Source organism: Pseudonocardia halophobica, assembly GCF_050948485.1.
Classification (GTDB): domain Bacteria; phylum Actinomycetota; class Actinomycetes; order Mycobacteriales; family Pseudonocardiaceae; genus Pseudonocardia; species Pseudonocardia halophobica.
This window is the reverse complement of sequence record NZ_CP192046.1, coordinates 741,322-797,745: the sequence shown is the minus strand read 5'-3', so window position 1 is coordinate 797,745 and position 56,424 is coordinate 741,322. Positions and strand designations below refer to the sequence as shown.

Annotated in this window: 54 protein-coding genes (1 of these 54 only partly in view); 28 read left to right on the top strand and 26 right to left on the bottom strand. The window is 73.4% G+C overall.

Annotated elements, in window-relative coordinates:
* The 4 genes from ACQP04_RS03870 to ACQP04_RS03855 form a co-directional block, all read left to right on the top strand.
* Positions 1–294: the end of a TetR/AcrR family transcriptional regulator gene (locus ACQP04_RS03870; protein ID WP_433505692.1), read on the top strand. It extends 312 nt beyond the left edge of the window; only the last 294 of its 606 coding nucleotides appear in the window; its start codon lies beyond the left edge, outside the window; the stop codon is at positions 292–294.
* A gap of 45 nt (positions 295–339) precedes the next feature.
* On the top strand, positions 340–564 hold the full coding sequence (locus ACQP04_RS03865) for an FDXHR family putative zinc-binding protein (protein ID WP_232873270.1): 225 nt from the start codon (positions 340–342) through the stop codon (positions 562–564).
* A gap of 123 nt (positions 565–687) precedes the next feature.
* Positions 688–1,776: an S-(hydroxymethyl)mycothiol dehydrogenase gene (locus tag ACQP04_RS03860; RefSeq protein WP_433505691.1), complete on the top strand. Its 1,089-nt coding sequence runs from the start codon at positions 688–690 to the stop codon at positions 1,774–1,776.
* The gene (locus ACQP04_RS03855; protein ID WP_433505690.1) at positions 1,776–2,426 is read left to right on the top strand and encodes an MBL fold metallo-hydrolase; all 651 of its coding nucleotides are present in this window, start codon (positions 1,776–1,778) and stop codon (positions 2,424–2,426) included. The genes ACQP04_RS03860 and ACQP04_RS03855 overlap by 1 nt, the downstream gene beginning before the upstream one ends.
* Before the next feature lie 57 nt (positions 2,427–2,483).
* Here ACQP04_RS03855 and ACQP04_RS03850 read toward each other — a convergent pair whose 3' ends face one another.
* Positions 2,484–3,626, bottom strand: a complete 1,143-nt coding sequence (locus tag ACQP04_RS03850) for an MFS transporter (protein WP_433505689.1) — start codon at positions 3,624–3,626, stop codon at positions 2,484–2,486.
* On the bottom strand, positions 3,623–4,543 hold the full coding sequence (gene mtnA, locus ACQP04_RS03845) for an S-methyl-5-thioribose-1-phosphate isomerase (protein WP_433508296.1): 921 nt from the start codon (positions 4,541–4,543) through the stop codon (positions 3,623–3,625). Before mtnA ends, ACQP04_RS03850 begins: the two co-directional genes overlap by 4 nt.
* Before the next feature lie 156 nt (positions 4,544–4,699).
* Here mtnA and ACQP04_RS03840 point away from each other — a divergent pair, with 156 nt between their 5' ends.
* From ACQP04_RS03840 to ACQP04_RS03805, 8 genes are all read left to right on the top strand, one after another.
* Entirely contained in the window at positions 4,700–5,632 is a 933-nt protein-coding gene (locus tag ACQP04_RS03840; RefSeq protein WP_433505688.1) for a metal ABC transporter solute-binding protein, Zn/Mn family, read from the top strand.
* Positions 5,633–5,634: 2 nt separating this feature from the next.
* Positions 5,635–6,372, top strand: coding sequence for a metal ABC transporter ATP-binding protein (locus tag ACQP04_RS03835; protein ID WP_433505687.1), 738 nt, complete (start codon positions 5,635–5,637; stop codon positions 6,370–6,372).
* Positions 6,360–7,532, top strand: coding sequence for an iron chelate uptake ABC transporter family permease subunit (locus ACQP04_RS03830; RefSeq protein WP_433505686.1), 1,173 nt, complete (start codon positions 6,360–6,362; stop codon positions 7,530–7,532). The genes ACQP04_RS03835 and ACQP04_RS03830 overlap by 13 nt, the downstream gene beginning before the upstream one ends.
* The gene (locus ACQP04_RS03825; RefSeq protein ID WP_433505685.1) at positions 7,529–8,455 is read left to right on the top strand and encodes a metal ABC transporter permease; all 927 of its coding nucleotides are present in this window, start codon (positions 7,529–7,531) and stop codon (positions 8,453–8,455) included. The genes ACQP04_RS03830 and ACQP04_RS03825 overlap by 4 nt, the downstream gene beginning before the upstream one ends.
* Positions 8,456–8,494: 39 nt before the next feature.
* The gene (locus tag ACQP04_RS03820) at positions 8,495–8,902 is read left to right on the top strand and encodes a YciI family protein (RefSeq protein ID WP_037052667.1); all 408 of its coding nucleotides are present in this window, start codon (positions 8,495–8,497) and stop codon (positions 8,900–8,902) included.
* Between the two features lie 8 nt (positions 8,903–8,910).
* Positions 8,911–10,071, top strand: coding sequence for an RNA polymerase sigma factor (locus tag ACQP04_RS03815; protein WP_433508295.1), 1,161 nt, complete (start codon positions 8,911–8,913; stop codon positions 10,069–10,071).
* Positions 10,072–10,109: 38 nt separating this feature from the next.
* Positions 10,110–11,210: a gamma-glutamylcyclotransferase family protein gene (locus ACQP04_RS03810; RefSeq protein WP_433505684.1), complete on the top strand. Its 1,101-nt coding sequence runs from the start codon at positions 10,110–10,112 to the stop codon at positions 11,208–11,210.
* Between the two features lie 137 nt (positions 11,211–11,347).
* A complete protein-coding gene (locus ACQP04_RS03805) occupies positions 11,348–12,793 on the top strand; it encodes an MFS transporter (protein ID WP_433505683.1) in 1,446 nt (481 codons plus the stop codon).
* A gap of 65 nt (positions 12,794–12,858) precedes the next feature.
* Here ACQP04_RS03805 and ACQP04_RS03800 read toward each other — a convergent pair whose 3' ends face one another.
* The 6 genes from ACQP04_RS03800 to ACQP04_RS03775 form a co-directional block, all read right to left on the bottom strand.
* Positions 12,859–13,971, bottom strand: a complete 1,113-nt coding sequence (locus tag ACQP04_RS03800; protein WP_433505682.1) for an amidohydrolase family protein — start codon at positions 13,969–13,971, stop codon at positions 12,859–12,861.
* Between the two features lie 128 nt (positions 13,972–14,099).
* Positions 14,100–15,785, bottom strand: coding sequence for a chaperonin GroEL (gene groL, locus ACQP04_RS03795; RefSeq protein WP_433505681.1), 1,686 nt, complete (start codon positions 15,783–15,785; stop codon positions 14,100–14,102).
* A gap of 122 nt (positions 15,786–15,907) precedes the next feature.
* Positions 15,908–16,279 carry a propane 2-monooxygenase effector subunit MimD gene (gene mimD / locus ACQP04_RS03790; protein ID WP_433505680.1) on the bottom strand — a complete coding sequence of 124 codons (372 nt, stop codon included), beginning with the start codon at positions 16,277–16,279 and terminating at the stop codon, positions 15,908–15,910.
* Positions 16,276–17,478 (bottom strand): toluene hydroxylase, encoded by a 1,203-nt coding sequence (locus ACQP04_RS03785; protein ID WP_433505679.1) that lies wholly within the window; start codon positions 17,476–17,478, stop codon positions 16,276–16,278. Before ACQP04_RS03785 ends, mimD begins: the two co-directional genes overlap by 4 nt.
* A complete protein-coding gene (locus tag ACQP04_RS03780; RefSeq protein WP_433505678.1) occupies positions 17,475–18,530 on the bottom strand; it encodes an FAD-binding oxidoreductase in 1,056 nt (351 codons plus the stop codon). Before ACQP04_RS03780 ends, ACQP04_RS03785 begins: the two co-directional genes overlap by 4 nt.
* Positions 18,531–18,734: 204 nt before the next feature.
* Positions 18,735–20,372: a methane monooxygenase gene (locus tag ACQP04_RS03775; RefSeq protein WP_433508294.1), complete on the bottom strand. Its 1,638-nt coding sequence runs from the start codon at positions 20,370–20,372 to the stop codon at positions 18,735–18,737.
* Between the two features lie 339 nt (positions 20,373–20,711).
* Here ACQP04_RS03775 and ACQP04_RS03770 point away from each other — a divergent pair, with 339 nt between their 5' ends.
* Complete coding sequence (locus ACQP04_RS03770) at positions 20,712–22,598, top strand: sigma-54-dependent Fis family transcriptional regulator (protein ID WP_231498407.1); 1,887 nt, start codon at positions 20,712–20,714, stop codon at positions 22,596–22,598.
* Between the two features lie 11 nt (positions 22,599–22,609).
* On the opposite strand, the gene ACQP04_RS03765 is transcribed toward ACQP04_RS03770, so the two are convergent.
* Both ACQP04_RS03765 and ACQP04_RS03760 read right to left on the bottom strand, forming a co-directional pair.
* Positions 22,610–23,497 carry an SCO6745 family protein gene (locus ACQP04_RS03765; protein ID WP_433505677.1) on the bottom strand — a complete coding sequence of 296 codons (888 nt, stop codon included), beginning with the start codon at positions 23,495–23,497 and terminating at the stop codon, positions 22,610–22,612.
* Positions 23,498–23,553: 56 nt separating this feature from the next.
* Positions 23,554–25,338 carry an NAD-binding protein gene (locus ACQP04_RS03760; RefSeq protein ID WP_433508293.1) on the bottom strand — a complete coding sequence of 595 codons (1,785 nt, stop codon included), beginning with the start codon at positions 25,336–25,338 and terminating at the stop codon, positions 23,554–23,556.
* A gap of 196 nt (positions 25,339–25,534) precedes the next feature.
* On the opposite strand from ACQP04_RS03760, the gene ACQP04_RS03755 reads away from it, so the two are divergent.
* The gene (locus ACQP04_RS03755) at positions 25,535–25,717 is read left to right on the top strand and encodes a hypothetical protein (RefSeq protein ID WP_433508528.1); all 183 of its coding nucleotides are present in this window, start codon (positions 25,535–25,537) and stop codon (positions 25,715–25,717) included.
* Positions 25,718–25,791: 74 nt separating this feature from the next.
* Positions 25,792–26,115, top strand: a complete 324-nt coding sequence (locus ACQP04_RS03750; protein WP_433505676.1) for a hypothetical protein — start codon at positions 25,792–25,794, stop codon at positions 26,113–26,115.
* 67 nt (positions 26,116–26,182) lie between these two features.
* Here the strand turns inward: ACQP04_RS03750 and ACQP04_RS03745 are convergent, their stop codons facing one another.
* The 5 genes from ACQP04_RS03745 to pdxH form a co-directional block, all read right to left on the bottom strand.
* Positions 26,183–26,896, bottom strand: a complete 714-nt coding sequence (locus ACQP04_RS03745) for a sunset domain-containing protein (protein ID WP_433505675.1) — start codon at positions 26,894–26,896, stop codon at positions 26,183–26,185.
* A gap of 114 nt (positions 26,897–27,010) precedes the next feature.
* Positions 27,011–28,399, bottom strand: coding sequence for a cryptochrome/photolyase family protein (locus tag ACQP04_RS03740; RefSeq protein WP_433505674.1), 1,389 nt, complete (start codon positions 28,397–28,399; stop codon positions 27,011–27,013).
* Positions 28,400–28,519: 120 nt separating this feature from the next.
* On the bottom strand, positions 28,520–29,827 hold the full coding sequence (locus ACQP04_RS03735; RefSeq protein ID WP_433505673.1) for a citrate synthase: 1,308 nt from the start codon (positions 29,825–29,827) through the stop codon (positions 28,520–28,522).
* 195 nt (positions 29,828–30,022) lie between these two features.
* Positions 30,023–31,312, bottom strand: a complete 1,290-nt coding sequence (locus ACQP04_RS03730) for an MFS transporter (protein WP_433508292.1) — start codon at positions 31,310–31,312, stop codon at positions 30,023–30,025.
* Positions 31,313–31,714: 402 nt separating this feature from the next.
* Positions 31,715–32,344: a pyridoxamine 5'-phosphate oxidase gene (pdxH, locus tag ACQP04_RS03725; RefSeq protein ID WP_433508291.1), complete on the bottom strand. Its 630-nt coding sequence runs from the start codon at positions 32,342–32,344 to the stop codon at positions 31,715–31,717.
* Positions 32,345–32,597: 253 nt separating this feature from the next.
* On the opposite strand from pdxH, the gene ACQP04_RS03720 reads away from it, so the two are divergent.
* Positions 32,598–33,719 carry a citrate synthase 2 gene (locus ACQP04_RS03720; protein ID WP_433505672.1) on the top strand — a complete coding sequence of 374 codons (1,122 nt, stop codon included), beginning with the start codon at positions 32,598–32,600 and terminating at the stop codon, positions 33,717–33,719.
* An 89-nt stretch (positions 33,720–33,808) separates the two neighbouring features.
* Here the strand turns inward: ACQP04_RS03720 and ACQP04_RS03715 are convergent, their stop codons facing one another.
* Positions 33,809–35,092 carry an MFS transporter gene (locus ACQP04_RS03715; RefSeq protein ID WP_433505671.1) on the bottom strand — a complete coding sequence of 428 codons (1,284 nt, stop codon included), beginning with the start codon at positions 35,090–35,092 and terminating at the stop codon, positions 33,809–33,811.
* 71 nt (positions 35,093–35,163) lie between these two features.
* Between ACQP04_RS03715 and ACQP04_RS03710 the strand changes: the two genes are divergently transcribed.
* Entirely contained in the window at positions 35,164–36,120 is a 957-nt protein-coding gene (locus ACQP04_RS03710; RefSeq protein WP_433505670.1) for a GlxA family transcriptional regulator, read from the top strand.
* A gap of 7 nt (positions 36,121–36,127) precedes the next feature.
* Here ACQP04_RS03710 and ACQP04_RS03705 read toward each other — a convergent pair whose 3' ends face one another.
* Positions 36,128–36,727, bottom strand: coding sequence for an LLM class flavin-dependent oxidoreductase (locus ACQP04_RS03705; protein WP_433505669.1), 600 nt, complete (start codon positions 36,725–36,727; stop codon positions 36,128–36,130).
* Positions 36,728–36,946: 219 nt separating this feature from the next.
* Between ACQP04_RS03705 and serC the strand changes: the two genes are divergently transcribed.
* Together serC and sepH are read left to right on the top strand one after the other, a co-directional pair.
* Positions 36,947–38,080 (top strand): phosphoserine transaminase, encoded by a 1,134-nt coding sequence (serC, locus tag ACQP04_RS03700; protein ID WP_433505668.1) that lies wholly within the window; start codon positions 36,947–36,949, stop codon positions 38,078–38,080.
* Positions 38,081–38,381: 301 nt separating this feature from the next.
* A complete protein-coding gene (gene sepH, locus ACQP04_RS03695) occupies positions 38,382–39,974 on the top strand; it encodes a septation protein SepH (RefSeq protein WP_433505667.1) in 1,593 nt (530 codons plus the stop codon).
* A 395-nt stretch (positions 39,975–40,369) separates the two neighbouring features.
* Here the strand turns inward: sepH and ACQP04_RS03690 are convergent, their stop codons facing one another.
* Positions 40,370–40,930 (bottom strand): DUF2537 domain-containing protein, encoded by a 561-nt coding sequence (locus tag ACQP04_RS03690; RefSeq protein ID WP_197040853.1) that lies wholly within the window; start codon positions 40,928–40,930, stop codon positions 40,370–40,372.
* 4 nt (positions 40,931–40,934) lie between these two features.
* Positions 40,935–41,747 carry a TrmH family RNA methyltransferase gene (locus ACQP04_RS03685; RefSeq protein ID WP_433505666.1) on the bottom strand — a complete coding sequence of 271 codons (813 nt, stop codon included), beginning with the start codon at positions 41,745–41,747 and terminating at the stop codon, positions 40,935–40,937.
* A 135-nt stretch (positions 41,748–41,882) separates the two neighbouring features.
* Here ACQP04_RS03685 and ACQP04_RS03680 point away from each other — a divergent pair, with 135 nt between their 5' ends.
* The 6 genes from ACQP04_RS03680 to ACQP04_RS03655 all read left to right on the top strand — a co-directional run bounded on the left by ACQP04_RS03680 (position 41,883) and on the right by ACQP04_RS03655 (position 48,758).
* On the top strand, positions 41,883–43,391 hold the full coding sequence (locus ACQP04_RS03680) for a glutamate--cysteine ligase (protein WP_433505665.1): 1,509 nt from the start codon (positions 41,883–41,885) through the stop codon (positions 43,389–43,391).
* Positions 43,392–43,832: 441 nt separating this feature from the next.
* Positions 43,833–44,765 carry a hypothetical protein gene (locus ACQP04_RS03675; protein WP_433505664.1) on the top strand — a complete coding sequence of 311 codons (933 nt, stop codon included), beginning with the start codon at positions 43,833–43,835 and terminating at the stop codon, positions 44,763–44,765.
* Positions 44,762–45,784, top strand: coding sequence for a hypothetical protein (locus tag ACQP04_RS03670; RefSeq protein ID WP_433505663.1), 1,023 nt, complete (start codon positions 44,762–44,764; stop codon positions 45,782–45,784). Before ACQP04_RS03675 ends, ACQP04_RS03670 begins: the two co-directional genes overlap by 4 nt.
* Positions 45,753–46,637: a hypothetical protein gene (locus ACQP04_RS03665; protein ID WP_433505662.1), complete on the top strand. Its 885-nt coding sequence runs from the start codon at positions 45,753–45,755 to the stop codon at positions 46,635–46,637. Before ACQP04_RS03670 ends, ACQP04_RS03665 begins: the two co-directional genes overlap by 32 nt.
* Before the next feature lie 30 nt (positions 46,638–46,667).
* A complete protein-coding gene (locus ACQP04_RS03660; RefSeq protein ID WP_433505661.1) occupies positions 46,668–47,615 on the top strand; it encodes a glycoside hydrolase family 16 protein in 948 nt (315 codons plus the stop codon).
* 186 nt (positions 47,616–47,801) lie between these two features.
* Positions 47,802–48,758 (top strand): DMT family transporter, encoded by a 957-nt coding sequence (locus tag ACQP04_RS03655; RefSeq protein WP_433505660.1) that lies wholly within the window; start codon positions 47,802–47,804, stop codon positions 48,756–48,758.
* Between the two features lie 107 nt (positions 48,759–48,865).
* On the opposite strand, the gene ACQP04_RS03650 is transcribed toward ACQP04_RS03655, so the two are convergent.
* The 3 genes from ACQP04_RS03650 to ACQP04_RS03640 form a co-directional block, all read right to left on the bottom strand.
* Complete coding sequence (locus ACQP04_RS03650; protein ID WP_433505659.1) at positions 48,866–50,104, bottom strand: MFS transporter; 1,239 nt, start codon at positions 50,102–50,104, stop codon at positions 48,866–48,868.
* 99 nt (positions 50,105–50,203) lie between these two features.
* The gene (locus ACQP04_RS03645) at positions 50,204–51,580 is read right to left on the bottom strand and encodes an NCS2 family permease (RefSeq protein WP_433508290.1); all 1,377 of its coding nucleotides are present in this window, start codon (positions 51,578–51,580) and stop codon (positions 50,204–50,206) included.
* Between the two features lie 151 nt (positions 51,581–51,731).
* Complete coding sequence (locus ACQP04_RS03640; RefSeq protein WP_433505658.1) at positions 51,732–52,430, bottom strand: MBL fold metallo-hydrolase; 699 nt, start codon at positions 52,428–52,430, stop codon at positions 51,732–51,734.
* An 89-nt stretch (positions 52,431–52,519) separates the two neighbouring features.
* Between ACQP04_RS03640 and ACQP04_RS03635 the strand changes: the two genes are divergently transcribed.
* Positions 52,520–52,774: a DUF2530 domain-containing protein gene (locus ACQP04_RS03635; RefSeq protein WP_433505657.1), complete on the top strand. Its 255-nt coding sequence runs from the start codon at positions 52,520–52,522 to the stop codon at positions 52,772–52,774.
* A 50-nt stretch (positions 52,775–52,824) separates the two neighbouring features.
* Complete coding sequence (locus tag ACQP04_RS03630; protein ID WP_433505656.1) at positions 52,825–53,562, top strand: SDR family NAD(P)-dependent oxidoreductase; 738 nt, start codon at positions 52,825–52,827, stop codon at positions 53,560–53,562.
* Positions 53,563–53,576: 14 nt separating this feature from the next.
* Here ACQP04_RS03630 and ACQP04_RS03625 read toward each other — a convergent pair whose 3' ends face one another.
* The 3 genes from ACQP04_RS03625 to ACQP04_RS03615 are packed head-to-tail and all read right to left on the bottom strand — an operon-like array spanning position 53,577 to position 54,795.
* Positions 53,577–53,807: a hypothetical protein gene (locus tag ACQP04_RS03625; RefSeq protein WP_433505655.1), complete on the bottom strand. Its 231-nt coding sequence runs from the start codon at positions 53,805–53,807 to the stop codon at positions 53,577–53,579.
* Positions 53,804–54,319: a LysR substrate-binding domain-containing protein gene (locus tag ACQP04_RS03620; protein ID WP_433505654.1), complete on the bottom strand. Its 516-nt coding sequence runs from the start codon at positions 54,317–54,319 to the stop codon at positions 53,804–53,806. Before ACQP04_RS03620 ends, ACQP04_RS03625 begins: the two co-directional genes overlap by 4 nt.
* On the bottom strand, positions 54,262–54,795 hold the full coding sequence (locus tag ACQP04_RS03615; RefSeq protein WP_433505653.1) for a LysR family transcriptional regulator: 534 nt from the start codon (positions 54,793–54,795) through the stop codon (positions 54,262–54,264). The genes ACQP04_RS03620 and ACQP04_RS03615 overlap by 58 nt, the downstream gene beginning before the upstream one ends.
* Here ACQP04_RS03615 and ACQP04_RS03610 point away from each other — a divergent pair.
* On the top strand, positions 54,730–55,080 hold the full coding sequence (locus ACQP04_RS03610; protein WP_433505652.1) for an NAD(P)-binding domain-containing protein: 351 nt from the start codon (positions 54,730–54,732) through the stop codon (positions 55,078–55,080). The two genes, ACQP04_RS03615 and ACQP04_RS03610, sit on opposite strands and share 66 nt — an antisense overlap.
* A 138-nt stretch (positions 55,081–55,218) precedes the next feature.
* Here the strand turns inward: ACQP04_RS03610 and ACQP04_RS03605 are convergent, their stop codons facing one another.
* Positions 55,219–56,382: a L,D-transpeptidase gene (locus tag ACQP04_RS03605; RefSeq protein ID WP_433505651.1), complete on the bottom strand. Its 1,164-nt coding sequence runs from the start codon at positions 56,380–56,382 to the stop codon at positions 55,219–55,221.
* Positions 56,383–56,424: the final 42 nt, after the last annotated feature.

Below are 56,424 nucleotides of genomic sequence, written 5' to 3'. Positions count from 1 at the left end.
GTGGAGCTGGGCCTGCAGGGGGACGCCGGGCACCCGCTCGTCGCCCCGGTGCTCGAGCGCGTCTCCCGGCGCCGGATCGCCTACCTGACCGCCCTGTTCACCCGGCTCGGCTTCGCCGCGGCCGAGGCGGAGCGCCGCAGCCTGCTCGCCTACACCGCCTATCTCGGCCACGCCCAGCTCGCGCACGCGACGCCCACCCTCGCTCCCCGTGGCGAGGCGCTGCAGGCCTACGCCGACGAGGTGATCCGGACGGTCGTCGACCGGGGCGGCGGGGACGACCGGCCCGCGGAGTGATCACCGCGCCCGGTTCTGTCGGTGGGGGCACGTACCCTCGCCGCCGTGGCGTCGACCGAGCTGATCCGGATCACCTGTTGCGGCTCGTCGTGGGTCGGCGCCGACCGGGCCCACTGCTGCCGCCGGTTCGGCGGTTGCGGCGCGGTGTTCGACGACGCCAGGCTCTTCGACGCGCACCGGCCGAAGGGTGCGTGCACCGACCCCCGTGGGCTGGACCTGGTGCAGACCAAGAACGGCATCTGGCTGCGCCCGCTCGACCTCGCAGGCTGAGCGGGCTTCCCTCCTCCGGGGGACGTTCCGGGGCGAGGGACGCCGGGCACCTCGCGTCCGATCCATGAAAGGGTCACGATGCGCGCATCCCGCGCGGCGTGGACCGACACAGGAGTGAGAAGCATGGCGCAAGAGGTCCGTGGGGTCGTCGCCCTCGAGAAGGGCAAGCCGGTCTCCGTCGAGACGATCGTGGTCCCGGACCCCGGTCCCGGCGAGGCGGTCGTGAAGATCCAGGCGTGCGGGGTCTGCCACACCGACCTGCACTACCGGGAGGGCGGGATCAACGACGAGTTCCCGTTCCTGCTCGGCCACGAGGCCGCCGGGATCGTGGAGTCCGTCGGCGAGGGCGTCACCGACGTCGCCCCGGGGGACTTCGTGATCCTCAACTGGCGCGCGGTCTGTGGCCAGTGCCGGGCCTGCCGCAAGGGCAAGCCCTGGTACTGCTTCAACACCCACAACGCGACACAGAAGATGACCCTGAAGTCCGGCCAGGAGCTGTCCCCGGCCCTGGGCATCGGCGCGTTCTGCGAGAAGACCCTGGTCGCCGCGGGGCAGTGCACCAAGGTCAACCCGGCCGTGACCCCGCAGGTCGCCGGGCTGCTCGGCTGCGGGGTGATGGCCGGCATCGGCGCCGCGATCAACACCGGCGGCATCGGCCGCGGTGACTCGATCGCGGTCATCGGCTGCGGCGGCGTGGGCGACGCCGCGATCGCCGGGGCCACCCTGGCCGGCGCCACGACGATCATCGCCGTGGACACCGACGACCGGAAGCTGGAGTGGGCCCGCGGCTTCGGCGCCACCCACACCGTCAACGCCCGCGAGACCGACGCCGTCGAGGCCATCCAGGCCGCCACCGACGGGTTCGGCGCCGACGTCGTCGTCGACGCGGTCGGTCGCCCGGAGACCTGGAAGCAGGCCTTCCTCGCCCGCGACCTGGCCGGCACCGTCGTGCTGGTCGGCGTCCCGACCCCGGACCTGAAGGCCCCCGAGCTGCCGCTGATCGAGTACTTCGGCCGCGGCGGCGCGCTCAAGTCCTCCTGGTACGGCGACTGCCTGCCCTCCCGGGACTTCCCCTACCTGGTCGACCTGCACCTGCAGGGCCGGCTGCCGCTGGAGAAGTTCGTCTCCGAGGAGATCGGCCTCGACGACATCGAGACCGCCTTCGAGAAGATGCACCACGGGGACGTGCTGCGCTCGGTGGTGGTCCTCTGATGGGCACTCCCGAGGGCTTGCACAAGGGGCCGATCGACCACGTCGTCACCCACGGCACGTTCTCGCTCGACGGGGGCACCTGGGAGGTCGACAACAACGTCTGGGTCGTCGGCGACGAGAACGAGGTCGTCGTGATCGACGCCGCGCACGACCCGGAGGCCATCGGCGAGATCATCGCGGGGCGCCGGGTGGTCGCGGTGGTGTGCACGCACGCCCACGACGACCACGTCAACCAGGCCCCGCGGCTGGCGGACACGTTCAACGCGCCGATCCTGCTGAACCCGGCCGAGGCGCCGCTGTGGGAGATGACCCACCCCAACCGGTCCCCGGACCAGGAGATCGCCGACGGGCAGATCGTCACCGCGGGCGGGATCGAGCTCCGCGCGCTGGTCACCCCGGGGCACTCCCCCGGCTCGACCTGCCTCTACGCGCCGGAGCTGAAGACGGTGTTCACCGGCGACACGCTCTTCCAGGGCGGTCCCGGTGCCACCGGCCGCTCCTACTCGAGCTTCGACACCATCATCGACTCGATCCGCGGCACCCTGCTGCCCCTGCCCGGAGACACCGAGGTCCGCACGGGGCACGGCGACTCCACCAGCATCGGCTCGGAGGCGCCACACCTCGAGGAGTGGATCGCCCGGGGCCACTGATCCCGTGAGAGGCGAACGGCACTGTCGCTCACTCCTACTGAGCGAGAGTGCCGTTCGTCAGGTTCTGGGGCGACGGGTCAGGGGCAGCACCGCGAGGAGCAGGAGGGCGGCGGCACCGAAGGCGGCGCGGAAGCCGAAGGGCTCGGCAATCGCACCGAGGCCGCTCGAGCCGGCGCCGGTACCGGCGTCGAACCCGATGTTCCACGCGGCGCTGGCGGCGCCGTAGCGGGCGGGCCCGGCGACGGCGAACAGCGAGACCAGCGAGTCGCTCTGGACCAGCCCGAACCCACCGCCGACGGCGAAGGCGCCGACGACCAGCAGCCAGCCCGCGCCGCCGACCGACAGGACCTCGACCCCCATCCCCACCGCGGCGAGCAGCGTGCCGGGCAGCAGCAGGCGCCCCGCCCCGCGCCGGTCGACCAGCCCGCCGGCGAGCCCGCGGCCGAGGATCCCGCCGACCGCGACGGCGAACAGCGCCAGCGGTGCGGCCGCACTCGCGGCCGGCGCGACCAGCGGCAGGAAGGTCACCAGCCCGCCCTGGGCCAGCGAGCAGGCGAGCATCGCCGCCATCGGCCCGGTGCCGGCGCGCCAGCTCCGGACCATCTCCGTGCCGAGCTCCGCGGGGTCCTGGACGCGCGGCTCGGCGCGCACCGGCCGGCCGGTCCGCAGGAACGGCACGGCCGCCGCCCCCAGCAGCGGCGCGATCCCGGCCGCCAGGAACACGCCGGCGAACCCGAGCAGGTCGACCGTCGCGACCCCGAGCGGCAGCAGGAACAGCTGCGGGATCCCGATCGCGTACCCGTACCGCGCCGTCGCCCGCCCGTGCTCGGCCGGCGGCACCAGCTCCGCCACCAGCGCGCTGCCGGCCACCGTGAGCAGCCCGAAGCCGACCCCGCGCACCGCGGAGATCAGCAGCACCGGCCCGAGCTCGGCCGTGAACAGCAGGAACGGCGCCGGGGCCCCGAGCAGCACGAGGCCCGCGCCGAGCACGACCCGGTAGCCGACGCGCCGGAGCAGGGCCGGCACCGCGAGCTGGGTCGCGACGGTCGTGGCCATCAGCACCCCGGTCGTCGTCCCGGCACCGAACTCGCCCGTGCCGGCCCGGCTGACCCAGAGCGGCAGCACCGGCAGCAGCAGCGCGTGCCCGCCGAACCCGAGGACGGTCACGACGAGCATCAGCCGGAAGGCGGCAGTTCTCATGGCCGCCAGGTCCGGGTGTCGGTCACGATCGCGGTGACCAGGTCCGCGGGCGTGACGTCGAACGCCGGATTCCACACGTCTGCCCCGGCCACGACCTCGGCCGCGTCCCGCTCCTCGATCTCGATCGCGGCCCCGTCAGGCGTCGCGGCGTCGACCGTGGTCTCCGGCGCCGCGACGACGAACGGGATCCCGGCCCGCGCGGCCGCGAGGGCCAGCGGGTAGGTCCCGATCTTGTTGGCGACGTCGCCGTTGGCGGCGATCCGGTCCGCCCCGACCACCACTGCGTCGACCAGCCCCCGCGCGATCACCGAAGCCGCGGCCCCGTCGACGACCACGCGGTGCGGCACGCCGAGCGCCTGCAGCTCGACGGCGGTGATGCGCGAACCCTGCAGCAGCGGCCGGGTCTCGTCCGCGACCACCAGCTCCACCCGCCCCGAGGCGTGCAGCGACCGGACGACCCCGAGCGCGGTCCCCCACTCCACGCAGGCCAGCGCGCCGGCGTTGCAGTGGGTGTGCAGCCGCAGCGGACGCTCCCCGCACAGCTCGCCGAGCAGGGCCGCACCCCGCGCCCCGATCGCCTGGCAGGCGGCGACGTCCTCGTCCCGGAAGGCGTGTGCGGCTGCCAGCGGATCCGGGGCCGCGAGGGCCCGCTCCACGCCCCGTCGCAGGTTGACGGCGGTGGGCCGGGCGGAGGCGATGCGCTCGGCGTCCTCGGTCAGGTCGCCGCCGTTGCGCGCGGCCAGCGCCACCCCGTACGCCCCGGCGACGCCCAGCGCGGGTGCCCCGCGGACGACGAGCCGCCGGATGGCGTCGACCAGCCCGTCGACGGTCGTGACCTCCACCCGGTGCAGCTCGGGCAGCCGGGTCTGGTCGACCAGCACGATCCGGTCGCGCTCCCAGGTGATCGTCGGCGGCAGGTCCCGGGGGACGGTGGTGGAGGACACGCAGGAACCTTCTCAGAACGAGACACCACGGGCCGGGATCGCACCCTATGCTCACCTGACTTCGTAGAGGGGTCTCACCGGTGAGATAGGCGGGTCTACATGGTGGGTCGGCGCAGGTGGACGGCACTGGTGCTGCTCGCCGTGGCCTGCCTGCTCGGCTCCGGCTGTGCCGCCCGGACCGTGACCGCGGACCGCGCCCCGGTCGCCGAACGCCAGGTCCGCGTGACCACGACCACCACGATGATCACCGACGCCGTGCACCGGATCGGCGGCGACCGCGTGCAGGTCACCGGCCTGATGGGGCCCGGTGTCGACCCGCACCTGTTCAAGGCGAGCGCCCGTGACGTCCGGCTGCTGCGCGATGCCGACCTCATCCTCTACGGCGGGCTGGGCCTGGAGGGGAAGATGGGCGACCTGCTCGCCGAGCTCGCCGCGCGGCAGCCCACCGCCGCCGTCACGGACGGGATCCCGCGCACCGCACTGCTCACCCACGCCGGCTCCCCCGAACCGGACCCGCACGTCTGGTTCGACGTCGCGCTGTGGGAGGACCAGGCCCGCACGATCGCGGACCGGCTCGCCGCGCTCGACCCCCGGCACTCGGACGTCTACCGGGTCAACCTCGACGCATACCTCGCCGAGCTGACCGCGCTCGACGCCGAGGTCCGCGAGCGGATCGCCGCGATCCCGCCCGCCCAGCGCCTGCTCGTGACCTCGCACGACGCGTTCGCCTACTTCGGCAGGCGGTACGGCATCGAGGTCGCCGCCATCCAGGGCATCTCCACGGCCGCCGAGGCCACCACGGCCGACGTCGAGCGGGTCGCCGAGCTGCTCGCCACCCGCCGGGTCCCCGCCGCGTTCATCGAGACCTCGGTCCCGCGGCAGACCGTCGACGCGCTGCTCGCCGCCACCGCCGAGCGGGGGTTCAGGGCGTCGATCGGCGGGGAGCTGTACACGGACTCCGCCGGCGAGCCCGGGACGCCGGAGGGCACGTACACGGGCATGGTCCGCAGGAACGCCGAGCTGATCGCGAGCGCCCTCGGGGCGCCGGGCCGGGAAGGGTGAGGATGCACGCACTGGAGATCTCCGCGCTGACCGTGTCCTACCGCGCCGCGCCCGCGCTGTGGCAGGTCGACGCGACCTTCCCGCGCGGCGCCCTGTCGGCGATCGTCGGCCCGAACGGGGCGGGCAAGTCGACCCTGCTCAAGGCGGCCCTCGGGCTGGTCCCGGCGGACTCCGGCACCGTCCGGATCGCCGGCGTGCAGGGCCGGGCGGCGCTGGCGAACCTCGCGTACGTGCCCCAGGCCGAGTCCGTGGACTGGGACTTCCCGATCACGGTCGCCGAGGTCGTCGCGATGGGCCGCTACCGGGCGGTCGGCTGGTTCCGGCGGATCGGCCGCGCGGACCGGCGGATCGCCGAGGAGTGCCTGGACCGGGTGGGCATGGCCCCGCTCGCCCGGCGGCAGATCGGTCAGCTCTCCGGCGGCCAGCGGCAGCGCGTCTTCCTCGCCCGGGCCCTCGCGCAGCAGGCCGAGGTGCTGGTCATGGACGAGCCGTTCGCCGGCGTCGACGCCCGCACCCAGGCCGACCTGCTCGAGCTGCTCCGCACGCTGTCCGACGAGGGCGGCTCCACCGTCGTCGTGCACCACGACCTCGCGCAGGTCCGCAGCGCCTTCGACTGGGTGCTGCTGCTCAACGTCCGCGCGCTGGGCTGCGGGCCGACGGCGGAGGTGCTCACCGAGGACGCCGTTCGCCGCGCCTACGGCGCCGGCCTGCCCGAGGGGACGCCGGTGTGGACCGGCTGAGCCTCCTGTTCGGCCTGCCCTACACCGACACGGTCGTCGTCGCGGGGGCGCTGGTCCTCGGCGTGACGAGCGGGGTGCTGGGCTCGTTCGCGGTGCTGCGCGGCCGCTCCCTGGTGGGCGACGCCATCGCGCACTCCACGCTGCCCGGCGTCTGCGTGGCCTTCCTCGTGCTCGGCACGAAGGAGGTGGCCGGGCTGCTCGCGGGCGCTGCCGTCGCGGGGCTGGTCGCGGCCCTGCTGATGGTCGCCGTCGAGCGCTCGCGCCTGCGGCCGGACACCGCGATCGGCGTGGTGCTGTCCGGGTTCTTCTCCCTGGGCATCGTGCTGCTCACCCACATCACCGCGGGGGGCAACGCGCAGCAGGCCGGCCTGGAGAGCTTCCTGTTCGGGCAGGCCGCGGGCCTGCTGGAGCGCGACGTCGCGGTGATGGCCGCCGTGGGCGCCGTCGGCGTGGCCGCGGTGGTGGTGCTGCGCCGCGCGCTCGCCGCCACGCTGTTCGACCGCGCCTACGCCGCGGCGATCGGGCTGCCGACGCGGGCGATGGAGATCGCCGTGACGGCCTTCCTCGTCGCGGCCGTGGTGATCGGGGTGCGGCTGGTCGGCGCGATCCTCATGGTCGCGATGCTGGCCGTGCCGACGGTCACGGCGCGCCAGCTGGCCGACCGCTTCCCGCACGTGCTCGTGCTGGCCGGGGTCGTCGGTGCGGTCGTCGGGGTCACGGGCGCGCTGCTCGCGACCCGCGGGCAGCTGCCGACCGGGCCCGTCGTCGTGCTGGTGGGAGTGGCCGTCGCCCTGCTCGCGGTGGTCCTGGCCCCCGGACGCGGCGTGCTGTCGCGGCGGCTGCGGCTCGCCCGGCGACGCCGCACCGCCCGGCGCGCCACGGCCCTGCAGGACCCCGCGACCGCCGACCCGCGTACCCGTCGCCGGCTCGTGTCGGCGGGCCTGCTCACCACCGACGGCGCCCTGACGCCCGCCGGGCGGGCGGAGCGGGCCGCCGTCGCCGAGCACCTGGCGCTCTGGCGGGCCTGGCTCGACCACGGCCCGCAGATCAGGCTGCGCGACGCCCGCGAACCCGACCCGCTCAACCTGGTCGGCACCCTCGACCCGGAGGCGCTCGCCGAGCTGCGGGAGCGCGCAGGGCTGGACGGGGGCGGCCGGTGACCGCCGACGACCTCACGATCGTCCTGGTCGCGGGCCTGACCGCGACCGCGTGCGGGCTGCTCGGCCCGTTCCTCGTGCTGCGCCGGATGGCCCTGCTCGCCGACGCCGTCAGCCACGCCGTGCTGCCGGGCATCGTGGCCGTGTGGCTCATCGCCGAGACGCGGGCGCCGGTGCCGGTCGTCGCCGGTGCCGCCGCCTTCGCCGTGCTCTGCGTGCTCGGGATCGACGCCGTCCGGGCGACCGGGCTCGTGGCCTCCGACGCGGCGATCGCGCTGGTCTTCCCCGCGCTGTTCTCGCTCGGCGTCCTCGGGATCACCCGCTACGCCTCGGACATCCACCTGGACCTCGACTCCACGATCTACGGCGAGATCGCGTTCACCCCGTTCGACGTCGTCACCATCGCGGGCGTGGACCTCGCGCGCGCCGGCGTGGTCCTCGCCGTGGTCGTGCTGCTCAACCTGATCCTGGTCACGGCGCTGTGGAAGGAGCTGCGGGCCACGACCTTCGACCCGCACTTCGGCCGCGTCACCGGGCTGCGGCCGCGGCTGCTGTCCCGGTTGCTGCTGGTCGCAGTCGCGATCACCGCCGTGTCGGCCTTCGAGGCGGTCGGCGCGATCCTCGTCGTCGCGATGCTGATCGTCCCCGCCGCGACGGCCTTCCTCGTCACCCGCGGCCTCGCCGCGATGGTGGCCGTGGCCGTCGCCGTGGGGTGGGTGGGGGCGGTCGCCGGGCACGTCCTCGCGCTCACCTTCGACAGCTCGATCGCCGGCGCGATGGGGCTGGTGTGCACGGGCTGCTTCGTCGTCGCGCTGGTCGCCTCGCCGCGCGGCCCGGTGGCCCGCCTCCTCCGCGGCCGACGACGAGTTCCGGAATTCTTCGGCGGCGATGTCGAGAACCCTGGACCGGCACCGTCCCCGCGGTGAACGTGACCACGACGGGTCACGCCGACCGAGGAGAACACGATGGCCAAGTACCTGCTTCTCAAGCACTACCGCGGCGCGCCGGCGGCGGTCAACGACGTGCCGATGGACCGGTGGACGCCGGAGGAGATCTCGGCGCACGTGCAGTACATGCAGGACTTCGCGACCCGGCTCGAGGGGACCGGCGAGTTCGTCGACGGCCAGGCACTCGCGCCCGAGGGGACGTTCGTCCGGTACGACGGCGAGGGGCGCCCGCCGGTCACCGACGGCCCGTTCGCGGAGACCAAGGACCTCATCGCCGGCTGGATGGTGATCGACGTCGACAGCTACGAGCGCGCCCTCGAGCTGGCCGGTGAGCTGTCGGCCGCACCCGGGAAGGGGGGCGAGCCGATCCACGAGTGGCTGGAGGTGCGCCCGTTCCTGACCGCCCCGCCCACCGTCACGGAGTGACCTCGCCGGTGAACCAGGTCCTGCTCCGGAGCCTCACGCCGAGCGTGCTCGGGGTCCTCGTCCGTCGCGGAGCCGACTTCGCGGCGGCCGAGGACGCCGTGCAGGACGCGCTCGTCGAGGCGCTGCGCGTGTGGCCGGCCGACCCGCCGCGGGACCCGAAGGGCTGGCTGGTCACGGTGGCCTGGCGCAAGTTCCTCGACGCGACCCGCTCCGACGCCGCCCGCCGCCGGCGCGAGGACCTCGTCGACGTGGAGCCGGCACCGGGGCCGGCGCCCGCGACGGACGACACGCTCCAGCTCTACTTCCTGTGCGCCCACCCGTCGCTGACGCCCTCGTCCGCGGTCGCGCTCACGCTGCGCGCCGTGGGCGGACTGACCACCCGCCAGATCGCCCAGGCCTACCTCGTGCCCGAGGCGACCATGGCGCAACGCATCAGCCGGGCCAAGCGCACCGTCTCCGACGTGCGGTTCGACCGGCCCGGCGACGTCGCGACCGTGCTCCGCGTGCTCTACCTGGTCTTCAACGAGGGCTACTCGGGCGACGTCGACCTCGCCGCCGAGGCCATCCGGCTCACCCGTTCGCTCGCGGCCGCGATCGACGCTCGCCACATTCTCTACGGCGAGGTGGCGGGGCTGCTCGCCCTCATGCTGCTCCACCACGCCCGGCGTGCCGCCCGGACCGCCCCCGACGGCAGTCTGGTGCCGCTGGCCGAGCAGGACCGCGGCCGGTGGGACACCGGGGCGATCGCCGAGGGCGTCGGGATCCTGCAGGCGGCGCTGGCCCGCGACCGCCTCGGCGAGTTCCAGGCCCAGGCGGCCATCGCGGCCCTGCACGCCGACGCGCGTACCGCCGAGGAGACCGACTGGGTGCAGATCGTCGAGTGGTACGACGAGCTCGTGCGCCTGACCGACAGCCCGGTCGTCCGGCTCAACCGCGCGGTCGCGGTCGGCGAGGCCGACGGACCGCGGGCCGGGCTGGCGGCGCTCGCGGCGCTGGACGACACGCTCCCCCGCCACACGGCAGTGGCGGCGTACCTGCACGAACGCGACGGCGACCCGGGGACGGCGGCACGGCTGTACGCCGAGGCGGCCCGGAAGGCCCCGAACCTCGCCGAACGCGACCACCTGACCCGCCAGGCCGCCCGGCTCAACGCCCAGCACGGTCTCTGACGAGCCCGCGAGCGGGATCCCGCTCCATACTGCGGGGGATGCTCCCCGACTTCCCCGACGCCGCGTTCCCCGCCGCGCCGTACCCGGGGGTGGTGCCGGACCGCTCGTTCGTGCACGTCGACGGCGGTGGGCTCGCCCTGACACCCGACCCGTCCGCCCGCTCCTCGTGGCGGGTGGGCGGCCCCGGCACCGGCTCCGATCCCGGCACCGACCTCGATGCCTGGCTCGCCGGGCGCGGCGCGCCGCCGCTGGCCGCCCGCGTCCCGTTGCTGACCTACGGCTCCAACCGCAACCCGGCGAAGATCGGCTGGCTGCGCTGCGAGCTGGGGCTGACCGGCCCCGTCGTCGTGCTCCGGGGCCGGACGACGGGGCTCGCCGCGGTGTGGGCGCACGGCCTGCGCGTGGTCGACGACCAGCGGCCGGCGGTGCTCGCCGCCGCCCCGGGCCTGGTCGAGGAGCACTCCGTGTGGTTCGCGACGCCCGAGCAGATCGAGGTGCTCGACGTGTGCGAGGGCCGGTCCTCCGGCCGCTACCGCCTGGCCCGCGTGCACACCGGCGAGGTCCGCACCGAGGACGGCTCCCTGCTCGACGACGTCCTGGCGTACGTCGGGCTGGCCGGCATCCGCCGCCCGCTGCTCGTCGACGGCGAGCCGGTCCGCTGCACCGACCTCCCCCAGACCGCCGCCCGCGTGCTGCGGGGCGAGCCCGCCCCGTCGGACGGGCTGGACGCGACCACCGTGACGGGCGCGCCCGACCCGGACGCCTGGCCCGCCCGGCTGTTCGTCTACGGCACCCTCCAGCCCGGCGAGCGTGCCTGGCACCTGCTGGCGGAGGCCGCGGCGGGCCCCGCCGAGCCGGTCACGGTCCCGGGGACGCTGCTCGACACCGGCTTCGGCTACCCCGCGATGCTCCGCGACGCCGGGCCCGGCGTGCCCGGCCACGTCGTCCCGCTGCGGGACCCGGCCGCCCTCCTCTCCCGGCTCGACCGGTTCGAGGGCCCCGACTACGTGCGCGTCCGGATCACCACGCCCGATGGACGGCCGTGTTGGACGTACGTATGGACCGCTCCCACCTGCGGGTTCCGCTCCGTCGAACGGTGGGGGCACGTGTCACCCGGCGTAGCCGGGCGGCGGCCGTGATCGGCCTCTCAGGTCGGGACGAGTCCCCCGGTACCGGCCCCGACGGTCAGGTTTAGCGGCTGGTCGTCCCTCCGCCACGCCCTGCGGGAACCGAACGGCTCACCTAGCGTGGTCCGTCAACCGACACGGGGGACGTGATGAGCGAATCCAACGCGGAAGGTCACGGGCACCGGCACCAGGTCGAGGAGGCCGACCCGGCGACCGTGAAGAAGGCGGTGGCCGGTGCGGCCATCGGGAACGGCGTCGAGTGGTTCGACTACGCCGTCTACGCCTACCTGACCACGCAGATCGGCCTGAACTTCTTCCCGGAGTTCAGTCCCACGGCACAGTCGATCTTCGTGTTCGCCGGGATCGCGATCCCCTTCGTGCTCCGACCGCTGGGCGGGATCATCCTGGGCCCGCTGGGTGACCGGTACGGCCGGCGCCAGGTGCTGGCCGTGACGATCGTGCTGATGGCGGGCGCGACCTTCCTCATCGGCCTGCTGCCCAGCTTCACCGTCATCGGGCTCGCGGCGCCGATCCTGCTGCTGACCTTCCGGCTGGTGCAGGGCTTCTCCACCGGCGGCGAGTACGGCGGGGCGGCGACCTTCATCGCCGAGTACGCCCCGTACAGGCGGCGGGGCTTCTTCGGGTCGTTCCTCGAGTTCGGCACCCTCGCCGGCACCGTGCTGGGCGCCATCCTGGCCACGGCCGTGCAGCTGGGCCTGTCCGAGGAGGCGCTCAACAGCTGGGGCTGGCGCATCCCGTTCCTCGTCGCCGGGCCGCTCGGCCTCGTCGGCTTCTACCTGCGGTCGAAGCTCGAGGACACCCCCGCGTTCCGCGCGGCCGAGCAGGACCACACGACCACCTCGGCGCCCTTCCGTGAGGTCTGCCGCAACGTGTGGCCGCAGATCCTGCACCTCATCGGCTTCGTCATGCTGCTCAACGTCGCCAACTACACGTTGCTGACGTACATGCCGAGCTACCTCACGGACACGATCGACATCGACGAGACCGAGGCGCTGTTCGTGCTGATCGGCGTCATGCTGATCATGATGGTGATCATCACGCCGATCGGGCGGCTGTCCGACAGGATCGGCCGCAAGCCGCTGCTGCTCGGCTCGGCGATCAGCACCTTCGTGCTCGCGATCCCGGCCTTCTGGCTGATCAGCCTGAAGAGCTGGCTGCCCGTCACGATCGGCATCGCCATCCTGGGGCTGCAGCTGGTCATGATGCTCGGCGTGATCGGCTCGGCGCTGCCGGCCATGTTCCCCACCCGCAACCGCTACGGCGGCTTCTCCATCGGCTACGCCACCTCGACGGCCGCCTTCGGCGGTACGGCGCCGCTGATCAACGAGAGCCTCATCGCCGCGACCGGGAACACCTACGTCCCGGCCTTCTACCTGATGCTCTCCGCGGCCGTGGCCATCTACCCGCTGATCAGGATGCCCGAGACGGCCGGGATCGACATCTCGCACCCGACCCGCATCCCGGGCACGGACCACTACGTGCCGGACCGCGAGCCGGCGATGGCCGGGGCGCCCTCGTCGACGCCCGGCCCGACGCCCCCCGTGACGGGCGACGGCGGCTCCTCCGCAGGCTGACCGCACACCCACCGGCGGCCCGGTCCCCTCGGGGGCCGGGCCGTCGGTGTGTCCGGGGTGCGTCGTCAGCGGGCGCGGGCGACGGAGTGCGCGACCAACGCCTCCGGCACGGGCAGCCGGTAGAGGCGGGCCGCGTTGGCCCCCAGCACGGCCTGCACCGCGGAGGGGCCGAGCCCCCGCGCGAGCAGCGCCGACGCCGTCTCCCCGACCAGCCGCTCCGGGCGCACCAGCGGGTATCCGCTGCCGAACAACAGCCGCTCCGGCCCGAACGCGGCCAGCAGCGCGTCGAGCGCCTCCCCCGCCTCCCGCGGATGGGTCCGCAGGCCGGCGAGGACCTCGGTGAGCAGCACGTGCACCCCGGGCAGCTGGGCGAGCCGGGTCAGGACCGGCGTCGGCAGCCAGCCCGCCCCCAGCACGAAGCGCACCCGCGGGAGCGCCGAGACCAGCCCCCGGACCTGCCCGGGATCGATACGCCCGGCCGGCGCCGGCCGGGCGTCGCGCTCCCGGACGGGCAGGGCCGACCCGGAACGCACCGGTTCGGCCCAGCTCGGCCAGCGCGCGCGGACCCGCCCGGAGCCCGTCGGACGTTCCGGGACGCCGCCGTGGCTCCAGGCGGGGGCCCCGGCGGCCGGGTGCGCGACCGCCCCGACCCCCAGGTGCACCACGGCGGCGCCCGCCTGCTCGGCCCGTCCGAGTGCCCGGCGCAGGGCCGGGTCGTCGAGCTCGAGGCGGGCCTCCGGGCGGGTCCCAGACGTCAGCGACAGGCCGCGGAGGTCCTCCCGCCGGACCCGGGCGGCGATCCCGCGGCGGCCGCCCTCGTCGGCCGGGTCGAGCTCGCCGGTCACGGCGAACCGGCCGGCGAGCCCCTCCGCGAGCTCCGCGGACCACGCCGACGGCGCGAACCCGAGGACGAACAACGACCCCAGCCCGAGCGGCTGCAGCACCGCCCGGTCGACGTGTCCCCTGCCGAGCAGGTCGGTGACCAGGGAGCGCTCACCGACTGCGGCGAACTCGTCGAACGGGATCGGCCGGGGCGACCGGTCGAGGGCGCGGTGCCGGTGGTGGAGGTCGGCGACGAACTGCTCGCCCGCCGGGCCCGCCTGGTTGTGCGGGCTGCCGTCCCACGCGTGCACATGGGCGTCGACGACGACGTAGCGTTCCCCGCCGACCTCGTACACCGCGCCTTCTCCCGTCGCGTCATGGAACCATAATGCGAATTCAGACCCGAATTGTTCGCATTATGGTTCCATAATGCGCTCCAGCCGGGGGATTTCGCGCACTATGGTTCCATGATGCGGTTCCCGGCTCAGCCGACCGACGGGCCCAGGCCCAGGGACTGCGGCGTCGACGAGTCCGGGCTGGGCTGCGGGATGCCCTCGTCGAGCGGCCCGAACTCCGTCATCAGCGCCTTGTTCCAGGGCGTCTGCTCCTCCGCCACCAGCGAGTTCGTGGTGAGGATCAGACCGGCGACGGAGGCGCCGTTCTGCAGGGCCGAGCGGACGACCCGGAGCGGGTCGATGATGCCCATCTCGACCATGTCGCCGAAGCGGCCCTGCAGGGCGTCGAAGCCCTCGTCGACACCCAGGTCCGTGACCTGCTTGACGACGTCGGCGCCGTCGTAGCCGGCGTTGGACGCGATCAGGTGCACGGGCTCGGACAGCGCGGCCCGCACGATCTCGACGCCGATCCGGTAGTCGCCGTCCACGTCCAGCCCGTCGAGCGCGGACTCGGCGTGCAGCAGCGCCGACCCGCCGCCCGCGACGATGCCCTCGGCCATGGCGGCCCGGGTGGCCTGCAGCGAGTCGTCGACGCGGTGCCGGATCTCCTTGAGCTCCGCGTTCGTCGGCGCGCCCACGGAGATGATGGCGGCCTTGCCGGAGAGCCGGGCGATGCGGTCGTTGAGCCAGTCCTCGTCCGTGCCGATCGTCGCGCGCGCCATCTCGGCCCGCAGCTGCGAGAGCCGCCGCTCGACGGCCTCCTTCGAGCCGTGTCCGCCGATGAACACGCACTGCTCGTTGGTCGCCCGGACCTGCGTGGTCCGGCCGAGGTGCTCGGTCGTCATCTGCTCCAGCGCGAAGCTCGACGCCTTGGAGTGGACCTTCGCGCCGGTCAGCGCGGCCAGGTCCTCCAGCAGGTGGATGCGCTTCTCGCCGAACCCGGGCGCCTGGATCGCGGTGACCTTGAGGTGCCCGTTGACGTGGTTGTGCACCAGCATCTGCAGCGCGGTGCCCTCGACCTTCTCGGCCACGATGACCAGCGGCCGCGGGTCCCGCATGAGCTTCTCGAGCACCGGCATCAGCTGCCGGACGTCCGTGATCTTCTCGGCGGACAGCAGGATGTACGGGTCGTCCAGGACGGCCATCATCGAGCCCGGGTCGGTGACCAGGTAGGGCGAGACGTAGCCGTTGTCGAACTCGAAGTCCTCGACGAAGTTCACGGTCAGCCCGAGGACCGGGCCGTCGTCGACGGAGATCACGCCGTCGTCCCCGACGGTGTGCAGGGTCTTGGCGATGACCGAGCCGATGGTCTCGTCGTCGTTCGCCGAGATGGCGGCCACGCGGGAGAGGTGCTCGAGCGAGTCGACGGGGTGCGCCACGGCGGCGAGCCTCTCGACGATCCGGCCGACGGCGAGGTCGATGCCCCGCTTGACCAGCACCGGGTTCCCGCCGGACTGGATGGCCTTCATGCCCTCGCGGACGATGGCCTGGGCCACCACGGTCGCCGTGGTGGTGCCGTCGCCGACGGTGTCGTTGGTCTTGATCGCCGCTTCCTTGAGGATCTGCGCGCCCATGTTCTCGAAGGGGTCGCGCAGGTGGATCTCGCGGGCGATGGTCACGCCGTCGTTGGTCACCTCGGGCGTGCCGGTGATCTTCTCCAGGACGACGTTACGGCCTTTCGGGCCGAGCGTGCTCTTGACGGCCTCGGCGAGCTGGTCCACCCCGGCTTGGAGCGCCCTGCGGGCGTCCACGCCGAACTTGAGTTCCTTGGCCATGACTTCGGTCCTCCCGGACTATCTCGAACTGCGTTGGTCTGCGGCGCGGGTGCGGATCAACGAACCGCGGGTGGCGGCGGCGCTGCGGCCGCCGCCACCTGCGGGGGTGAGGAGCGGCGGTCCTACTGGATCGGCTTCAGGTCGAAGTCGATGTACTCGGCCGCGTCCTCGGGGTTGGCGAACATGATCGTCTTGTCGTCGAGGTGGACCATGCGGCCGTAGTGGGTGGACATCGCCTCCTCGAACTCGGCGGCGTTGAACCAGCCCTCCTCCTCGCCGGCCTCCTCGTCGACGTCGGCGTAGATGAGCTCGAACTTGCCCTGGCCGTCCACCCGGATCATCGAGGGCAGGTCCTGCACCTTGACGTTGTCGAGCCGGCGCAGCACGTTGGCGATCAGCACCCCGACCTGGCTGTTCATCAGGGTGAAGCCGCACATGTTCGACGCGGTGTTGTCGGCCTTGAACGGGCTCTCGGAGGTCTTGAAGGCGGTCACTGCTTCAGCTCCTCGGGAGTGTCGAGATTGAGGTCGCGGCAGATGCCCGCGAACCGGTTCTTGGCACGGTCGAGGGCGTCCTCGAACCTCGGGGGCTTGTGGTCGGCCTGGGACCACATGGGCTGCATGGTGCGAGCCGCCTCGAGCGCCTGCGGCACCCAGTGCGACAGCCAGCCCTGCATGAGCTGCCGGTTGTGGTCGGCGAACTCCCGGTCCTCGTTGAGCGGACCGAAGCAGGCGATCGTCCAGCGCAGGTCGCGCTGGGCGTAGTCGAACTCGCCGGCGCCCATGACGGTCGGGGTCACGAAGTCGCCGTTGCCGGCGGCGGACTGCATGACCAGGTTCGACCGGAAGAGCTCGCCCACGAGCGGCTCGAACACGACGTTGGCGGCGAAGATGGCCTCGCCCCAGTCGTCCTGCACGGCCGTGAGGGCCTCGCAGACCTTGCGCGCGCCCTGCCACTCGGCGTCGGAGTTCCATGCCTCGAGGTGGGCCGTGCCGTCGAAGCCGTCGATCTCCTCGGTGAGGGTCAGGTTGTAGAGCGCGAGGTCCTGGGCGAAGCGGATCTTGCGCGTGCTGTTCACGGCCATCGCCGTGTTGTGCATGTTGGTCGGGCCGGAGCGCTCGTTCGCGGCGAACACGTAGAGGCCGAGGATGTGCTCGATGTGCATCCACGCGCCGACGTTGCGCTCGACGAAGCGGATCCAGTTCGGCGTCCAGAGGTCGAACGCCTTGGCGTTGCGGGCGTTGTCGACGTTCTGGGTGAGCTGCCGGACGACGTTGGCGTTGTACCGGTAGAGGCTCTGCTCCCACTCCTCGTTCGGGTCGCGGAACTCGTGCCAGCCGTGCGCCGGCCAGTTCTGCACGTGCATGGACCCGGTGCCGACACCGCGCGGGGGCTCGGGCTCGTCGACGCCCCAGGCCTTCAGCTTGGTCCAGTGCAGCGGGTAGCCGCGGCTGCCGTCGGCGAACCCGTAGATCCAGCCCTGCGACAGGTAGTGCCGCGGGTCAGGCTGGACCTCGACGGTCACGTCCTCGTAGTGGGTCTGCTTGCGCTTCGCCGGCGTGAAGTAGTTGTAGCGACGCGCGGCGGGGCTCGAGTCGGGGAACTCCTTCGCGCCCGCCTCGGCGTCCGTGAACACGGGCTTCGGAACGCTGCGTTCGGTCGGGGCGGAGGGATTGCTCTCTGTGGTGGTCACTGCCCGTCCTGGCCTTCCTGCTCACCGGTCGTGGTGAACTTGTCGTAGAAGATGTTCTGCTCGCGCACGCCCAGTGCGGTCAGCGTCGCGATCGCCGCGTCGACCATGGGCGGCGGACCGCAGACGTAGGCATCTGCTCCTTCCAGCGTCGGTTCGAGGGCCTTGACCACCTCGGTGATCAGGCCCGTGTGGCCTTCCCACGGCTCGCCCTCCGCCGGCTCGGACAGGGCGGGCACGTAGCGGAAGTCGGGGATCTTCTCGGCGAGCTCGCGGAGCTCGTCCTCGAAGCAGAGGTCGCGGGCGGTGCGGGCCCCGTAGTAGAAGGTCGCCTTGCGCTCGACCCCGCGCTCGGCCATGGACCGCAGCAGTCCGAGCACGGGGGCCATGCCGGCCCCGCCACCCACGAAGATGAGGTTCGACGTGCGGTTCTCCCGGAGCGTGAAGGTCCCGAACGGGGCCTCCACCTCGAGCCTGTCCCCCACCTGGATCTTGTCCGCCAGGTGCTCGGAGAACAGGCCGCCCGGGTAGATCTTGATGACGAACTCGTAGATCCCCTCGCGGTTGGGGGTGTTCGCCATGGAGAAGGACCGTGTCTCCTCGGTACCGGGGACGACGAAGTCCATGTACTGGCCGGGGAAGAACTTGATCTCGCTCGGCTCGACGAGCTTCACGACCAGGTGCCGCATGTCGTGGGTGACGGCCTCGTTGGACACCACCTCGACGACGCCCCGGCGCAGCGGCAGTCCGCCCCGGATGATCTCCTCGTCGTAGTTGAGGAGCTCGATCACCAGGTCCTCGTAGGCGTGCGCCCGGCAGAGGAGGGTCTGGCCCTCCTCCTTCTCGTAGTCCGGCAGCGCGAACGTCGAGTAGCTGTCGAGCTCGATGTCCTCGCCCTCGAGGACGAAGGACTTGCAGGCCGCGCACTGCCCTTCCTTGCAGCCGTGCATGAGCTGGACGCCGTTCTCGGCGGCGGCGCGCAGGATCGTCTGACCCTCGTCGACCTCGATCTCGATGCCGACGGGCTCGAAGCGCACCACATGTTTCTCGCCCAAGGGGAGGACCACCTCTCGGTTCGATCGGGCAGCACCCGCGGGCGGGGCCCGCCATCACGTCCACAGTGGACGGTGATGGTCGCGGGGGGACCCCGGGACCCGCGGGTGCGACGGACTGCGGGGCCGGCCCTGGGCGCGGGTGGGGCCGACCCGAGCGGGGGGAGGACCGGAGGACCCGGTCCTCCCCCCTCGCCTGACCCGCGCTCAGGCGTCCTTGGGAGCCGGCCGGCCGGCCGGGCCCTGGCGGTTGTAGTCCGCCTTGAACGCCTCACGCTCGGCGTCCGACATCTCGTTCAGCAGGACGTTGGGGCTCTGCAGATGCGGCATGCGCCGCATGTGGTCGAGCGTCCACATCTTCTTCGGGTCGAGGTTCAGGTGCGGCTGCGCGGTCATGGTCTTGCCGTCGTCGCGGACGAAGCCCATGTCCTTCACCACGTCGGCCCAGTTCCAGCCGTGGTACAGCGTCTCCCACTCGCGGTGGCCGACCAGCCTGCCCATGTTCGGCGTCTCGCGGCCCTGGTACGTCGGGCGGAACGCCTCGGCGTCCGTCCAGCGGCAGACCTCGTGGCAGTACGTCCGCCACTGCCCGTCGACCTCCTGCATGACCATGTCCTCACGCACGAGGCAGGGCACCATGCAGGTCCAGCAGCGGTGCGGGTACACGTAGTCGACGTCCTCGGCCACGATCGCGTTGTGGCCGTTCGGGATGGCGAGGCGGTTGTAGTTCTCCCACCACTTGCCGTACTTGTCGTACCACCCCGGGTACTTGTACTCGAACCACTCGAAGTCCTCGTCGGTCATGCCGTCGATGCGCCAGTAGTTGGCGAGCCAACCCGTGGCGAAGAACTGCGCGACCTCGTGGACGTAGCCCTTCTCCCAGATCTGCTTCCAGGACTCCTCGACCAGGTCGTGCGGGATGACCAGGCCGTACTTCTCGAGCGGCAGCAGGTAGGAGCGGTAGTAGTCGTCGTAGATCCAGCGGCGCCACATCTCCGCGTACGACTCGCGGTCCTTGCGGCGGTCCTTCGTGCCGTACTCGATGAAGGTGCCGATGGCGGCGTCGACGACGCGGTGGTTGTTCCACCACGCGTAGCGCAGGTCGCGCTCGAGCAGCTGGCGGTTGTCCTCGTCGGACAGCGCCATGAGCAGCGTGGCGTAGCCGTTGGAGATGTGCCGCGACTCGTCGGACTGCACCGAGTGGAAGACCGTCGGCAGCAGGTAGTCGCCGTTGGCCGCCGCCTCGGCCGGCATGGCCACGAACAGGGTGTTCGTGAAGGCCGTCTCGGCGACGATCGTCAGGTAGATGCTGGCCGCGGTGATCGCGTCACCGGTGATGAAGCCTTCCGCGAACTGACGGCCGATGGTGCCGCAGTAGTCCGTCTGGAAGTTCCGCAGGCTGTTGTTGAAGCCCGCGGGGTCGATGTAGTTGTTCATGTACAGGCGCTTGAGGTTCTGCTGGATCGTGCTGTGCCGAACCTCGTCGATCATCTGGATCGCCTGGCCGTTGTGCAGCTCCGGGTTCGGGACCGCGTGGAACAGCATCGGCATGGAGCGCGCCGCGGAGATCTCGGGCAACGGGATGATCGACAGGAAGAGCTTCTGCCACTCCAGCCAACGCTCCTGGACCTGGCGGAACATGTTCCCGCGGATCGCGCCGTCCTGCGCCCCGTAGACGCGGTGGTCCTTCTCCTCCTCCATCGGGAAGTAGGACCGCAGGACCTGCTTCAGCGGGTCCTTCTTCGCGGCCTTCCGGAAGGTGTAGTCGGTTCCGTACTTCATGTACGGCTCGTGGTACTGCGGCTCCCAGGCGAGTTCCTGGATCTTCTGGTGAGCCTTCGCCAAACTCTGCCGACTCACGTCGTCTCCTCACGGTGGTGGGGTGAGAGCGCACAGAGCGGACGCCGTGGGATGGCGCGGGAGCCCGCGACGCTGTCGGGCTCTGTGCCCGAGGTCCGCCGTGCCGGGGCCGGAGTGCGCCCCGTCACAGCTCGCCTCGTGCCAGGAATCACACCGCCGACCCCCCTGACCTGCGGTCTCAATATGAGACGGTGTGGAGCTGACCAGCCACTTTCGGGTGCGGCGATCCGCCTCTAGCGTGGTCGGAGTCCGGGCGGTACCGTCCGGGCCGATCCCGGCTGCGCCGCCACCGCGGACCACAGCTGCTCCGAGAAGGGCAACCGGTTGGTCGACCAGAACGAACGCGCCATCCACCACGAGGCGCCGGACGTCGAGGACGGGTCCGCGCGCCGGCCCCCTGTGCCCGTCGAACCGGTGGCGGTCGGCAGGGCCGCCGAACGCGTGGCCGTGGCCCGTGAGGCGTTCCTCCACTTCGAGATGCCCGACCCGAGCCTCGTGCGGGCGCCGATCCTGGCGTCGTGGACGCGCTCCCGGCAGTTCTCCGTGCCGAGCGACCACCTCGAGCTGCCGTACGAGAGCGACGCCGAGCCGGACACCCCGCTGCTGCGCGCCGCCCGGCCCGTCATCGAGGACATCGCCGACCAGTTCGCCACCGAGCCGGTCAGCGTGATCCTCTGCGACGACGAGGGCGTGGTCATCGACCGGCGGACGGGCGACAGCGCGCTGCGCCGCCACCTCGACCGCATCTGGCTGGCCCCGGGCTTCAGCTACGCCGAGCAGTACGTGGGGACCAACGGCATCGGCACCGCCCTGGAGGGCCGCGCGCCGGCGCAGGTGTTCGGGCACGAGCACTACGTCGAGCACCTCGAGGACATGGCGTGCGCCGGCGTGCCGATCCACCACCCCGTCAACGGCAAGCTGCTCGGTGTGCTGGACCTGACCTGCTGGCGCAGCGAGGCCAGCGCGATGATGGCCGCGACCGCCGCCACGATCGCGCGGCGCATCGAGGAGACGTTGCTCGAGCAGTCCGGCCGGCGCGAGCTCACCCTGATGCACGACTACCTGTCCGCGTGCCGCCGCGGCCGCGGCGCCGTGTTCGCCGTCAGCGACGACCTGCTGATGATGAACGACCGCGCCCGCGAGCTGATCGACCCGTCCGACCAGGTCCCGCTGCTGGCCGAGGCCACGGACGCGATCCGCAGCGGGCGGCGCCGCCAGCTTCTCGTCGACCTGCCCAGCGGCGCGACGGCCCGGGTGCAGTGCCGGCCGAGCTGGGCGGAGGGCGGGCTCTCCGGCGGGATCCTGCAGGTCCAGCTCGTGTCCCGGGCGCCGCTGCACGGCCGCCCGACCACGCCGTCGATCACCACGGCCCTGCCGGCCGCCGTCGGCTCCGGGGCGCTGTGGACGAAGTGCGCCCAGGCCGTCGACCGGCACTTCCGGATGAACGAGTGGCTGGTCCTGGAGGGCGAGACCGGCACGGGCCGGACCACGCTCGCCCGCGCCACCCACCAGCTGCACTCCCCCGCCGGGCACGTGCGGGTGCTCGACGCCGCGCACTGCGGCCCCCGGTGGATCGCCGAGGTGTCCGACGAGCTGCACACCGGCGGCGGGACGCTCGTCCTGCAGCACCTCGACGCCCTGTCCCCGCAGCACGCGCTGGCCCTGGCCGACGCGCTGGAGCCCTACCGGGAGTCGACCGACCCGGAGCGGCAGTGGGTCGTCGCCACCCGGTCGCGGAGCTCGGAGCCCGACTCCCCCGAGCTCACCGAGCTGCTCGGCTGCTTCCCGCGCAGCATCGAGGTGCCGCCGCTGCGCCACCACATCGAGGACGTCGCCGAGCTGGTGCCCTACCTGCTCGCGCGGCTCACCCGGGGCGCGGACCTGCACTGCTCGCCCGAGGCGATGCGGGTGCTCATGCGCAACCGCTGGCCGGGCAACGTCGACCAGCTCTACCAGGTACTGCGCAAGGTCGTCGCGCGCCGGCGCACCGGCACGATCCGCCCGGAGGACCTCCCGCCGGAGACGCGGGCGATCACCCGCCGTGTGCTCACACCGCTCGAGGCGATCGAGTGCGACGCCATCGTCGACGCCCTGCTCGACACGGACGGCAACAAGGCCGAGGCCGCCCGGCGGCTGGGGATGTCGCGGGCCACGATCTACCGCAAGATCCGCGGCTACGGCATCTCCATGCCGGACGGGTCGGAGGTCTGAGGGGCCGAGCTTCAGGAGCCGGCGAGGTCGTGCGGGCCGGAGGCGGGGTACCCCTGCGCCTCGCGGACGGCCCGGCCCCACGGCCGCAGCAGGTCGACGAGGGTGTCGAGGTCCCGGCCGAGAGCCCGCACGATCGGTTCGCACATCCGGTCCGTCGCGATCTCGACGGCCTCGCGCTCCTCGCGGCCCCGGTCGGTGAGCGCTCCGTCGGCCAGCAGCCCGCGGGACACCAGCCGTTCCTCCGCGGCGTCGAGCTGCGCGGTGGTCCACGCCCGGGAGCGGACGTAGCTGCGCAGCGGCACGCCCCAGTAGGGCTCGGTGAGCAGCCCGATCTCGGTGGCGTCGAAGCCGGCGGTGGTCCAGGCCGCGATGTGCGCGTCGCCGCGGTACTCGCGCAGCAGGTCGCCGAGGCGCCAGACGTCCGCGACCGGGTCGCCGGGCAGGCCGAGCGACCGCAGCCCCGCGAACAGCGCCTTGCCCTCGGGGCGCAGCGGTGCGACGGCCCGTTCGAGCAGATCACGGGCCCGGTCGAGACCCTCCGGCCGCTCACCGAGGATCCGGACGAGCTGGGCGCGGGCCGCGTCGGTGCGGGCCTCGCAGATGGTGGCGGCGTCGGTGAGCGTCCAGCCGTGGGCCACCGCCGGCACCACGGCCTCCGGGTTGAACACACCGAACGCCGAGGCCACGACCTCGCCCGGCACCTGGCCGAGCACCGACCCGCGGCTGCAGAAGTACGCCGGGCCGTCGGGGGCGGCGACGCCGCGCTGCGAGCGGGGGCTGCCCGCGAACCCGAGCTTCTCGTACGCCTCGTGGGCCTCGGGTGCGAAGTAGACCTGGCCGACGACGGGTTCGAGGGCGCCCGCCAACCGCCGGGCCGGGACCGTCACGCTGCCTGCCATCACGCCTCCACCGGATCGACCGGCCGTCAGCTTAACGGACGTTCGGCCAGTTAAGGCTACTCCGCGGCCTGCTCGTCCGGCCGCAGCAGCGCGAGCAGCTCGGAGTACGGGCCGACGACGTACGCGTCGTCGCCCGCGGCGAAGCGGGTGTCCCGGCGGGGCGGGTGCTCCAGCGTGCCCGCACCCCCTCGGTGCAGCGCCACGACCCGGGTGCGGGCGGACAGCTCCCGCATGGCGACGCCGTCGAGCGCGGCGCCGACCGTCAGCCGGCCGACCATGAACGGGGTGCGGTCGACGTAGAAGGTGCCGAGCACGTCGAGCCCGAGTGCGGCGCCGACGAACCACGGGGCGGCCAGCGCGGCCGTCGAACGGACGTAGCGGAAGGCGAAGCCCTCCTCCACCGCCTCGGACAGGTCCCGGTCGAACATCCGCAGCACCACGGGAACCGCGGGCCACCGGTCGCGGAGCTGGTCCCGGATGGCGAGGCCCGCCTCGACGTTGACGAGGTCGTCGCTGGTCAGCACGGCCACGGCGGTCGCCTCCCGCAGGTTGATCGAGCTGAGCACCGCGGTGTCCGTCGCGTCGCCGGTGACCACCGGGACGCCGAGTTCACGGGCCCGGCCCAGGTGCCGGTTCACCGGGTCGCGCTCCAGGACGACGGGCCGGGCGCCGGCCGCGAGCAGGCCCTCCAGCACCCCGATCCCCACCGCGCCGAGGCCGACGACGATCACGTGCCCCCGCATCGCGCCGATCCGCCGGCGCCCCACCGAGCGCTCGATGCTGCTGCTCACCAGCAGCTGCGTGAGCAGCGCGAACAGCACCGCGGCCAGCACCACGCCGAGGAACATCATCCCGATCGCGTAGATGCGCAGCCAGGTCGCCTGCTCGGCGAAGGAGAAGTCGCCGTAGCCGACGGTGCCGATGGTCTCGACGCTGAAGTACACGGCGTCGATCCAGGTCATGTGCGAGCCGTCCGGCTTGACGTAGCCGGAGCGCAGCACGAACACCGAGGCGACGAACAGCAGGAGCAGCACGCCGGCGGTGACCTTCAGCGGGCGCTCGGCCTCGGCGAGCAGGGTGCGCAGGACCGTCAGGACCGTCGCCCGGCCGCCCTCCTCGTCGCGGCGCGCCGCCCGCTCCGCGCCCGCGGACCGCGCCCCGGCCCGGTGGGGCACAGGCCCGACCGGCTCCACCCGCGTCCCCGTCGCCGCGAACTGCTCCGCCGTGCCGATCAGGGTCACGCGTGCGCCGGCCGGCACCCGGTGGTCGCGCCCCGGACAGATCACCTGCTCCGGGTCGGGCCCGGCCACGGCGAGCGGGGCGAGGTCGTCGAACAGGGCGCGCAGGGTGCCCGCCTGCGGCGCCTCCAGTGTCGCGACCACGAACGTCCGCCCACCCATCTCGACCGGGTGCGGGCGCTGCCCCAGACACGCCTCGACGACCGACGGCGCGGACAGCGCCGCCACGTCGAGCACGCTGCCGCGGCCGGTCACCTCGGCCAGCGCCCGCCCGACGGCCCGGTTCGCCACCCGCACGACCAGCCGCGCCCCGGGGGCGAGCCGGCGGGCGAGCAGGGCGGTCTCGGTGGCGACCAGGTCGTCGTCGGGCACCACGACGACGGCCGCGGCCTGCTCCACCCCGGCCTCGACCAGGGCGTCGCGGGGACGCCCGGTCACCCGCGGGACCTCCCAGAGCCCGAGCAGGTGCTCGGTGACCGGCTCCGGCTCGTCGCCGCCGTCGACGACCACGACGTCGATCCCCGAGGCGTGCAGCTGCTCGACGGTCCGGAACCCCACGGTCCCGATCCCGCAGACGACGACGTGCCCCGAGCGCTCGGCCATCATCGGAGTGTCGCCGGTCCGGGTGACGGACGGGTCACGCGTGGGCGGCGTCGTACTCCACGCGGGCGGTGTGCACGTAGGCCTGGTGCCGCTTGGCCCAGTCCGTGAGAGCTCGTGCGCCGCCGCGGTGAGCCGGTACTCGACCTTGAGCGGGACGGTGGGGTGGACGGTCCGGGTCAGCAGGCCGTCCCGCTCGATGTTGCGCAGGTCGCGCTGGTCGCCGCGGGTGTCGCGCGCACTGCTGGCGCCCACCCTCGCCGTGCTGCTGTTCATGGGCGCGGTCGGCACGGCGTACTTCCTCGTCACCACCCAGTTGCAGGACGTCCTGGGGTTCACGGTGCTGCAGGCCGGGGCCGCGTTCCTGCCGCTCGTGCGCTGAGCACGGTCGGGGCGGGATGGGCGTTCCCGCGGCTGGCGGCGCGGATCGGGGCCGGCCGCACGCTCGTCGTCGGGATGGCGGGGCTGGGCGTCTCGCCGGCGGTGCTGGCCCTCGGGTTCGGCGGCTACGCGACGATGCTGCCCGGGTTCGTCTGGGCCCTCTTCGCCGGCATCGCCTTCCCCGCGGTGTTCCGGACGGCCGCCGGCGCGGTCCCCGATTCGCAGCAGGGCGTGGCCGGGGCGCTCGTGTCGACCGCGCAGTACGTCGGCGGGGCGGTCGGGCCGGCGGTGCTGCTGGCGTGGAGTGACACCGCGGTCGCGGCGGGGCTCGGGGCGGCCGCCCTGGCGTTGCTCGCGGCGGTGGCGGCGGCGGTACTGAGGGCCGGTCGGTCGCGGTGATCCGCGTCCGGGCAGGGAAACGGTCGAGATTCGAGCGTTCTGCTGCCCGGACGTGGATCTTCGGGGCTCAGCTCGCCCGGGGCTTCGGCTTCCACTCCGTGAAGCCCGCGCGCTCGGCGTCCTCGGCGGTGCGGAACCAGGCTGCGGGCTTGGTCCGGCCGAAGTAGGGGCTCGACGGCGGGTGGAACAGCATCGACGTCGCGTTGCCCTTGATCGTGAACTCGGGGCTCGGGGCGGAGCCGTCGGGCAGCGGGGCCGCGGAGCCGGGGCCGTAGGGGCCGTCGGGGATCTCCTCGGACGTCGCGGGCTGTTGAACCTCGGTCTTCTCCTCCGCCGTGCGCTTCTCGGCGGCCGGCTTATCGGCGGCCAGCTTCTCGGCGGCCGGCTTCTCGACGCCGGGCTTCTCGACGCCGGGCTTCTCGACGCCGGGCTTCTCCGCCTCAGGCTTCTCGGCAGCGGGCTTCGTCGGCGGGGCGGTCCGCTTCTCGGGCGCCGGGGCCTCGGGCCGGGTCAGCAGGCCCTGTGGCGCGCGGCCGTTGTGGGCCGAGCCGTTCACGCCCGACCCGGTGGCCCCGGCCGAGCCGTTCACGCTCCCGATCGCCACGGGCTCCGCAGCCCCGATCGCCGAGGCGGACGGCGTCGCGACGGCCCGGGCCCACTGGTCGCGCACCGACCGGCCTCCGCCGGAGCGCCGCCACACCGCCCACGCGCCCGCACCGGCCGCGCCCGCCACCCCGAACAGCACGATCGCGCGTCGCCTGCGGTTCCGTCGGTCGGCCATTCCGGGCTCCCCTCGTCGGTGCTGGCCACACCCTAGAGTTCACCCGTTCCCACGCCGACGGCCCCGGGTCCGACGACCCGATCGTGCCCGCTCAGGGCCTTCTCGTCCGCGCGATCACCCGCGCGCCTGCTTCACCTTCTCGTAGCGGGCGAGCGCCTCCTGCCGCTCGGCCTTGTGGTCGACGATCGGCTCCGGGTAACCCTCCGGCACGCCGTCGGGCAGCGCCCACGGCTGGTGCACCGCCTTGCCCTCGATCCCGCGCAGCTCAGGCACGTACTTCCGCACGTAGTCGCCGTTCGGGTCGAACTTCTCCCCCTGCGTGATCGGGTTGAACACGCGGAAGTACGGCGACGCGTCCGTCCCGCTGCCGGCCGTCCACTGCCAGCCGTGCTGGTTGGAGGCCAGGTCGCCGTCGACCAGCAGCTGCATGAAGTGCCGCGCACCCCACCACCACGGCAGGTGCAGGTCCTTGACCAGGAACGACGCCACGACCATGCGTAGCCGGTTGTGCATCCACGCCTCGGCGCGCAGCTGGCGCATGCCGGCGTCGACGATCGGGAAGCCGGTGCGGCCCTCCTTCCAGGCCTCGAAGTCGGCGTCGGCCTTCTTCCCCGAGGCGAGCGGGAGGGCGTCGAACGCGCGGTCGTAGTTCTTCCGCGCGGAGTCCGGCCGCTGGAAGAGGATGTCCGCGTAGAACTCCCGCCAGGCGATCTCGGTGCGGTACGTGTCGGCGCTCGCGGAGCGCTTGCGCGCGAGGTCGGCGAGCACCGTGCGGGGGTGGATGCAGCCGTACTTCAGGTACACCGACATCCGCGAGGTGGCGGGCTTGTCCGGGCGGTTGCGGTCGTCGCCGTAGTGGTCCACGGCCTCGTCGAGGAAGTCCGCCCAGGTCCGCAGGGCCGCCTGCTCGCCGGGCTCGGGCAGCTCGGCCTCCACGGCGACGTCGTCGGGGATCCTCGCCGCCCGCGGCCCACCCGTCCTGTCGACCGGGTCCATCCAGGACACGGTCGCGGCGGAGGTGTCGGCCGGGGCGCGCCAGCCGTGGTCGGTCCACGCCCGCCGGAACGGGGTGAACACGCGGAAGGGCTCGCCGTCGGACTTGCGGACCCGGCCGGGGGCGACGGCGTAGGGCGAGCCGGTGCGCACGAGCTCGCGTCCGACGTCGGCCAGGGCCTTCTCGACGGCCTCGTCCCGCCGGTGCCCGTACGGCCCGAAGTCCGCCGCGACGTGCACCGCGCCGGCGCCGACGGCCTCGGCGACCCGCGGCACGACGTCCGCCGGGTTGCCCTTGACGACCAGCAGCTTCCCGCCGAGGGCGGCGTCGAGCTCGCGGAGGCAGCCGTACAGGAAGTTCAGCCGCGCCCCGCCGCTCGGCCCCATGAGGGCGGGATCGAGCACGAACAGCGCGAGGGCCTGGTCCGAGGAGTCCGCCGCGGCCAGGAAGGTGGGCTGGTCGCCGACGCGCAGGTCACGCCGGAACCAGACGACGGAGCGCTCGGGCATGGACCGACGCTAGCGGCGGTCGGCGGTACCCGCGCGCCGAGCGTCCGCGGCCGAATGCACGAACGGCACTCTCGTGCGGTAGGTCCGCACGAAAGTGCCGTTGGTGCAACCGGGCGCAGGTCAGCGGGCGGAGAGCTCCGTGTAGTCCCGCTCGGTGGCGCCGATGTAGAGCTGGCGCGGTCGGCCGATCTTGTTCTGCGGGTCGGACATCATCTCCCGCCAGTGCGCGATCCAGCCGGGGAGCCGGCCGAGCGCGAACAGGACCGTGAACATCTTGGTCGGGAAGCCCATGGCCCGGTAGATCACGCCGGTGTAGAAGTCGACGTTCGGGTACAGCTTGCGCTCGACGAAGTAGTCGTCGGCGAGGGCCTTCTCCTCGAGCTTCATCGCGATGTCGAGCAGCGGGTCGGTCACGCCGAGGGCCTTGAGCACCTCGTCGGCGTTCTGCTTGACGATCTTCGCGCGCGGGTCGTAGTTCTTGTAGACCCGGTGCCCGAAGCCCATCAGCTTCGCGCCCTTCTCCTTGTTCTTCACGCGCTCGACGAAGGCGTCGACGTTGCCGTCCTCGACCTCCTGGATGCGGGTGAGCATCTCGAGGACCGCCTGGTTCGCCCCACCGTGCAGCGGGCCGAACAGCGCGTTCACGCCGGCGGAGATCGACGCGAACAGGTTGGCCTGCGACGAGCCGACGAGCCGGACCGTGGACGTCGAACAGTTCTGCTCGTGGTCCGCGTGCAGGATCAGCAGCGTGTCGACGGCCTTGGCCATCACCGGGTCGACCTCGTACGGCTCGGCCGGGAACCCGAACGTCATGCGCAGGAAGTTCTCCACCAGGCCCAACGAGTTGTCCGGGTAGAGGAACGGCTGGCCGACGGACTTCTTGTAGGCGTAGGCCGCGATGGTGAAGACCTTGGCCATCAGGCGGACCGTGGACAGCTCGACGGCCTTCTCGTCGAACGGGTCCAGGCTGTCCTGGTAGAAGGTCGACAGCGCCGACACCGCCGAGGACAGCACCGGCATCGGGTGCGCGTCCCGCGGGAAGCCGTCGAAGAACCCCTTGAGGTCCTCGTGCAGCAGGGTGTGCCGGCTGATGTCGGTGGTGAACTGGTCGAGCTGGGCCTGGGTGGGCAGCTCGCCGTAGATGAGCAGGTAGCTCACCTCGAGGAAGGTCGACCGCTCCGCGAGCTGGTCGATCGGGTACCCGCGGTACCGGAGGATGCCCGCGTCCCCGTCGATGTAGGTGATCGCGGAGGCACAGGCGGCCGTGCTGGTGAAGCCGGGGTCGAACGTCGTCATCCCCGACTGCGCGAGGAGCTTGCTGACGTCGACTGCCGAAGCACCCTCCGTCGGCGCCTTGATCGCCATCTCGTGCTCGCCGCCCGGGTACCTGAGGACAGCGGTGTCTGTTCCGGCGGACTCGTCAGCCATGTGGAGGTTCCCTCTCACACTCGTTTCTTCTGCGTTGGGCGCCACGCTAGTGCGCCACCGCGCATCCGTACCGTTCGACGGATCCGCATCACGTCCCGAGGCGGTGAGGATCACTCCGCAGGACGGTACTTACGGCGTCCGTGTCCATGGTCGTCCTCCGAGCGCAGGACGGCATCCCCTGGCGTTCACCGGCGGTCACCGGTGGGCGTCGAGGGGGACGCGATAGTCCCAGAACTCGCGGAACCGGAACACCACCGCGACGGTCACGACGACGACCGCGACCCCGCCGATCCACGCGGCCGTGCCCGGCCCGACGGCCGCGGCCGCCGGTCCGTGCCACAGGTCCGCGAGCCGGGGCCCGCCGGCGACGACCACCGCGAACACGCCCTGCATCCGGCCGCGCATCTCGTCCGTGGCCACCGACTGCAGGATCGAGTTGCGGTACACCGAGCTGACCAGGTCGCCCGCTCCGGCCACGGCCAGCGCGATCACGGCGATCCACAGCGACGACGTGAGCCCGAACGCGGCGACGCCGAGGCCCCAGATGCAGATCGCGACGGTGACCGCCACGCCCTGCCGGGACACCCGCTTCAGCCACCCGGAGAACACCCCGCCCGCCACCATGCCGATGGGGATGGCCGCGAACAGCAGGCCCAGCGCGAGGCCGCCGCCCGGCGGGTCGCCGAACACGGTCTGGCTGATCTCGGGGAAGACCACGCGCGGCATGCCGAAGCCCATCGCGATGATGTCGACAAGGAACGAGACCAGAAGGATCTTGTGCAGAGCGGCGTAACGGAAGCCGTCGACGATCTGCCGCACGCCCGCCTTCGCCCGCTCCCCGGTGGCCTGCGGCGGCACCGCTGGCAGCCGGAAGGTGGCCCAGATCGTGGCCAGCAGGAAGATCGCGTCGAGAAGGTAGAGCGTGCCCAGCCCGACGACCGGGATCAGCACCCCGGCCAGCAGCGGCCCGACGATCGCGCCGAGCTGCATCACGGTCATGTTCAGCGCGTTCGCCGCCGGGAGCTGGGTCGCCGGCAGCAGGCGCGGGATGACGGCGGCCCGCGCCGGCTGGTTCATCGCGAGCATCGACGACTGCAGCGCGAACAGCACCAGCACGACCCAGACGTTGCCCACCCCGCTCGCCGCGACCACCCACAGGGCGAGCGAGGTGATCGCGATGCCGGTGCCGGTCAGCAGCAGCATCCGGCGGCGGTCCACGGCGTCGGCGATCGCGCCGCCCCACAGGCCGAAGACCACCAGCGGGACCAGGCCGAACGCGCCCGTCAGGCCGACGTAGGCCGACGAGTCCGTCATCGCGTAGATCTGCGTGGGCACGGCGACGACCGACATCTGCGCGCCGATCGTGGTGATGATGCCCGCCACCCACAGCCGCCGATAGGAGGGCGTCCGCAGCGGTGTGGTGTCGGCGAAGGTGTTGCGGGCCAACCCCGCCAGCCGCGTGCGAACGGTGCGGCCCTCGGGCAGCTGCGCCGTGGTCGCGTCGGGATCCACGGGGACGCGCCGGGTTGCGCCGTCGCTCCCACCCCGGACCTGCTGGGTCGGCGCGTCCGGGCCCGTGGTCAACCGCTGGGTGCTCGCCTCGGCCGGGCCGGGCGCCGGGACGGTGAGCGGATCCGCCCGCGGGTCGTGGGCGGGACGGGTGGGCGGCTCCGGCGCCGGAGCCGAGGGGTCGGCGCGCAACGGATCCGTGGGCTGGTCCGGGCCCGATCCCGGACGGGGGCGACTCACGATTCCACAGGTACCACGCCCGTCCGCCACCTCCGCCACCCCGCAAGGCGACGAAACCCGGCATCCGTGCTCGAACCGGACGGTGAGCCGCGCGTTCGCTCAGTAGGTGTGAGCGAGCGCGCCGCTGGCCCCCGTCGGCTACGGCGCCAGGCGGACGACCTTCCAGGTGCGCGAGTCGCGGTCGCCCACGAAGCGGAGCCGGTCGTGCATCCGGTTGGTGCGGCCCTGCCAGAACTCGACCTCGTCCGGCACGATCCGCCAGCCGCCCCAGTGCGGCGGGCGCGGGATCGCCTCGGTGTCGGCGAAGCGGCGCTCGGCGGCGGCCAGCGCGTCGTCGAGCACGCCCCGGTCGTTCACCACGGCGGACTGGGCCGACGCCCACGCGCCGAGCTGCGAGCCCCGGGGCCGGGTGGCCCAGTAGGCGTCGGCCTCGGCGTAGCTGGCCTGCTGGACCAGGCCGCGCACGTGCACCTGGCGGTGCAGCGCGTACCAGGGGAAGGTCGCCGACGCCTCGTGCGACTGGCGCAGGTCGCGGCTCTTCGCGGAGGTGAAGTTCGTGTAGAAGACGACGCCGCGCTCGTCCAGCCCCTTGCACAGCACGGTGCGCGACGACGGACGGCCGTCCGGGTCCGCCGTGGCCAGCACCATCGCGTTGGGCTCGGGGACGCCGGCCTCGCCGGCCTCGGCCAGCCAGCGCGCCAGCTGCTCGTGCCAGGTCGGGGCGAGCTGGTCGACGTCGAAACCTCCGGCGCCGTAGTCGACCCGCATGGCGGCGAGCGTCAGTTCGGTCAATGCGCACCTCCTCGTGGACCCCCGACGGTAGGTGGGCGCTCCGGCCCCCGACACCCTCCGTTCGGGTCCGGTGACCGATCACACCTGGCCGGTCCGTTGTGCTCCGGTGCTGGTCGGAGGCAGGGTGACGGCGAACACGCGTGCGGACCCGCGCGCGCAGCAGGGACACCGGCCGACGGCGCCACCCGGCGACGGCCGCCGGTGCGCACCGACACGTGAGGAGACCCCGGTGTCCGAAGTTCCCCCGCCCCCGCCCGGCTTCAAGTCCGGCCTGGAGGGGCACGTCGCCTTCCGGACCGAGATCGCCGAACCCGACAAGGACGGCGGCGCGCTGCGGTACCGGGGCGTCGACATCGAGGACCTGGTCGGCCAGGTCACCTTCGGCAACGTCTGGGCGCTGCTGGTCGACGGCCGGTTCGGGCCGGGCCTGCCGCCCGCCGAGCCGTTCCCGATCCCGGTCCACACCGGCGACGTCCGCGTCGACGTGCAGGCCGCGCTGGCCATGCTCGCCCCGCACTGGGGCTACCAGCCGCTGCTCGACACCTCGGTCGAGGAGGCCCGCGAGCAGCTCGCCCGGGCGTCGGTCATGGCGCTGTCCTACGTCGCCCAGTCCGCCCGCGGGATCGGCGTCCCGGCCGTGCCGCAGTCCCGCGTCGACCAGGCGAAGACGATCACCGAGCGGTTCATGGTCCGCTGGAAGGGCGACCCGGACCCCGCGCACGTCAGGGCGATCGACGCCTACTGGGTCTCCGCCGCCGAGCACGGCATGAACGCCTCCACCTTCACCGCCCGCGTCATCGCGTCCACCGGCGCGGACGTCGCGGCCTCGCTGTCCGGGGCGATCGGCGCCATGTCCGGCCCGCTGCACGGCGGCGCCCCGGCCCGCGTGCTGCCGATGATCGCCGAGGTCGAGAAGACCGGTGACCCGGAGGCGCTGGTCAAGGGGATCCTGGACCGCAAGGAGAAGCTCATGGGCTTCGGGCACCGGGTCTACCGGGCCGAGGACCCGCGGGCCCGCGTGCTGCGCCGGACCTGCCAGGAGCTGAACGCGCCGCGGTACGAGGTGGCCGCCGCGCTCGAGCAGGCCGCGCTGCGGATCCTGCGCGAGCGCCGTCCCGACCACCCGATCGAGACGAACGTCGAGTTCTGGGCCGCGGTGATCCTCGACTTCGCCCAGGTCCCGCCGCACATGATGCCGGCGATGTTCACCAGCGCCCGGACCGCGGGCTGGTCGGCGCACATCCTGGAGCAGAAGCGGGAGAACAAGCTGGTCCGCCCGTCGGCCCAGTACATCGGCCCGGGCCCGCGCAAGCCGCAGGACGTCGAGGGCTTCGACCTACTGGTCCACTGAGCCCCCTTCGCACGAACGGCACTTTCGTGCGGTAGGTCCGCACGAAAGTGCCGTTGGTGCGATCCCGTGGTCCGATCCCGGCCCGGCCGTCAGGCGGGAGTCGGGACGGGCGCCGGGGCGCGGAGGCGGCGGATCGCCAGGGAGGCGATCGCGGCCAGCACGCAGAGGATCGCGCCGCCGTACCAGGCGGCGTCGTAGCTGCCGAGGGCGTCCCGGACGAGCCCGGCGGCCAGGGCCGCGGCCGCCGCACCGAGCTGGTGGCTCGCGAAGACCCAGCCGAACACGATCGGCGCCGTCGAGCCGAACCACTCGCGGCACAGCGCCATCGTCGGCGGGACCGTCGCGACCCAGTCCAGGCCGTAGAAGATCACGAACGCGAAGATGCTGGCGTCGAGGTCGGCCCCGAACAGGGGCACGAGCAGCGCCAGCGACACGCCGCGCAGCACGTAGTAGGCGCCCAGCAGGATCCGCGGGTCGAAGCGGTCCGTGAGCCAGCCGGAGAGCACGGTCCCGGCCACGTCGAAGATCCCGACCAGCGCGAGCAGGCTCGCGGCCGTCGTCGCCGGCATGCCGTGGTCGTGGGCGGCGGGCACGAAATGCGTCTGGATCAGACCGTTCGTGGTGGCGCCGCAGACGAAGAACCCGGCCACGAGCAGCCAGAAGGTGCGCACCCGCGCGACCCGGACCAGCGTCCCGACGGCCAGTCGGGCGGCCCCGGACCGGATCGGCTCGACGACGTCGGCCTCGGTGCCGCCGTAGGGCAGCTCGCCGACGTCCGACGGGCGGTTGCGCAGGAGCAGCAGCACGACCGGCACCACGACCAGAGCCGCGGCCGCCACCGTGATCGACGCGGTGCGCCAGCCGGAGCTCTCCACGACGTGCGCGACCACCGGCAGGAAGATCAGCTGCCCGGTGGCGTTGGCCGCGGTGAGGATCCCCGTGACCAGGCCGCGGCGGGCCACGAACCAGCGCCCGACGACCGTCGCCACCAGGGCCATCGCCATCGAGCCCGTCCCCAGCCCGACGATCACGCCCCACAGCAGCACGAGCTGCCACGAGGCCGTCATGAACACGGTGAGGCCCGCGCCCACCGCGACCATCGCCAGCGCGACCGCCACCACCTGCCGCACCCCGAAGCGCTCCATCAGCGCCGCCGCGAAGGGGGCGGTGAGGCCGAACAGCGCGAGGTTCACCGACAGCGCCACCGAGATCTCCCCGATGGACCAGCCGAACTCGGCGTGCAGCGGCTCGACCATCACACCGGGCGTCGACCGGAAGCCGGCCGCGCCGATGATCGCCAGGAAGGTCGCCGCGGCCGCCCACCACGCGGGGTGGACGCGCCGGCGGCGCACGGGAGTGCTGAGTTCGCTCACGGAATGCAGCGTCGCCGATGCGCGACGCAGACGGAAGTGGCCGAACGGCCACTCTGTGAAAGAATCCGGCCATGCACCGCGTCGTGGTCCTGGCCATGCCGACCGTCATCGCGTTCGAGCTCGGACTGCCGCACAAGCTCCTGGGCGGTGCGGTCGGGCAGGGCGACCGGCCGCTGTACGACGTCCGGGTCACCACGCTCGACGGCGGGCCGGTCCGGACCTCGGCGGGTTACTCCGTGCTGCCCGAGCACGGGCCGGAGATCCTCGACGAGGCCGACACGCTCGTCGTCCCCGGGCACCTCGAGGGGACCTGGACGACCGACGGCACGGTCGACCCGCGGGTCGCGCGGGTGCTGCGCGGCGCGGACCGGGTGATGTCGATCTGCACCGGCGCCTTCGTGCTCGCGGCCGCGGGCCTGCTCGACGGCCGCCCCGCGACCACCCACTGGCGGTGGACGAACCGCTTCCGCCGGCTCTACCCGCAGGTCGCGCTGGACCCGGACGTCCTGTTCGTCGACGACGGCGACGTCCTCACCTCCGCGGGCAACGCCGCCGGGATCGACCTGTGCCTGCACGTCGTCCGGCGCGACCACGGGGCCGAGGTGGCGGCCACGGTGGCGCGCCGGGCCGTCGTCGCCCCGTGGCGGGAGGGCGGGCAGTCGCAGTTCGTCGAGGCGCCCGTGCCGGAGGTCTCCGGCGCGGGCACCGCCGCCGTGCGGGCCTGGGCGCTCGACCACCTCGACGCCCCCATCGGGCTCGACGAACTGGCCGAGCGGGCGGCGATGAGCGTGCGGACCTTCACCCGCCGGTTCCGCGCCGAGACCGGGGAGAGCCCCGGCCGATGGCTCACCACGCAGCGGGTGCACCGGGCGCGGCGGCTGCTGGAGACCACGGACCTGCCGGTCGAGCGGGTCGCCGAGCGCTGCGGGTTCGGCACCACGGTGTCGCTGCGCCAGCACCTGCACAGCGCGATCGGGATGTCGCCGCTGGCCTACCGGCGGATGTACCGGGCGCCGGCCGGGGCCTGAGCGGCGGTCAGGCGACCCCGACCATCTCGAGCGCGCGGACGGCCTCGGCGAACTCGGCGAGCTCGCGGCCGACGTCGGCACCCGTGGGGCGCAGCAGCAGGCCGGCCGGTCGCAGCCGCGCGACGACGCGGTGCAGGTCCGCACCCGGCGTCACCTCGACGACCGTGCGCAGGGCGGCCCCGCGCGGCGAGCGCACGCCGAACGCCAGCGGCAGGTACTCGGTCGCGCCCGGCCGACCCACCCACGCCGGGACGCCGTCCACGCCGTGCTCGCGGCGGAGCACCTCCCGGACCGCGGTCGCGTGCGCCTCCGGGTCGGCGGCGGTGCCGCCGGGCAGCCCGACGACCAGCTCGGCCCGGCCGCGGGCCCGCGCGGCCAGGTCGGCGAGGGCACCGGCGTCGGCCGCCGCGCGCCGCCAGTGCCCGCCGACCGCCAGGCCGATGCGGATCCGCGAGGTCCGCTCCGCGGCGACGGCGAGGGCCATCCCGGCGTCGGGGTAGCTGCGCGGCGCCTCGTGGCACCACGCGCGGGCGTAGCCGAGCTCCTCGGCCAGCGCGACCTGCTCGGGCGTCGCCACCCCGGCTGCGAGCGCGCAGTCGATCTCCATCTCGGTCCTCCGTCCCGTGTCCAGACCGGTATCTCGATCGATCAGGACGGAACGTTGCACTCTCGAGCGGGACACCGGGGTGATTCGCCCGGACGGCGGTGGCACTGCGCCGCCCCGGTGAAACCGGCTCACCCACGTGGCAGGAGCCACCCGGCCACCGTCCGTGCAGGGGCGGGCCCGCCACCCCATCCCCTTCCGTGGCTTGCGACACTGGGGTACGTGACCGCGTCGACCAGCACCGACCTGCAGATCCCCGCCGACCTCCTCCCGGGCGACGGGCGGTTCGGCTGCGGACCGTCCAAGGTCCGCCCCGAGCAGCTCCGGGCGCTCGCGGACGCCGCGGACGTGATGGGCACCTCCCACCGGCAGAAGCCGGTGAAGTCCCTGGTCGGGCGCGTGCGCGCCGGCCTGCGCGAGCTGTTCTCGCTGCCCGAGGGCTACGAGGTCGTGCTCGGCGACGGCGGCTCCACCGCCTTCTGGGACGCCGCCGCGTTCGGCCTGGTCCGGGAGCGGTCGCTGCACCTGACCTACGGCGAGTTCTCGTCGAAGTTCGCCGACACCACCAAGGGCGCGCCGTTCCTCGCCGACCCGGTGATCGTGTCCGCCGAGCCGGGCAGCGCGCCCGAGCCGACCGCCGACGCGTCGTGCGACGTCCTGGCCTGGGCCCACAACGAGACCTCCACCGGCGTCGCGGTGCCGGTGGTGCGGCCGGAGTCCTCGATCGACGGGCAACTCGTGGTGATCGACGCGACCTCGGGCGCCGGCGGCCTGCCCGTGGACATCACCCAGGCGGACGCCTACTACTTCGCCCCGCAGAAGGGCTTCGCCTCGGACGGCGGGCTCTGGATCGCGCTGCTCTCGCCCGCCGCGCTCGGCCGGGTCGCCGAGCTGGCCGCCGGCGACCGCTGGATCCCGCCGTTCCTGTCGCTGGCCACTGCCGTCGACAACTCGGTGAAGGACCAGACCTACAACACCCCGGCCGTCGCGACGCTGATCATGCTCGCGGACCAGATCGAGTGGATGCTCGGCCTCGGCGGACTCGACGCCTGCGTGGCCCGCACCAAGGACTCCTCGACCCGCCTCTACTCCTGGGCCGAGAAGACGGAGTACACCACGCCCTTCGTGACCGACCCGGCGCACCGGTCCCAGGTCGTCGGCACGGTCGACTTCGCCGACTCGGTCGACGCCGCGGCCGTCGCGAAGATCCTGCGCGCCAACGGGATCGTCGACACCGAGCCGTACCGCAAGCTGGGCCGCAACCAGCTGCGGATCGGCATGTTCCCGGCCGTCGAGCCCGCCGACGTCGCCGCGCTGACCGCCTGCATCGACTGGGTCGTCGAGCGCCTGGGCTGAGTGCCTACCGGTGTAGCCGAAACCCTTCCCCGAACGGCCGGGTCGCCTCGCGCGACCCGGCCGTTTCGCACAGGTGGGAGTGACGGAACGTAGTCACATCAGTAACATACGCCTCAGCTTTACCGATCTTGGCACGACGTGCGACGGTACGGAGTGTCCACCGGCGGGAGCGGTCGCCGGTGCGGACCAGAAGGCCACGTCGAGGGCCGGAAGGACCCACCGGCGCGCCTCACTCGTCGGACACGATTCGGCAACTACCGTCACCCGGACGGGGTCAGAGCGAGCGAGGAGGCCGGCGGATATGCGGTCGTTGCGGGTCGTCGGGATCACCGAGGACGGTTCGGTGGTCCTCGAGGACTCGGCGCGCCGCGAACGGTTCACCGTGCCCGCCGACGAGCAGCTCAGAGCCGCCGCCAGGGGGGACCTGACCCGGCTCGGACAGATCGCGATCGAGTTGGAGAGCCAGTTGCGACCACGCGAGATCCAAGCCCGGATCCGGGCCGGGGCGTCCGTGGAACAGGTCGCCTCGGCCGCCGGGGTGCCCGTCCAGAAGATCGAGCGCTTCGCCTATCCGGTCCTCCTCGAACGCACCCGGACGGCCGAGCTCGCGCAGGCCGCGCACCCCGTCCGGGACGACGGGCCGGACGTCCGGACCCTCGCCGAGACCGTCGCGCACACCTTCGGGCTGCGCGGGCAGGACCCGGGCGCGGACTGGGACAGCTGGAAGGGCGAGGACGGCAAGTGGGTCGTCGCCCTCGGCTGGCGGTCCGGTCGTTCGGACATGCGGGCGCACTGGGTGTTCCAGCCGGGCGCCCACGGCGGCACGGTGACCGCGCTCGACGACCACGCGCGCGACCTCGTCGAAGGCCGCCCGCAGCAGCCGCTGCGGCCCGTCGGCCCGGTGATCGACATGGCGCGGCCGGACGATGCCGCCGCGGAGGTGGCCGCCGAGGAGGTCGTGCCCGCCGCGGTGAACGGCGACGCCCGCCGGATCGCGCCGGAACAGCGGCGCGGGTCCCTGCCGGGCCGGCGGGAGCCGGTGCGCGGCGCTACGCGGACCGAGGTGCGGTCGGAACTGGCCGGGCCGCCGACGCATCCCGCGGCGCGCAGCACGGACACGCGGGCCACGGACACGCGGACGTCCGACGTCGGGCGGTCGGGGATCGACTCCTCGGCGGGTCGGGACGGGGCCGAGCGGGTGAACGGCCACGAGGCCCCGGGCCGGGAGGCTGCGTCCTCGGGTCCGGCCCCGGTTTCTGCGGCCTCGATCTCGGCCTCGGGCTCGGCTTCGGTGGGCGGTGGGTCGGAGCCGGTGGAGGCCGTGCAGGACGAGGCGCCCGCGGTCACCGAGGTTGCGACGCCGGAGGTGGAGAAGACGGAGGTCGACCGGCCCGCAGCCGTGTCGGAGGGGTCGGCTCCGCGCGACACCGAGCCGAAGGACGACACCGAGCCGAAGGACGACACCGAGCCGAAGGACGACACCGAGCCGAAGGACGACACCGAGCCGAAGGACGACACCGAGCCGAAGGACGACACCGAGCCGAAGGACGACACGGCGAAGAAGGACGGCCCGGCGAAGAAGGACGGCCCGGAGACCGCCGAGAGCGAGACCACCGACTCCACGATCGTCGAGTCGAAGGCCGGCGGGTCGAAGGACGCGGCTGCGGACGCCGGGTCGAAGGACGTGTCTGAGACAGCGGGGAAGGACGCCGGACGCAAGGACGCGGGCACGCCTGCACGGACGCAGGCCGAGAGCGCCGCGGCGCCGGCCGGAGACGCGCGACCCGCCGGCCGGGCCGAGGGCGACCAGCCCGCTCCCGCCAAGCGCACCAAGAAGGGCAAGCCGGTCATGCCGTCGTGGGACGAGGTGCTGCTGGGAGTCCGCGGCCGCTGAATCCGATCTGCCGCCGGCACACCTGCTGAGGCCCTCGCACACCCGGAAGCTCACCCACACACGTCGTCGACGGTGTGTGGGACGCCGCTACGGGTGTGCCGGGGGCTCGCGGACGCGAACAGTTGCAGCGACATCCTCCGAGCTGAGGTGTCCGCACCCGGTTGCGGCCGTCTCCGGCAGCACCTGCGCTGGACGGGCACACCCGATCTCGCGCCGCACACCCGGTCGACGACCTGTGCGACACCATTCGCAGGTGTGCGAGCGCACCACAAGGGGTGTGCCGCGCCGCGAGCGGATGTGCGAGCCCTCCCCGGCCGCCACCCACGAGCCGCCGCCCGAGGCAGCCGAACCCGACGAACCGCACCCGGCGGAGCGCCCCCGCCGACCGCTCCGATTCAGAGGAACTGGCCGAGCAACAGCACCACCCACGCCACCCCGAGCCCCACGGCGGTGCCGAGCCCGATCCAGCGCCAGAAGGGGAGCCGGCGGATCAGCCAGAGCGAGGGTGCGAGACCACCGACGACCAGCACGTTCGCCGGGATCCAGAGCAGCCCGAACGCCTCGCCGAAGGCCCGGCTGAGCGTGATGTCGCCGATCGCCGCGAGCACCGCGAAGAACGCCGCGACCACGAGTCCGGTCGCCCAGGGCGTCGGTTCCTCGGGGTGCGGCGGCACCAGGGGGATCGGTTCGGTGGTGCGGCCGTGCACCAGGTCGACGCCCCCGGTCAGCGGGTCGACGTACTCGACCGGCCGTCCCAGGACGTCGGACACCCGTCCGGCGAGCTGCCGCCCGCGCCGGCTGACGATGTCCTGCTGCTCGGGCCGCACCTCGATCCCGCGGATGCTCGCCGCGACCGCGCCCCACTGGCGGAGGTCGGCGGTGAGGTCCGGAGGCAGCACGGCATCGCCCGGCCGCTTCTCACCGAGCACCACCTGACCCCCCGCAGCGAGGTGCACAGGATCAGCCTACGGACGCCCCCACCGCATGGAAGGCCACCGCGGCAGCCGTTGCGACATTGAGAGAGTCGACGCCCGTCGCCATCGGGATCCGCACCCGGACGTCGGCCGTGGCCAGGGCCTCCGGCGTCAGGCCGGGCCCCTCGGCGCCCAGCAGCAACGCCACCCGCTCCCCCGCCAGACCGGCGGCCGAGATGGGCAGGGCGTCGGGCGCCGGTGTCAGGGCCGCGACCCGCATGCCGGCCCCGCGCAGCAGGTCCAGCGACTCCGGCCACGCACCGGGCAGGTGCGCGAACGGCACCCGCAGCACGTGGCCCATCGACACTCGCACCGAGCGCCGGTAGAGCGGGTCGGCGCAGCGCGGGCCGAGCAGGATCCCGTCCACGCCGAGGGCGGCGGCGTTGCGGAACAGCGAGCCGAGGTTCTCGTGGTCGTTGACGCCCTCGCACACGGCCAGGACGCGGGCGGTCCGGGCCAGCTCGCGGGCGTCGACGGGCGCGGCGCGGTCCGCGACTGCGAGCACCCCGCGGTTCAGGTGGAAGCCGACGGTGGTGGCCATGGTGTCCGCGTCCGTGGCGTAGGCGGGGACGTCGAGATCCGCGAGATCGGCGGTGAGCTCCTCGATCCGACGGGGTACCCCGAGCAGGGAGCGGACGGGATAGGGGGACTCGATCAGACGTCGGACGACGACCACGCCCTCGGCGATCACGAGCCCGCGGCCGCCGGGACGGTCGGGGCGGCGGTCGGCGGTGGTCAGGTCGCGGTAGTCGTCGAGCCGGGGGTCGGTGGGGTCGCCGATCGCGGTGATGATGGCCACGGCGACCGATCATCCCAGGTGGCCTGCCGTTCGTCGCACGAGGTCGCCCGGTCAGCCGGTACCGCCGCTTCCGGTGATGTGTCACGGTGGAGAGCCGCCGCGGGCGGACCGGCAGCTAGGAGGCATCGGGAGAGCATGGGCCAGGACGTCGACCGGACCCGGTTCAGTCGGCGGGAACGCCAGCGGTATCGAGCCAAGGTGCAGCGTTGCCTCGAGGCGTTGACGACGATGCTGCGGGAGCACCCGTTCGCCGAGGACGACCCGATGACCGGTATCGAGGTCGAGCTGAACCTGGTCGACGGCTCACTGAGCCCGTCCATGACCGGCAAGGACGTCCTCGAGGCCATCGGCGGCACCGAGTTCCAGACGGAGCTGGGCCGCTGGAACATCGAGCTGAACCTCCCGCCCCGCCCCCTCCCCGGTGACCAGTGGCGGCACCTCGAGCACGAGCTGCTCGACGAGCTCGCCGTCGCCCGGGCCAAGGCGCGGGACTGCAAGTCCCAGCTGGCGATGATCGGGATCCTGCCGACGCTCGAGCGTCAGCACCTCGTCGCCGAGTCGATCTCGGCCGACGACCGCTACGCCGTCCTCAACGACCAGATGCTCGCGGCGCGGGGCGAGCCGATCCACGTCGACATCTCGGGCGGCGACCCGGGCGGGCTGCACGCCGTCGCGCCGGAGCGGTTCACCGAGGACTTCGAGACGATCGTCCCGGAGGCGGCCTGCACGTCGATGCAGCTGCACCTGCAGGTCTCGCCGAGCTCGTTCCCCGCGTACTGGAACGCGGCGCAGTGCCTCGCGGGCGTCCAGCTCGGGCTGGGGGCGAACTCGCCGTTCCTGTTGGGCTCGCGGCTGTGGGCCGAGACCCGGATCCCGCTGTTCACGCAGGCCTGCGACGTCCGGACGGTCGAGCTGCGCAACCAGGGCGTCCGGCCCCGGGTGTGGTTCGGCGAGCGCTGGATCTCGTCGGTGCTCGACCTGTTCGCGGAGAACGCGCGGTACTTCCCGGGCATCGTCCCGTTCCCGGGCGACTCCGACCCGATGACCACGCTGCGCAACGGCGGAGTGCCGGACCTCGACGAGCTCAAACTCCACAACGGCACGATCTGGCGGTGGAACCGGCCGGTCTACGACGTCGCCGACGGCCAGCCGCACATCCGGCTGGAGAACCGCGTGCTGCCGGCCGGGCCGACCGCCGTCGACATGGTGGCCAACGCGCTGTTCTTCTACGGGCTGCTGCGGGTGCTCGTGGAGTCCGACCAGCCGCTGTGGCAGTCGATGTCCTTCGAGGCGGCCGAGGAGAACTTCACCACGGCCGCGCGGCACGGCATGGAGGCGCCGCTCTACTGGCCGGGGACCGGGTGGATCAAGCCCGACGAGCTCGCCCTCCGCAAGCTCCTCCCCCTCGCCCACGAGGGGCTGGCCCGGTGGGGCGTGAGCGCGGCGGTCCGCGACCGGTACCTGACGGTCATCGAGCGGCGGTGCGTCACCGGACGGACGGGCGCCACCTGGCAGCTCGACACGGTCGCCGCCCTCGAGGCCCGCGGCAGCAGTCGGCAGGGCGCGCTGACCGGGATGCTGGAGCGCTACCTCGAGGCCTCGGAGGCCAACGAGCCCGTGCACACCTGGCCCCTCCCCGCCTGACCGCCCGACCGCGACTCGCGGGCCCGGATGTCCCGACTCGCGGTGCTGGATCTCGCGACTCGCGGTGCTGGACCTCGCGACTCGCGGTGCTGGATCTCGCGCCTCGCGGTGCTGCACAGCCCGACTCGCGGGAGGCGACACCTCGACTCGCGCACCATGCCCGCGAGTCGGGAGCTTCGGCACCGCGAGTCGGGAGTTCTGGCACCGCGGGTCGGGAGCTTCGGCGCCCTGGTGAGGGTGGTCGTTCCCGATCGTGAACTCCTGATCCGTTCCGCCTCGCCGCGGCGCCCGCGTTCCTAGGGTTCCTCTCGTCCCACCGGCCGCCCGCGATCCGGGGGCCGCCGGTCCTCCGCTCGCTGCACCCGCGGCCCTCCGCGGGCGGGAGCGCCTGCCCACGAGAGGGAGCGATGTCCCAGTTCCGCATGCCCGGGAGGCGGTGACGTGGCCGCCTTCCGGATGTTCGGCCGCCCGGCCGGGGTGCCGCGGGAGATCGTCCCCGGGAGCGCGACGAGCCACGCCCGGCTCTCCCGGCGCGCGGAGGACCTCCTCGGTCCGCCACGGGATCGGGAGTCCGACGATTCCCCGACCGACCCGCACGGCTTTCCGCCGATCACGGCCGCCCCCGCGCCGGACGGGCACCGGGCCTGGCCCGACTCCGGCTCCGCCGCCGTCGCTGCGGCGTGGTCCGTCGCCCGGGCGGACCGGCAGCCGACGCCCGAACCGTTCCGCGACGAGCCGATCCGGCAGTGGGCCGACCCCACCGGGACCGCCCACTCGGCCGGGCCGCCGGACCCGCTCCCCTCTCCCGTCGAGTCCGCACCCGGATCCCCGGTCAGCCCGCCCACCGATCCCGTTCCCCACCCGGCGGAGGCGGCGGCGCTCGCCGCCGCCTTCGCCGCCGACTACCTCTCCTGGGACGAGGACGAACCCGACCGCCGTGCCCGCGTGCTCGGCGACTACCTGGCCGACCACAGGCCGGTGCACCTCGGCTGGTCCGGGCACGGGCGGCAGCGCGCCGACTTCGCCCTGCCCGGGCTCGTCCGGCCCGACGGCGAGGGCCGGGTGCTCGTCGACGTCCGGGTCCGCGTCACCCCCTACCGCCGGGTGCCGGGCGGCCGGCCAGGTCCCGCGGACGACCTCGACGACGGGCCCGCCGTCCCCGCCGCCGCACCCGCTCCGGCCGCGCGCGGCTGGCGCGGCCTGCCCGGCCGGTGGGTGCGGATCGGCGTGGCCGTGCGCGTGGAGGGCGACCGGCTGGTCGTCGACGCCGAGGAGGAGCTCGAAGAACCCGCCGACCGGCCCGTGACCGTCCCCGCCGACACCGCCGGTCTCGACACCGACCTCGACGACGACGCTCCCCTGGAGATCCGATGACCGGCTTCCGCCCACCGTCCGTCGCCGGCGTGTCCGGCGGCGTCGGCGCCACCACGCTCGCCCTCGCCCTGCACGGACAGGACTGCGGGACCGGCGCGGGCATCGAGGCCGACATCGTGGTCTGCCGCAGCAGCGCCGAGTCGCTGGACCGCGCGGTGCGGATCGCGGACCTCTTCGACCCGACGGCGGTGCCGCCGGTGCTCGCCGTGACCGTCGACGGCGCCGAGCGGCGGCACCCCGAGCGGCTCGACGAGCTCGGCCCGGGCTGGGCAGCAGTGGTGCTGGTGCCGCACGTCGGGCGCTGGCGTGGGATCGTCGACCCGTACCGCGAGGCCGCGGGCCTGCTCGGGACGCCGCGTGACCGGCTCCCGCGGGCGCTGCGGCCCTACCTCGACGCTGTCACACGGCTGGCGCGTGCCGTCGCGGACTCGGGCCGCCTCGGCCGCCCCGCCCCGACACCTCGACCGCCCACGACCCCGCCCGCTGCCGCACCCCGACGGAAGCCGACGCCTACGGCACCGCCGATCACGACGCCCCCGATCACGACCACCCTCTCGCACGAGCCGACGCCGGTCACGACGGCACCGCCGCCGGAGCCGCGGCACACCCCGGAGGCCGGCTTCACCTCCTACCGCGCCTTCGTCCCGGTCGGCGCCGACGGCCCCCTCACCTCGGTCGCCGTCCCCCGCCCTCACCGGGAGCCGGTGGCGGCCGTGAACGCGGCTCGGGCCCTCACCGACACCCCGAGCACCACCACACCCGCCCGGACCAGCGGGTTCGATTCCACCCCGCACGTCGTCACAAGCGAGTCGTCCGGGCCGGCCCCGGCCAACGTGCTCGATCCCACCCCGCACCACCCGACGACCCCGTCGCCGACGACGACTCCCGTTCCTCCGGCTCCGATCACGACCACCCACTCGACACCGAGGCCGGCCCTCACCCATCCCGACCTCCGCCCCGTGCGCGGGATCCGGATCCTCGACGTCGGTGATCCGCTCGACGTCGGCGGGCGGGCGTGACCCCGTGCTCCGCCTCCTGCTCACCGCGGCGCTCGCCGCGGCCCTCGCAGTGCCGGGCACCCCGGGGGACGCCGAAGCAGAGCCAGTCGAGCCGGGCGAGGTCCGCGTGATCCCCGCCCCCACCCGCGCGCCGCTCCTCGAGCGCATGACCGCCGAGCAATGCCCCGAGCTCGCGCCCAGCCGGGCCGGTGTCGTCAGGCGGGTGGCCGCCCGGTCCGCGGACGAGCCCGCCCCGGTCACCGAGCTGCGGCGCGCCTGCTCGGCCCTGCGCACCGGCGTCGCGACGCTGCTCCGGCACCCCGCCCCGGCCGGAAGCTGCGCGGCCGCCTGCCCGGACGCCCTGCGCGAGGCCATCTCCGGTGCCAGGGAGCGGGCCGCACCGACCGCACAGCCCGGCGCGTGGACCGGCGGCAGGACCGCGTGCACCCCACCCGACCCGACCGGCGGCGACGGGTGCGTCACGGGCGCGACCCGCCACGGCGTCGCGGCGGTGGCCGCGGCGTTCGGGCCGCTCGGCGGGGGCACCGTGATCCGCTCGGCCGGCTGCTGGGACGCCCACGCCTGGAACCCGCGCAGCGACCACCCTCAGGGCCGCGCCTGCGACTTCTTCCCCGGCACCGCCGGCGCCTCCCCCGACGCCGACGCCCTCGCCGCGGGCTGGGCGGTCGCGAACTACCTGCGCGAGCACGCCGGGCCGCTCGCCGTCGCGTACCTGATCTGGCAGGGCCGCTACTGGGACCCCTCGGTCACCGACGACGGCGGCTGGGGCCGGCCGTACACGAGCAGCGTCTACGACACGAGCGACGTCACCGGCGGCCACTTCGACCACGTCCACGTCAGCTTCGCCCAGTGAGCACCCGTGAACCCGAGGACGAGTGACGCCGTGCCACCCACCGACCTGACCGCGCACCTCGCCCGCCTGCTCGCCACCGGGGTGGCCGCGCTCCTCGGCTTCGTCGGTCCGGGCGCGACCGCCTCGCCGGCCGACGTCCCGGTGGTCCGGACCGCCGCCGAACGCGCGGACAGCGGGGGCGAGCGGGTCCGGCGCATCCCGGCCCCGCCCCGGCGTCCGGCCACCTCCGTGCGGACCGAGCGGGAGACGCGCGACCGGACGGGCGACCTCACCCGCCGAACCGGGAGCACGGGCGATCTCACCCGCCGAACCACGGGCACGGGCGGACCGACCCGCACCGCCGAAGGCCGCACCGCCGCCGCGACCCTCGGCTGGGGCACCCCGAGCCGCGAGGACGACTTCACCGGCGGCCTCGACGGCTGGGGCCTCTACGACGGCGAGGGCCACGGCGGCAACGGCCGCCGCTCCCCCGACGCCTTCTCGACCCAGGGCGGCGTCCTCGTGGTCACCGGCTCACCGGACGGCACCACCGGCGGCATGGCCTGGAACCCCGGCCAGAAGTACGGCCGCTGGGAGGGCCGCGTCCGGGCCCCGGAGAGCGACCCCAGCTACCACGCCCTGCTCCTCCTGTGGCCCGACGCCGAGGACTGGCCGTCGGGCGGCGAGGTGGACTTCATGGAGATGTCCGACCCCGATCGGCAGAACACCGACATGTTCCTGCACTACGGCTCCGACAACTCCCAGCTGCACGGCAGCGTGGAGATCGACGCCACGGAGTGGCACAACTGGGCGGTGGAGTGGACGCCGGACCACATCGCGGCCTTCGTCGACGGCGAGCAGTGGTGGCGCACCGAGGACACCGGCACGCTCCCGCCGGGACCGATGCACCTGACGGTCCAGCTGGACTGGTTCCCGCACGGAGGCGACGTCCGCGAGTCCCGGATGGAGGTCGACTGGGTCCGCCAGTACGACCTGTGAGGTCGTGGGACCCCGGACGCGAGTAGGCCCCGGCCGATCCGGCCGGGGCCCACTCGTTTCCCGAACTGACGCGCCGCTCCCACCACGAAGCGACGTGGCTGAAGTTAGCCTACCCTTTGCTGCCTCCGCAACCCCCTGACGGAAATCCGCGCGAGATCGCCCGGGACGAGGGCATAGCGTCGAGCCGTGCACGAGCCCGCCCAGGACGTCCCGGCGACCGGATCCGGCCTTCCCGCCACCGAACCGGCGGCCACCGCCGCAGCACCGACGACCAGCGCGGCGGGACGTCGTCGGGGCGCCCTGGCCGCGGTCTGCGTGACCGTGCTGGCCTGGGCGAGCGCGTTCGTCGGGATCCGGTTCGTCGGCCGCGCCTACGACCCCGGCGCGCTCGCGCTCGGCCGCCTCGCCGTCGGCACGCTCGCCCTCGGGGGCCTGCTCCTGCTCCGGGGTCGCTGGGTCCGCCCGACGGGCCGCGAGTGGGCCCTGCTGGTGCTCTGCGGCGTGGCCTGGTTCGCCGTCTACAACGTGGCCCTCAACGCCGCGGAACAGCGCGTCGACGCCGGCACCACGGCGATGCTGGTCAACATCGGCCCGATCCTCATCGCCCTGTTCGCGGGCGTGCTGCTGCACGAGGGCTTCCCGCGCTGGCTGCTGATCGGGGCCGGGGTGGCGTTCGCCGGGGCGGTGGTGATCGGCGCGTCGACGGCCGGCGGCGACGGCTCGGACCTGCTCGGCATCCTGCTGTGCGTGGTCGCCGCGGTGACCTACGCGATCGGGGTGCTGGCGCAGAAGCCGGTGCTCCGCCGGTTGCCCGCTCTGCAGGTGACGTTCGTGGCCTGCGCGATCGGGACCGTCGGCTGCCTGCCCTTCGTCGGCGCCCTCGGCCGCGACCTGACCGCGGCCCCCTGGAGCGCCACAGCCGGGCTCGTGTACCTCGGGCTCGTCCCCACCGCGCTGGCCTTCAGCACCTGGGCCTATGCCCTGGCGCGGATGGACGCCGGCCGCCTCGGTGTGACCACCTACCTCGTCCCGCCGATCACGGTCGCGCTGTCGGCGCTCCTGCTCGGCGAGGCCCCGCCCGCGCTGGCCCTGCTCGGCGGCGCGCTCTGCCTCGCCGGCGTCGGGCTCACCCGGCGCCGGTAGGACGGGCCCGAGAAACGAACCAGGCCCCCCGGCCGGAGCCGGAGGGCCTGGTCCTTCCCGAACTGACGCGCCGCTCCCACCACGAAGCGACGAGATGAAGGTTAGCCTTACCTTGCTTCGGCGGTCAACCCCTTGATCCGGCCGAGTCCCGGAAACCCGGAGCGGCGGGCCAGGACGAGCCCGACGGCCACCACCGACAGTACGGTCACGACCCCTCCGACGACCAGCGGCGCACGGCCGCCGAAGTGCTCGGCCAGCAGGCCCAGCAGCGGACCGCCCAACGGCGTCCCGCCCAGCAGGAGCAGCATGTAGAGCCCCATCACGCGGCCGCGCATCGTGGGGTCGACCGAGAGCTGCACGGACGAGTTCGCCGCCGTCGTGAAGATCAGCGCCGCGAACCCGACGGGCACGAGCGCGAGCCCCGCCGCCAGGTACGTCGGCATCAGGCCGGCGACCACGAGCAGCGCGCCGAACACCAGCCCCGCACCCGCGACCAGCCGCAGCCGCGGCTTGCGGGTGCGCCGGGCGGCCGCGGTGGTGCCGAGCACGGACCCGACGGCCAGCAGCGTGGTGAGCAGGCCGTAGCCCTCGGCGTCGCGGCCGAAGACGTTGCGGGCCAGCAGCGCGAGCGTCATGAAAAAGTTGATGCCGAAGGTCGAGACCAGGAAGACCAGCACCATCACGGCCATGAGGTCGGCCCGACCGCGCACGTAGGCCAGGCCGTCGCGGAGCTGGTGCGGCGCCCGCGGCACCCGCTCGGTGCGGTAGAGCTTCTCCGGCCGCATCAGCAGCAGGCCCGTGATCACCGCGACGAAGCTGACGGCGTTGATCAGGAAGACCCACCCCGTCCCGGCCGCGACGATCAGCACGCCGGCCACCGCGGGCCCAACGATCCGGGCGAGGTTGAAGCACAGCGAGTTGAGCGCGACGGCGTTGACCACCTGGCCCGGGCCGACCATCTCGGAGACGAAGGACTGCCGCATCGGGGCGTCGAGCGCGGAGAAGCACCCGAGCAGCAGGCACAGCAGGTAGACCTGCCAGAGTGCGACGACGCCGGTGAGCACGACCGTGCCGAGCACCACCGCGCACAGCCCCATCGCCAGCTGGATCCCGACCAGCACGAGCCGCTTGTCGACCCGGTCGGCCAGCACCCCGCCCCACAGCGAGAGCACGAGCGTGGGCGCGAACTGCAGGGCCGCGGCGATCCCGAGCGCCGTGGCGCTGCCGTGGGTGAGGTCGAGGACCAGCCAGTCCTGCGCGATCCGCTGCATCCAGGTGCCGACGTTGGACACCACCTGGCCCGAGATGAAGAGCCGGTAGTTGGGCACGCGCAGCGAGGCGAACATGCCGCCCGGCGGTGAGTGCGCCGAATCGGAACCTCTATCGGAACCTGCGGGGACCGGGGTTTCGGCGACAGCACTCACGATGTAGTTAGTTTACTACAACTACCCGAAGAGTTCACGCAGCGGGCCGACGGCGAAGTAGCCCACGAACGCCACGGCGACGACCCACATCAGCGGGTGCACCTGGCGCGCCTTGCCCGTGGCCGCGGACAGCACGACGTAACTGATGAAGCCGGCCCCGATGCCGTTGGCGATCGAGTACGTGAACGGCATGATCACGATCGTCAGGAAGGCCGGCAGGGCAGTGCGCAGCTCCGTCAGCTCGATGCCCGCGACCTGCCGGAACATCAGCGCCCCGACGATCACGAGCGCCGGGGCCGCCGCCTCCACCGGCACGATCGCGTAGAGCGGGGTGAAGAACATCGCCGCGAGGAACAGCACGCCGGTGAGGACGTTGGCCAGCCCGGTGCGCGCGCCCTCGGCGATACCGGAGGCCGACTCCACGAACACCGTGTTCGACGACGACGAGCCGACGCCGCCGGCCACCGCGCCGGCGCCCTCGACCACCAGGGCCCGGCCGATGTTCGGCAGCTGCCCGTCCTTGTCGGTCAGCCCGGCCTGCTGGCCGAGACCGGTCATGGTGCCCATGGCGTCGAAGAAGTTGGCCAGGACCAGCGTGAAGACCAGCAGGAGGACGGTCAGCACGTCGAGCCGCCCGAAGGCGCCGAAGGAGAAGTTCCCGACCAGCGAGAGATCGGGCCAGCCGACCACGCTGTCCGGGATCGCCGGGACCGACAGGGACCAGCCCTTGGGGTTGGTCGCCGACGACCCGACGTGTGCGATCGCCTCCACGATGATCGCGATGATCGTCGTGACGACGACGCCGATCAGCAGGCCCGCCCGCACGCCGCGCACCACCAGCACGCCCGTGATCAGCAGGCCGAGCACGAACACGAAGGTCGGCCAGGAGGCGATCGAGCCGTTGATGCCCAGGCCGACCGGCACCGTCGTGTTCGCGGCGTCGGGCAGCCGGCGGACGAAGCCCGCGTCGACCAGCCCGATCAGCGCGATGAAGGCGCCGATGCCGACGGCGATGGCGGACTTGAGCGCGGCCGGCACGGCGTTGAACACCGCGGTCCGGAAGCCGGTGACGGCGAGGACCACGATGACGACGCCGTCGAGCACGACCAGGCCCATCGCCTCGGGCCAGGTCATCAGCGGCGCGATCGTGACCGCGAGCAGGGTGTTGATGCCGAGCCCGGTCGCGATCGCGAAGGGCAGGTTCGCGACGAGTCCGAACAGGATCGTCATGACGCCGGCGACGAGCGCTGTCACGGCCGCCACCTGCCCGATCGGCAGGATGTTCCCGAGCGCGTCGGCCTTCGCGCTCGGGTCACCGGGCGCCACGCTGCCGAGGATCAGCGGGTTCAGCACGATGATGTAGGACATCGTCACGAACGTGACGAGGCCGCCGCGCATCTCGCGGGACAACGTCGTCCTGCGTTCCGTGAGCTTGAACAGACGCTCGAGCACGGCGCACACGGTAAGCGCCCGCACCGCGGTCCGCTCAGCCTGTCGGCCCTCCGGACACCGTTCGTGGTGCGCGCCGGTGAGCAGCGGGAACCGGCCGTCAGCCGAGCGGGTCCGGCACCTCCGCCGCGAGGGCCGCCGCACGGAGGACCGACCCGGCGACCGGGCGCCCGTGCCCGAAGCAGGCCAGCTCGACGTCGATCCCGCCGAACCGGCGGAAGGACCGGCGGGCGAGCCCGCGGTCGACGTTGAAGGGCCCGAGGATCACCCCGCCCTCGTGCTCGGCGGCGAGGTCCCCGGTGAAGACGACGCCGGCGTCGTCGAGCACGAGCGCGAGGCTCCCCGCGGTGTGTCCCGGCGTGGCCAGCACCCGCGCGCCGCAGGCCAGCAGTTCGCCGTCGGCGAGCTCGTGGTCCACCCGCGCCGGTGGCGCGTCGGGCAGGTCCCCGGCGACCTGCCGGTGCAGGACGTCCTCGGCCGGTGTGAGGACGGGCGGCGGCCCGGGCCGCTCGCCGCGGACGACCGGGGCGTCGGCGGCGTGCACGAGGATCCGGGTGTTCGGCCAGGTCGCGACCTCGGCGGCGGAGCCTGCATGGTCGGCGTGCCAGTGCGTGAGGACGACGTCCGAGACCGCCTCCGGCCCCAGATCCCAGTCCCGCAGCGCCGCCGCGACGACCGGCGCGCTGCCGACGGGGCCGGTGTCGACGAGCAGCACCTCGTGGCCCCGGCGGTGGAGGTAGGCCTGGCCGGGTGTGCCCACGAGCATCCGCAGGTCCGGCCGCAGATCGACGACGTCCATGCCGCCGAGCCTGGCAGCGCGGACCGCCGCCCGGGCCCGTGTTCACGGAGGGCGGTGTTCGCGCCGGGCGGACACTCTAGGCTCGGCCCGTGGTCGACCCGCCGCCGCTGCCCCGCAGCACCACCGACGTCACGCTGGTCACGGCGATCGGGACGCTGGTCTGGATGCTCGGCGCCGTGGGCCTGTTCGTCGCCCACCTCGTGGCCGGGCGGCCGCTCGACATCTGGTTCACCACGTGCGTCACCGGTGCGGCGCTCGGCGCCATCGGGTTCGGCATCTTCCGCTGGCAGCGGGCCGCGGCGCGGCGCGGGTCCCGGCTCGCCCAGCGCGGGCTCGACGACTGACCCGCTCGGTCACGCGGCTCCGGGCCGCCGCGGCGAACTAGGCTCGCGGCATGACCGACCGTCCCACCGCCGTCGTCACCGGGGCCAGCTCCGGCATCGGTGCCGCCACCGCCCGCGCCCTCGCCGGGGCGGGCTTCCACGTCGTGCTCGGCGCCCGCCGCGTCGACCGGCTCGAGGAGATCGCGAAGGAGATCGACGGGACGGCGCTGCGGCTCGACGTCACCGACAAGGAGTCGGCCGCCGCCTTCGTCGAGGCGGTCCCGGGGTGCCGGCTGCTGGTCAACAACGCCGGTGGCGCCAAGGGACTCGAGCCCGTCGCGGAGGCCGACGAGGACGACTGGCGCTGGATGTTCGAGGCCAACGTGATCGGCACCCTGCGGCTCACCCAGGGCCTGCTGCCGAAGCTGCGCGCCTCCGGCGACGGGCACATCATCACCGTCACCTCGATCGCGGCCCTCGCCCCGTACGACAACGGCGCCGGGTACACCGGCGCCAAGCACGCCCAGGCGATGCTGCACCGCACGCTGCGCGGCGAGCTGCTCGGCCAGCCGATCCGGCTCACCGAGATCTGCCCCGGGATGGTGGAGACCGAGTTCTCCCTGGTCCGCTTCGAGGGCGACCAGGAGAAGGCGGACAATGTCTACCGCGGCCTGACCCCGCTCACGGCCGCGGACGTGGCCGACGTGATCGCCTTCGCGGCGACCCGGCCGAGCCACGTGAACCTGGACCAGATCACGCTCATGCCGCGGGCCCAGGCCAGCGCGACCCGGGCCCACCGCGAGGGCTGATCGCCCGGGCCGGCTCAGACGGTGTCCTCCGACCGCCGGTTCTCGTAGGCGGCGTCGCCGGGGGCGCGCCCGGCGTCGGCCTCGGCGATGCGCTCCTCGGAGTCCTCGAGGATCCCCTCGGCCTCGGCGTACCGGTCCTCGTCCGGCCCCGTCACCCGGGCCTCCTCAGGCAGCGGCTCGGCGCGCGTCTCGGCACGCTCCGCGGCGGTGGCGTGCCCGGTGTCGTTCACGGACGGATCGGTCATGGGCCCTGCCTACCCGAGGGGACCGGAAGCCAACCGTGGACGGATCGACGCGTGGTCGAGGGCCCGTCGATCACTGCTCGCAGATCTCGCGCATGCGTGCGATGGCCATCTCGATCACGGCCCGGACCGGGCGTGACAGTGTCACGTCGGGCCGGTGCACGATCGCGAAGTGGTCGTAGAGACGGGGCTCGAGGGGAGACGCTGAAGAGTGACGTGGCCAGCCTGTCCCGCTGGCGTCGCACCACGCCGCGGGCGGTGACGGCGTCGGCGATGCCCAGCGCGGCGACCTCGAGCGCGGTCTCCACGTTCTCCACCTCGATCGCCGGCTGCAGGGAGCCACCCGCGGACTGCACGACGTGGCGGAGTTGGCGGCGCGTGTAGTCGTCGTCGCCCCACGTCGCCTCGGACAGGACGAGCACTGCCGCGGCGAGAGCGGCCGGCGTCACCGGGCCCCTCACGCGATCGGGGTCGGCACTGACGTAGACAATCTCGTCACGGACGACCGGGTGCACCCGCAGCGTGTCGTCCTCGATGGGGAGGGCGACGAGTGCTGCCTCGAGATGCCGCGGCGGACCCGGTCGATCGTGTCCGTGGAGTTCTGCCCGATCAGGGCCAGCCGGGCGTGGGGGAACCGCTCGCGCAGGTCGGCGACGAGCCGGTCCGGCAGGTAGAGGTGGGCGGCGCCGAACAGCCCGAACCTGATCGTCCCGGTGACGGCGTCGCCGACGGACGTGACCGCGCGGCTGCCCTGGTCCACCGCGTCGAGTGCCTGTCGGGCGTGGGGTTCGAGGGCACGGGCCGCCTCGGTGGGCACCACACCACGGCCGACCCGGTGGAACAGCGTGGCGGACAGGCCGCGCTCGAGGATGCGGATCTGCTCGGACAGCGACGGCTGGGCAGGCCGAGCGACTCGGCTGCTCCGGTGAAGGACCCGCGCTCCACCGTGGCGAGGAAGCAGCGGAGCTGGTGCAACGTCACCACGGCACATCCTTTGCTTCCCCCAGGAAGGCGAGAAGCTCGATACCCGTCGTCGACCCACGGTTCATCGCACGTCACAGCAGGGGCGCTCGGGACGACGAGTGCCGGTGGAGAGGGGCAGCCGTGGTTCGTCTGGGACTCGTCGGTCTCGGCAGCATGGGCGGGCTGGTGTGCCGGCGCCTGGCGCGAGCCGGTGGGTGTGCGTGTCGTCGACTCGCCGGTCACGGGCGCCGTGGACGGAGCGCGCAGCGGACGGCTGACCTTGTTCGTCGGTGGCGACCCCGGCGCGGTGTAGGCCGTGACGCCGGTCCTGAGCGAGTGGGGCAGCGTCGTCACCTGTGGGCCGTTGGGCACCGGCAACGTCGTCAAGTTGGTGACCAACCAGTCCGCCTGGATACGGCGAATGGGTCGCCCCATGGGAGGCCGACGAGTCTCAGAGCGCGGAGAGGCGCTGCCACTCGTCCCACGACAGGGTCCAGTCCCAGACGTCCCCGTCCCGGGCCGAGAGCTGCACCGGGGTGCCGGTGACCTCGACCGGGTCGCCGTAGAGCGCCGTGTCGTAGTAGGCCTTGGCGTTCTCCAGCGACAGGTTGACGCAGCCGTGGGTGACGTTCGACGAGCCCTGCGCGTTGGCCGACGCCGGGTTGGCGTGGATGAACTCGCCGTTGTTGCTCATCCGGACGGCCCACTTCTCCACGACGTCGTAGCCGTACTGCTGGCTGATCATCCGCTTGTCGGTGAACTTCTCGGTGACCACGTGGACGCCGGAGCGGGTGTTGCGGTCCGGGTCCGCGGCCAGCCCGTAGCTCGCGGGGTAGTTGGCCACCTGCTTGCCGTCCCGGATCACGACCATCCGGAACGACTGCGCGTCCGCCTTCACGACCTGGGCGCGGCCGATCGAGAAGTCGCTGCTCACGTCCGCGGCGCCGAACTGCCCGCCGCCGTAGTCGACGCCGTAGAGCTTGGCGGCCACCGAGACCTTGGTGTTGGCCGGCCAGTACTCCTTCGGCCGCCAGTGCACCCGGGAGCCGCCCGCCTCGTCCGGCAGCCAGCCCCAGGCGCCCTCGACCGGCACCGACGTCTGCACGCTCAGCGCCCGTTCGACGGCCGCCCGGTCCTCGACGTGGCTGTTGAACTGGATCTCGATCGGAGCGGCGATGCCGACGGTCCGGCCGTCGCCGATGTTGATCACGCCGCGGACCTGCTTCGTGGGGACGACGGTGTGGAAGCCGCCGGCCAGCGGCACGCCGACCCCGTCCGCCCCTTTCGCGGTGCCGGACCAGGCGTACTCGGTGTCGTAGCCCAGGGGCTCACTGCTGGTCCAGACGGTGTGGTCGGCGTTGAGCGCGCCGGCCACCGGCTTCCCCTGCGGGTTGGTCAGCGCGACCTGCTCGAGCGTGCCGTCCGTCACGCTCACCGAGACGGGTGACGTGGGGTTGATCCCGGTGGCCTGCGCGGCCGGCTGGTAGGCCAGCGTCGCCGCGCGCGCGAGCAGCGCCGGTGGCGTGTCACCGCCGCGCCCGGCGGCCGTCGCCGCCGTGACCACACCGACGGTCCCGACCGCGATCACGGCCAGGACCAGCAGGATCCGCCTCATCGTCCTCCCCCGTACGAATTCTTCACCCCGAACCAGGACGCG

Bases quoted from the DNA above. Each gene is read 5' to 3' on its own strand.
- ACQP04_RS03860 (WP_433505691.1), top strand. From the start codon at position 688: ATGGCGCAAGAGGTCCGTGGGGTCGTCGCCCTCGAGAAGGGCAAGCCG.
- ACQP04_RS03855 (WP_433505690.1), top strand. From the start codon at position 1,776: ATGGGCACTCCCGAGGGCTTGCACAAGGGGCCGATCGACCACGTCGTC.
- ACQP04_RS03850 (WP_433505689.1), bottom strand. From the start codon at position 3,626: ATGAGAACTGCCGCCTTCCGGCTGATGCTCGTCGTGACCGTCCTCGGG.
- ACQP04_RS03835 (WP_433505687.1), top strand. From the start codon at position 5,635: ATGCACGCACTGGAGATCTCCGCGCTGACCGTGTCCTACCGCGCCGCG.
- ACQP04_RS03820 (WP_037052667.1), top strand. From the start codon at position 8,495: ATGGCCAAGTACCTGCTTCTCAAGCACTACCGCGGCGCGCCGGCGGCG.
- ACQP04_RS03810 (WP_433505684.1), top strand. From the start codon at position 10,110: ATGCTCCCCGACTTCCCCGACGCCGCGTTCCCCGCCGCGCCGTACCCG.
- ACQP04_RS03805 (WP_433505683.1), top strand. From the start codon at position 11,348: ATGAGCGAATCCAACGCGGAAGGTCACGGGCACCGGCACCAGGTCGAG.
- groL (WP_433505681.1), bottom strand. From the start codon at position 15,785: ATGGCCAAGGAACTCAAGTTCGGCGTGGACGCCCGCAGGGCGCTCCAA.
- ACQP04_RS03765 (WP_433505677.1), bottom strand. From the start codon at position 23,497: ATGGCAGGCAGCGTGACGGTCCCGGCCCGGCGGTTGGCGGGCGCCCTC.
- ACQP04_RS03760 (WP_433508293.1), bottom strand. From the start codon at position 25,338: ATGGCCGAGCGCTCGGGGCACGTCGTCGTCTGCGGGATCGGGACCGTG.
- ACQP04_RS03755 (WP_433508528.1), top strand. From the start codon at position 25,535: ATGTTGCGCAGGTCGCGCTGGTCGCCGCGGGTGTCGCGCGCACTGCTG.
- ACQP04_RS03750 (WP_433505676.1), top strand. From the start codon at position 25,792: ATGGCGGGGCTGGGCGTCTCGCCGGCGGTGCTGGCCCTCGGGTTCGGC.
- ACQP04_RS03745 (WP_433505675.1), bottom strand. From the start codon at position 26,896: ATGGCCGACCGACGGAACCGCAGGCGACGCGCGATCGTGCTGTTCGGG.
- ACQP04_RS03740 (WP_433505674.1), bottom strand. From the start codon at position 28,399: ATGCCCGAGCGCTCCGTCGTCTGGTTCCGGCGTGACCTGCGCGTCGGC.
- ACQP04_RS03735 (WP_433505673.1), bottom strand. From the start codon at position 29,827: ATGGCTGACGAGTCCGCCGGAACAGACACCGCTGTCCTCAGGTACCCG.
- pdxH (WP_433508291.1), bottom strand. From the start codon at position 32,344: ATGCGGGTCGACTACGGCGCCGGAGGTTTCGACGTCGACCAGCTCGCC.
- ACQP04_RS03710 (WP_433505670.1), top strand. From the start codon at position 35,164: ATGCACCGCGTCGTGGTCCTGGCCATGCCGACCGTCATCGCGTTCGAG.
- ACQP04_RS03705 (WP_433505669.1), bottom strand. From the start codon at position 36,727: ATGGAGATCGACTGCGCGCTCGCAGCCGGGGTGGCGACGCCCGAGCAG.
- sepH (WP_433505667.1), top strand. From the start codon at position 38,382: ATGCGGTCGTTGCGGGTCGTCGGGATCACCGAGGACGGTTCGGTGGTC.
- ACQP04_RS03680 (WP_433505665.1), top strand. From the start codon at position 41,883: ATGGGCCAGGACGTCGACCGGACCCGGTTCAGTCGGCGGGAACGCCAG.
- ACQP04_RS03670 (WP_433505663.1), top strand. From the start codon at position 44,762: ATGACCGGCTTCCGCCCACCGTCCGTCGCCGGCGTGTCCGGCGGCGTC.
- ACQP04_RS03650 (WP_433505659.1), bottom strand. From the start codon at position 50,104: ATGTTCGCCTCGCTGCGCGTGCCCAACTACCGGCTCTTCATCTCGGGC.
- ACQP04_RS03645 (WP_433508290.1), bottom strand. From the start codon at position 51,580: ATGCGCGGCGGCCTCGTCACGTTCGTGACGATGTCCTACATCATCGTG.
- ACQP04_RS03640 (WP_433505658.1), bottom strand. From the start codon at position 52,430: ATGGACGTCGTCGATCTGCGGCCGGACCTGCGGATGCTCGTGGGCACA.
- ACQP04_RS03630 (WP_433505656.1), top strand. From the start codon at position 52,825: ATGACCGACCGTCCCACCGCCGTCGTCACCGGGGCCAGCTCCGGCATC.
- ACQP04_RS03625 (WP_433505655.1), bottom strand. From the start codon at position 53,807: ATGACCGATCCGTCCGTGAACGACACCGGGCACGCCACCGCCGCGGAG.
- ACQP04_RS03615 (WP_433505653.1), bottom strand. From the start codon at position 54,795: ATGTGCCGTGGTGACGTTGCACCAGCTCCGCTGCTTCCTCGCCACGGT.
- ACQP04_RS03605 (WP_433505651.1), bottom strand. From the start codon at position 56,382: ATGAGGCGGATCCTGCTGGTCCTGGCCGTGATCGCGGTCGGGACCGTC.